We start from the raw sequence: 56,797 nt of genomic DNA on the forward strand, positions 1-56,797 counted from the left end.
GCCGACCTCGGTGTCGCCTCCGGCAACGGCAAGGGGCAGATCTTCGTCAAGGGCGAGGTCATCAAGACCGTCCCCGAGTCCAAGATCGTCGAGACGCTGATCGAAGAGGCGATGAAGCTCGCCGAGCGGATGGAGGAGGACGGCGCCGGGTCGGGCGCCCCCACGGCCACGGGGAAGCCGGAAGTGACTGTGAACCAGAGGTAGGCACGGACCGAGAGGGGGCCCGAGCGTGACGATACTTGAGACGATCCGGGGACCACGCGACCTGAAGGCGCTGTCCAAGGCGCAACTCACGCAACTGTCCGAAGAGATCAGGGAGTTCCTGGTGCACGCGGTCGCCAGGACCGGCGGCCACCTCGGCCCCAACCTGGGGGTGGTGGAACTCTCCGTCGCACTCCACCGGGTCTTCGAGTCGCCCGTCGACCGCATCCTGTGGGACACCGGACACCAGAGCTATGTGCACAAGCTGCTGACGGGCCGCCAGGACTTCTCCAAGCTGCGCGGCAAGGGCGGGCTCTCCGGCTATCCCTCGCGCGAGGAGTCCGAGCACGACATCATCGAGAACAGCCACGCCTCCACCGCGCTCGGCTGGGCCGACGGCCTCGCCAAGGCCCGCCAGGTGCAGGGCGAGAAGGGCCATGTCGTCGCCGTCGTCGGCGACGGCGCGCTCACCGGCGGCATGGCCTGGGAGGCGCTCAACAACATCGCCGCGGCCAAGGACCGGCCGCTGATCATCGTCGTCAACGACAACGAGCGCTCCTACTCGCCCACCATCGGCGGCCTCGCCAACCACCTCGCCGCCCTGCGCACCACCGACAGCTACGAGAAGGTCCTCGCCTGGGGGAAGGACGTCCTCCTGCGCACCCCGGTGGTCGGCAACACGGTCTACGAGGCACTGCACGGCGCCAAGAAGGGCTTCAAGGACGCCTTCGCGCCGCAGGGCATGTTCGAGGACCTCGGCCTGAAGTACCTCGGTCCGATCGACGGGCACGACATCGGCGCCGTCGAGTCCGCGCTGCGCCGCGCCAAGCGCTTCCACGGGCCGGTCCTCGTGCACTGCCTCACCGAGAAGGGCCGCGGCTACGAACCCGCCCTCGCGCACGAGGAGGACCACTTCCACACCGTCGGCGTGATGGACCCGCTGACCTGCGCGCCGCTCACCCCGTCCGGCGGGCCGTCCTGGACGTCGGTGTTCGGCGAGGAGATGGTCCGCCTGGGGGAGGAGCGGGCGGACGTCGTGGCCATCACCGCCGCGATGCTGCACCCCGTCGGGCTCGGCGCCTTCGCGGCCCGCTTCCCCGACCGGGTCTACGACGTCGGCATCGCCGAGCAGCACGCGGCCGTCTCCGCGGCGGGCCTGGCGACCGGCGGACTGCACCCGGTCGTCGCCGTCTACGCCACGTTCCTCAACCGGGCCTTCGACCAACTGCTGATGGACGTCGCGCTGCACCGCTGCGGGGTGACCTTCGTGCTGGACCGGGCCGGGGTGACCGGCGTCGACGGGGCCTCCCACAACGGCATGTGGGACATGTCGATCCTCCAGGTCGTGCCCGGGCTGCGGATCGCCGCGCCGCGCGACGCGGAGCAGCTGCGGGCGCAGTTGCGCGAGGCGGTCGCCGTCGACGACGCGCCGACGCTGGTCCGCTTCCCGAAGGAGAGCGTCGGCCCCGACATCCCGGCGGTCGACCGCCTCGGCGGCGTGGACGTGCTGCACCGGGCGGACGGGGCCGAGGTCCTGCTGATCGCCGTGGGCGTGATGGCGCCGGTCTGCCTCCAGGCGGCGGAGCTTCTCGAGGCGCGCGGCATCGGCTGCACGGTGGTGGACCCCCGCTGGGTCAAACCCGTCGACCCGGTGCTGCCGGGGCTCGCCGCCTCCCACCGGCTGGTCGCCGTCGTCGAGGACAACAGCCGCGCGGCCGGGGTGGGCGCCGCGGTGGAGCTGGCGCTCGGCGACGCCGAGGTGGACGTACCGCTGCGGCGGTTCGGCATCCCCGAGCAGTTCCTGGCCCACGCCAAGCGCGGCGAGGTCCTCGCCGACATCGGACTGACCCCGGTGGAGATCGCGGGCCGCGTCAGCGCGACCCTGACCGTGACGCGGGAGCTGTCCCACGACCTCTCCGGTCGACAGGACGCCCCGCTCCCGGCCGGGGAGGGCGCCGCCCCGCGGCAGGCCGTGGCCGACCGGCGGGGAGTGCCCACGGACGGGCCGGTCGCCCCGGTGGACCGCCGGCGGACGGCCACGCCCGCGCGGCGCGATCCGGCGCCCGCGGGGGATGCCGTTTCCGGGCGGCGGAACCCGGCGTCCGCCGAGGGGGACGCCGTTTCCGGGCGGCGGAACCCGGCGTCCGCCGAGGGGGACGCCGTTTCCGGGCGGCGGAACCCGGCCCCCGCCGGGGAGGGTGACGCCGCCTCCGTCCGGCAGGACCCGGGGCAGCCGTCCGCTGTGATGGACCGCCGTCGGACTGCCGCCTCCGGGCGGCCGGAAACGGCCTCCGCCGGGGAGGGCGCCGCACCGCAGGGGCGGGAAGCCGGGCCCGTCCGGCAGGACTCGGTGTCCGTCCGGCAGGACTCGGTGTCCGTCCGGCAGGACCCGGCGTCTGTCCGGCAGGACCCGGCGTCTGTCCGGCAGGACTCGGCGTCCGTCCGGCAGGACCCGGCGTCCGGGCGGCAGGCCCCGGTCTCCGTCCGGCATGACCCCGCCCCCCAGCAGGCCGTCGTCGACCGGCAGGGTGCCGGTCGTGAGCCGTCCGAGGAGAGAGCCGAATGACGACCGCGGAATCCGCGCCCCAGCCGTCCGCGCCGGTGCCGTCCCCGTCGGGCACGGCGTCGGGCGCGGAGTTCGACCTCGGCGCCCTGCTGGCCGAACGCGGCGCCGAGCGCTACGAGCTGCATGCGCGGCACCTCAACCACCAGCTGCCGCGCATGCTGCACACCATCGGGTTCGACAAGGTCTATGAGCGGGCCGAGGGCGCCTACTTCTGGGACGCGGACGGCAACGACTACCTGGACATGCTCGCCGGGTTCGGGGTGATGGGCCTGGGGCGCCACCACCCCGTCGTCCGCAAGGCGCTGCACGACGTCCTCGACGCCTCGCTCGCCGACCTCACCCGCTTCGACTGCCAGCCGCTGCCCGGGCTGCTGGCCGAGCGGCTGCTCGCGCACAGCCCGCACCTGGACCGGGTCTTCTTCGGCAACAGCGGCACCGAGGCGGTGGAGACCGCGCTGAAGTTCGCCCGGTATGCCACCGGCAGGCCGAGGGTGCTGTACTGCGCGCACGCCTTCCACGGGCTGACCGCCGGCTCGCTCTCCGTGAACGGCGAGTCCGGCTTCCGCGACGGCTTCGCCCCGCTGCTGCCCGACACCGCCGTACCGCTCGGCGACCTCGACGCGCTCGCCCGCGAGCTGAAGCGGGGCGACGTCGCCGCGCTGATCGTCGAACCGATCCAGGGCAAGGGCGTGCACCAGGCCCCGCCCGGCTATCTGCGTGCCGCGCAGGAACTGCTGCACCGGCACAAGGCGCTGCTCATCGCCGACGAGGTGCAGACCGGCCTCGGCCGCACCGGCGACTTCTACGCCTACCAGCACGAGGACGGTGTGGAGCCGGACCTGGTCTGTGTGGCCAAGGCGCTGTCCGGCGGCTATGTGCCGGTGGGCGCCACGCTCGGCAAGGACTGGATTTTCAAGAAGGTCTACTCCTCGATGGACCGCGTCCTGGTGCACTCCGCCAGCTTCGGCGCCAACGCCCAGGCCATGGCGGCCGGCCTCGCGGTGCTGTCGGTGCTGGAGCGGGAGCAGGTCGTCGCGGGCGCCCGGGCCACCGGCGACCTGCTGCGCACCCGGCTCGCCGCGCTCGTCGACAAGTACGAGCTGCTCGCCGACGTACGCGGGCGGGGCCTGATGATCGGGATCGAGTTCGGCAGGCCCAGCTCGCTGCGGCTGCGCACCCGGTGGAGCATGCTCCAGGCGGCCCGCAAGGGGCTGTTCGCGCAGATGGTGGTCGTGCCGTTGCTCCAGCGACACCGGATCCTGACCCAGGTGTCCGGCGACCACCTGGAGGTGATCAAGCTGATTCCGCCCCTGATCATCGGGGAGCGGGAGGTGGACCGCTTCGTCGCCGCGTTCGAGTCGGTGATGGACGACGCGCACGACGGCGGGCTGGTGTGGGAGTTCGGGAGGACACTGGTGAAGCAGGCGGTCGCCAACCGGTAGCCCGAGGGGCGGGTTTGCCTCATAGGCAAGAAAATTGCCTGTCGGGCAAACGTCGGGCTCAATGGGGGTATGCGCTCACCGGAAGCCGACGCGGGGCCCGGAGGAACCGAGGCCCTGCCACCCGCCGTCGCACCGCAGCTGCGTGCGCTGCGCCGCCGGGCCGCCCTCACCCTGGAGGCGGCGGCCCGCTCGGCGGGGCTGTCGCCCGCCCACCTCTCCCGGCTGGAGACCGGGCAGCGCCAGCCCTCGCTGCCGATGCTGCTCGCACTGGCCCGCATCTACGGTACGACCGTCTCCGAGCTGCTCGGCGAGACGGTCGCCGACCGGGACGCCGTACTGCGCGGCGCGGAGCAGGAGCCGACGCGCGCGGGCGGCTGGACCTACCGGAAGGCGGGCGCCCCGGGGCGCGGCATGCAGGCGCTGCGCGTCCATGTGCCGTACGGCTCCCAGGGCGACATCGTGCGGGTGCACCCCGGTGAGGAGTGGCTGTACGTGCTGCGCGGCCACCTCGACCTGAGGCTCGGCGACACCGCGCACCGGCTCGGTCCGGGCGACAGCGCCCACTTCGACTCCCTGACGCCGCACCGCCTCGCCGCCGGGGGCGATGACGGGGCCGACCTCCTGTTCGTCCACACTCTGCTACAGAGCCCCACGACCGCGCTGTGCCTCGGTCCGACCCCTGGAGACACCCATGAGTGACAGAGACATCGAGCAGAAGCTGCCCCGGGGGATCTGGTTCCGCCTGTTCATCTACGTGGTCGCGGGCCACCTCTTCGCCGCGTTCCTCTACCTGCTGTTCGAGGTGGGCGCCAAGTAGGGCGCCCGCGGCTCAGTCGAGGAGACGGTCCCGGAGCCGGTCGCGGGTCTCGGGCGTGACGCCCAGGCCCTGCCGGAGGTAGCTGTCGACGCCGCCCCAGGTCTCCTCGATCGTCTCGAAGGCCGCGGTCAGGTACTCCGCGCGGGCGTCGAAGAGCGGGCTGAGCAGGTCCATGATCTCGGGGGTGTAGGCCGAGCCGGAGTCACCGCTGCGGTGCACCTTGTAGCGGCGGTGCGTGGCGTTGGACTCCAGGTAGTCGCTGAGGATGGCGTCGCGCTCCACGCCCACCGCGAGCAGGGTCACGGCGATCGACAGGCCCGCGCGGTCCTTGCCCGCCGCGCAGTGCATCAGCGCCGGGACGCTGTCCTCGGCGAGGGAGCGCAGCACCTGGGAGTGCTCGGCGGTGCGCTCCCTGATGATCATGCGGTACGAGCTGATCATCCGGTTCGCCGCCTTGCCGTCGGCGAGCACACCGCGCAGCTGCTCCAGGTCGCCGTCGCGGACCATCTTCCAGAACTCGGCGCCGTCGGCGGGGTCGGACAGCGGCAGATTCACGTTGCGCACGCCCGGCAGCTCGACGTCGGGCCCCTCCAGCCGCTGGTCGGCGGCGTTGCGGAAGTCGAAGATCGTGTGCAGTCCCAGGGAGTCGAGGAACGCGGCGTCCTCCTCCGTCGCGTGGGCGAGGTGCCCGCTGCGGAACAGCACTCCGTGCCGCACCCGGCGGCCGTCGACGGTCGGCAGTCCGCCCACGTCGCGGAAGTTGCGCACACCGGCCAGTTCGGGCTCGGTCGACGGGATCTGCTGCGTCACGGGGGCTCCCTCCCATCGGGGCCGCGGGACGCCGATTCGCCCGCGGATACGCCCTCGACCATACGACATGGATTCCTGGGGCAATGAGTCGTCCACAGGGAGTCGCCGCGGTCGTCCCCAGGCGTTGCCCCGGCGGTCCGAAACGGTCGATGATGTTGGGGACTGAGCGGAGCTGTCGGGATCTGTGGGGTGGGTGGGTCCGATGCCGGTGGAGATCGCCGAGAACGGCCGTACGTGGCTGCTGTCCGGGCCCACGAGCGGTTACGCCGTCCATCTCACCGACGGCGACGAGCTGGTCCATCTGCACTGGGGACCCCGGATCGCCCTGGCCGACGCCGAGGCGCTCGCCGCCCGCCCGCTGCCGGACGACTGGCCCTTCGAGTCCCGCCTCGACGGCCGGGAGGAGTACCCGGTCGAGGGCGGCCCCCGCTTCGTGCGCCCCGCTCTGTCCGTGCGCACGGGTGAGCGGCGCGGCACCGAGTGGCGCTTCGAGCGGTACGCCGTCGACGGCGAGGAACTGCGGCTGCGCTTCCGGGACGCGGACCTGAGCATCACGCTGCACTACCGGATGCGGCACGACGTGGTCGAACGCCGGGCCACGCTGCACAACGCCGGTCCCGACGCCGAGCTGCTGCGCGCCGACTCCGCCACCTGGACGCTCCCGGAGCGCGACGGCTGGCGGCTGACCCAGCTGCACGGCCGCTGGGCCGCCGAGTCCCGGCTGACGGCCGCCCCCCTCACCTACGGCGAGAAGGTCATCGGCAGCCGCCGCGGGCACACCGGCCACCAGCACCTGCCCTGGGTCGCGCTGGACACCGACGCCACCGAGGAGCGGGGCGAGGTCTACGGCTGCGCCCTCGGCTGGTCCGGCTCCTGGCGGATCTGTGTCGCCCAGCTGCCGGACGCGCGCGTGCAGATCACCGGCGGCGCCGGGCACGACGACTCGGGGCTGTTGAGGCTGGCCGCGGGGGAGTCCTTCACCACCCCCGTCTTCGCCGGGCTGTGGAGCGACGGCGGCTTCGGTGGCGCGAGCCGCGCCTGGCACCGCTACCAGCGGGCGTACGTCGTCCCGGAGGCGGACCGCGACCGGCCGGTGCTCTTCAACTCCTGGGAGGCGACCGGGTTCGCGATCTCCGAGGACCGGCAGCGGGCGCTGGCGCGGCGGGCCGCGGCGATCGGCGTCGAGCTGTTCGTGGTCGACGACGGCTGGTTCGGCGCCCGCACCGGCGACCGGGCCGGGCTCGGCGACTGGACGCCCAACCCGGACCGCTTCCCCAGGGGCCTCGCGCCGCTCGCGGAGGACGTGCACGCGCTGGGCATGGGCTTCGGCATCTGGGTCGAGCCGGAGATGGTCAATCCGGACAGCGACCTCTACCGCGCCCACCCGGAGTGGGTGCAGCACCAAACGGGTCGTAAACGGACAGAGTTCCGCAATCAGCTCGTACTCAACCTCGCGCGCGAGGACGTCCAGGAGTATCTCTGGGAGCGGCTGGACGCCCTGCTCTCCAGTGCCCCGATCGACTATGTGAAGTGGGACTTCAACCGCTGCTTCACCGACGCCGGATGGCCCGGCGACCCCTACCCGCAGCGGCTGTGGACCGACCATGTGCGGGCGCTGTACGCCCTCCTCGACCGGCTGCGGGCGGCCCACCCCCAGGTCGCCTTCGAGTCCTGCTCGGGCGGCGGCGGCCGGATCGACCTGGGCGTCCTGAGCCGTACGGACCAGGTGTGGACCTCCGACAACACCGACCCCCTCGACCGGCTCGCCATCCAGCACGGCTTCAGTCAGATCCACCCCGCGCGGGTGATGGCCGCCTGGGTGACCGACAGTCCGAACGTCCAGCTCAACGGCCGGGTCAGCACCCTGCGCTTCCGGTTCGTGAGCGCCATGGCCGGGGTGGTGGGCGTCGGCGGCGACCTGACCCGGTGGAGCGAGGCGGAGCTGGCCGAGGCCCGCGACTGGGTGGCGCTCTACAAGGAGGTCCGGCCGCTGGTGCAGCGCGGCGACCTCTACCGGCTGCGGCCCCCGGACGGCGGCCTGAGCGCGGTGCAGTACGTGCTCGGGGAGGAGTCCGTGGTCCTCGCCTGCCTCCAGGCGCAACGGTACGGCGAGCCCGTCCCGGCGCTGCGGCTGCGCGGACTGGACCCGGAAGGTATGTATGAATGCCCCGAAACGGGAGAAATACATCGAGGTGCCGTACTACTGCACCACGGGGTGCGGTTGGGGCTGCGCGGTGACCTCGATGCGACGGTTCTCCGTCTGCGTCGCATCTGAGCGAACTGTCCGAATTGATGGCTTCCATTCCAACTCGCTCTGGAATAAAGAAGTCTGGAGAACGGTCACGTGAGCAGCGTCATATTCGTGACCGTGAGTCGCCCGTCATGTTCACGTAATACGGGTCCTTTTCAAGGGCTTTTACGGAAAGCGGCGCCGCTCCGGACAACTCAGGGTGACCGGTAATTCCCCCAAGGGATCAAGAAGAAGGCGTTCGGGCGGAACCTCTCGCTTGTCCCTTTGCGTCTTGCTCGCTTACGTTCCACACCGTTCCCGGACGGAACGCCGAATCCTGCCGCCGTCCGGACTCCGCGCAAACCCACCCGTGCCCGGCAGGAGCGGGGGACCCACAGGTACACCGCCTGTTCCGGTTCCCGGAACGGCTTGGGGTGAAGCCGCATCTCGGTGCGGCCGGGCATCTCCAGTCCGAACCCGACAGCTCACCTCGCAGGCGCCGGAGAGGAATTCGACATGCCCGCGAAGGGTAAGCACCGCCGTCCCAAGTCCCTGCGCATCGCGCGCTCCATCGCCGTCGCCGGTACCGGTGGCGCCGCGCTCGCGCTGCCCCTGATGGGCGCCGCCAACGCCAACGCCGCCACCCCGCAGTCGGTCACCGAAAAGGCCGTCCAGTCCGCCCCGGTGGTACAGAAGTCGGCCGCCGAGAAGAAGTCCACCGCCAAGAAGGCGACCGTCCGGACGTATTCGGTGCGGGCCGGTGACTACCTGTCGAAGATCGCCGACGAGCAGAACGTCAGCGGTGGCTGGAAGAAGCTCTACGCGGACAACCGCGAGGCCGTCGGCTCCGACCCCTCGCTGATCCACCCCGGTCTGAAGCTCACCCTCGGCCAGAAGGCCGCCACCGGGAACAAGGCGGCCAAGCCCGCCGCCCCGAAGGCCACCCAGCCGTCGAAGTCCTCCGAGACCACCCGGTCCTCCGGGTCCGCCGAGTCCTCCTCGAAGAGCGAGGCCTCCACCGGCACGTCGACGACCGGCCAGTCCGCCGCGACCGCCGCCCCCAGCGGCTACAGCGCGCCCGTGTCCGGCGCCTCCGTCGGCACCGGCTACAAGGTGTCGGGCAGCATGTGGTCCAGCGGCTACCACACCGGCGTCGACTTCGCCGCCACGACCGGCACCCCGCTCCAGGCCGTCGGCCCGGGCACCGTGGTCTCCGCCGGCTGGGCCGGCGCGTACGGCAACCAGGTCGTCATCAAGCTCAACGACGGCTACTACGCCCAGTACGCCCACCTGTCCTCGCTGTCCGTCTCCAGCGGCCAGACCGTGACCGGTGGTCAGCAGATCGGTCTGTCGGGCTCCACCGGCAACTCGACCGGCCCGCACCTGCACTTCGAGATCCGCACCACCCCCGACTACGGCTCCGACATCGACCCGGTGGCCTACCTCCGCTCGCACGGCGTCTCCATCGGCTGACGCCCGCCGCGCACCCGCCGAAGGCCGGACCCGGATTCCCGGGCCCGGCCTTCGGGTTATTCCGCAGTTGACCAAGGTTTGACAAGTGGCTTATCTCACCGCCCGTCAACCCTTGCCTACGGTCGCGTAGGTCACATTCGACGGGGAAAGATGGGCCGATGTGGCAGACGATTCGAAGAATGACAGCAGATCAGTGATCGGGTCGTACGTGGCGGTGGGGGACAGCTTCACCGAGGGCGTCGGCGACCCCGGCCCCGACGGGGCGTTCGTCGGCTGGGCCGACCGGTTCGCCGTGCTGCTCGCCGACCGGCGGCCCGAGGGCGACTTCCACTACACCAACCTCGCCGTCCGCGGGAAACTCCTCGACCAGATCGTGGCCGACCAGGTGCCCAGGGCCCTCGAACTCGCCCCGGACCTGGTGTCCTTCTGCGCGGGCGGCAACGACATCATCCGGCCGGGCACCGACCCGGACGAGGTGGCCGAACGCTTCGAGAGAGCCGTCGCCCGGCTCACCGCCGTCGCGGGCACGGTCATGGTGACCACCGGCTTCGACACCCGGGGCGTCCCCGTCCTCAAGCACCTGCGCGGCAAGATCGCCACCTACAACGGGCATGTGCGTGCCATCGCCGACCGGTACGGCTGCCCCGTCCTCGACCTGTGGTCGCTGCGCACCGTCCAGGACCGCCGGGCCTGGGACCACGACCGGCTGCACCTCTCGCCCGAGGGGCACACGCGCGTGGCACTGCGCGCGGGCCAGGTGCTGGGCCTGAGGGTCCCGGCCGACCCGGACCAGCCGTGGCCGCCGCTGCCGCCGCGCGGCACCCTGGAGGTCCGCCGGGACGACGTCCACTGGGCGCGCGAGTACCTGGTGCCGTGGATCGGCCGCCGTCTGCGGGGCGAGTCCTCCGGCGACCACGTCACGGCCAAGGGCGCGCTCTCCACGGACGACATCAGGTCCCGGATCGCGTCGGTGGCGTGAGGGGGGAAGCCCTCAGGTCTCCGCCTCCGCCTCCAGGCCCAGCTCCCGCGCGAGTGCCTCGTCCACCCAACCCTGGGCACGCGCGCGGGAGACGGCACCCGGGTACGACGTCAGCTGCACCGCGAGCCCGTCGAGCAGGGCGGTCAGGCGCAGGGCCGTGGCGGCGGGGTCGGGGCACCGGAACTCGCCCGCGGCCACGCCCTCGGCGATGACCTCGGCGAGAGCCGCCTTCCACCGCTGGTCCAGGTCACGGGTGACCTCCAGCAGGGCGGGCTCGCGCGGCGCCGCCGCCCAGCCCTCGATCCACAGCCGCCAGCCCTTGGCCTGACCGGTGGGCGCGTACCAGCGCACGGCCGCGCGCAGCCGTCGTAGCGCCGTGGTGCGGCGGCCGAGCAGCTTGCGCAGATGGGCGAGGTCGTCCTCGGCGGCGTGCGCGAAGGCGGCGGCGACCAGCTTCTCCTTGGAGGAGAAGTGGTAGAGGACCAGCGCGTTGCTCACCCCGAGGGCCGCCGCCACATCGGCGATCCGGACCGCCGCGACCCCTCGCGCCTCGATCTGCTCCACGGCGGCCCGCAGCAGCTCAGCCCGCCGCTCGGCCACACTCAACCGCACTCTCGCCACGCGGATCACCCTAGCCGTGGGCCCGTACCCCCCGTCAGCCGTACCAGCCGAAGCGCTCCGCGATCACAGGCAGCCGGTCGGCCGCGAGGGCGTGGGCGGCGGTGCGCGGAGTGGTGCCGTCGGCGGCGGCGCGCGCGAGCATCGTGTCGACCAGGGTGCGCATGGCCCGGCGGATGTGGGCGAAGGCCTCGGCGGCGTCGGGGCCGACGTCGCCGAACAGGGTCCACCACCACCAGGCGTTGGTGCCGGAGTTGACCACCACGTCCGGCAGCACCGTCACCCCGCGCGCGGTCAGCAGCCGCTCCGCCTCGGGCAGCACGGGCATGTTGGCGGCCTCGACGATCCAGCGGGCTCTGACGCGGTCCTGGTTGGCGGTGTCGATGACGTACGAGGCCGCCGCGGGCACCAGGACCTCCGCCTCGGCGGACAGCCAGGCGTCGCCCGGCAGTTCCCGGTCGCCGGGGCGCAGCGCGGCCCGGTCCACGGTGCCGTGGACGTCCCGCGCGGCGAGCAGCGCCTCCACGTCGAGCCCCGCCGGGTTGGCGATCGTGCCCTTGATGTCGGCGACGGCGACGACGGTCAGCCCCGCCCGCGCCAGGAACCGGGCGGTGGCGCCGCCCATGGTGCCCAGGCCCTGCACCGCGACCCGGGTCCCCTGGTACGGCACCCCGGACCGGTCCAGCGCCGCCAGCACGGATTCGGCCACGCCGCAGCCGCCCGCCAGCTCGTCCAGACCGATGCCGTCCACCTCCACGGCGAAGGCGTCGGCGAGCCGTCGCCGGGCGGCCGTCTCGTCGTCGAGCAGCGGGTACACGGCCTGCACCGAGGAGACCAGCCCCACCTCGGCCACGGCCCGGTCCACGAGGTCCTGGCCGAGACCGAGGTCCTCCCCGGTGGTCCAGCAGCTCTCCACGTACGGCCGCACCGCCCGCAGGTAACGCACCAGCAGCCCGTACGCCGCCGGGTCGCGGGGGTCGCAGTCGATGCCGCCCTTGGCGCCGCCGAGCGGTATGTAGCGGCCCTGGGGGTCGTAGTGCAGCGCTTCTTTCATGGTCATGCCACGGGCGAGCCCGGTGACCTCGTCGAGCGTGCAGCCGTCGCGCATCCGCAGTCCCCCGCTGGCCACGCCCCGCACCAGCCGGTCGACGACGAGGAAGCCCTGCCGTCCGGTGACGTGGTCGGTCCAGGTGAGGGAGAGCAGGGGGGCCGGGGTCGGCATGCGGGCTCCTGGGGGGTGGCTCGCGGGGGCCGTGGGCCGCCTCGGGCCCGGCCCCGCTGGATTACTGAACAGCGGGTCAGTATCGGGATGCTTTCGCGGTCATGTCAACGCGGCTCGCACGGGCCGACCATAATGGGAAGTCTCACCGACTCCACCTGGAGGTACCGTGGCCGGTTCCCGTTCCCTGCGCTCCGGGCTCCGCTCGCTGCGGCCCGTGGCCTTCGGCGCGGACCCCAGCGGTGAGCGCCTGGCGCGCATCCGCAGATCACCGCACTTCAAGGACGGCGTCTTCCAGAACCCCGGCCCGCCCACCCGGATGCGGCCGTCCGGCTCGGCGCTGGAATTCGCCAAGATCTTCTTCGACAAGGAGGAGCGGTCCCGCCGTTCCCCGACCGGCGACATCCCGGTGCACGGCACCACGCTCGCCGACATCGCCCGGCCGCCCGCCACCGGACTGCGGCTGACCTGGATGGGCCACTCCAGCGTCCTCGCGGAGATCGACGGGCAGCGGGTGCTGTTCGACCCGGTGTGGGGCGAGCGCTGCTCACCGTTCCCGTTCGCCGGGCCCCGGCGGCTGCACCCCGCACCGCTGCCGCTGGCGGCGCTCGGCCCGGTGGACGTCGTCGTCATCTCGCACGACCACTACGACCACCTGGACCTGCCCACCATCAAGGCCCTGGCGGACACCGACACCGTCTTCGCCGTGCCGCTCGGCGTCGGCGCGCACCTGGAGCGCTGGGGCGTCTCCGCGGACCGGCTGCGGGAGCTGGACTGGCACGAGGAGACCCGGGTCGGCTCCCTCACCCTGACCGCCACCCCGGCCCGCCACTTCTGCGGCCGCGGTCTGCGCAACACCCAGCACACCCTGTGGGCGTCCTGGGTCGTCGCGGGCGAGCGGCACCGCGTCTACCACAGCGGTGACACCGGCTACTTCGACGGCTTCAAGGAGATAGGCGCCGCGCACGGCCCGTTCGACGCCACGATGATCCAGCTGGGCGCGTACAGCGACTACTGGCCCAAGGGCCGGGCGGCGGACGAGGGCCCGGAACCGGGCTCCTGGCCCGACATCCACATGAACCCCGCCCAGGCCGTCCAGAGCCACCTGGACCTCCAGCGGGGACGGCCCGGCGGCGCCCTGCTGCCCATCCACTGGGGCACCTTCAACCTCTCCCTGCACCCCTGGGCGGAGCCGGGCGAGTGGACGCTGGCCGCCGCCGAGGCGGTCGGGCAGGCCCTCGCGCTGCCCGTCCCGGGCCAGCCGTTCGAGCCCGCCGGGGACCTTCCCGTACGGCCCTGGTGGCGGGACGTCTCCCGGCGGCTCACCCGCGCCTGGCCGGTGCCGGAGACGGAGCCGGAAACCGCCCGCGGACTCGACCTGGTCGGCGAGGACTGACCCGGCCGCAGCGGGCGCCGCTCACAGCTTGAGCGTGAACCAGGTCGTCTTCCCCTCGTCGGTCGGCTGGACGCCCCAGCCCGCCGCGAGGGCGCGCACCAGCAGCAGGCCCCGCCCCGACTCGGCGTCCTTCGCGGCCAGCCGGGGCCGCGGCAGGTGCGGGCTGCGGTCGCCGACCTCCACCGTCAGCTCGGTGAGGGTCCGGCAGACCCGCAGGGTGACGGGCCCCTCGCCGTGCCGTACGGCGTTGGTCAGCAGCTCCGAGAGCAGCAGCAGGGCGTCGTCCGCGCGCGCCGCGCACTCCCAGGAGCACAGCGTCTTCTGGAGGAAGGCCCGCCCCTCGGGCACCGCGGCCGGCACCGCGGGCAGATCGGTGACGGCGCAGTCGACCGGGGCCGCCGGGAGCTGGGCCAGCAGCAGCGTGACGTCGTCGTTGTGGCTCTCGGCGTCGGGCACCATCCCGGCGAGCACATGGTCGGCGACCGCCTCCAGCCGGGGGGTCGCGGTCCGGGTGAAGAACTCGTCGAGGACACCGGTGAGTTCACCGATCCGCTCCTCGATGTCGCTGCCCGGCGTCTCGATGAGCCCGTCCGTGTAGAGCACCAGCGTCGCCCCCGGCGGCACCTCGGCGCGGGACTGCTCGTAGAGGACGTCACCGACGCCGAGCGGCGCGTTCACCGGCGCGTCGAGCCGGTCGACCCGGCCGCCCGGACCCGCCACCAGGGTCGGCAGATGACCGGCGGAGCAGACCGTCACCGTGCCGGTGTCCGGGGCGATCACCAGATAGCAGCAGGTCACGAGCTGGTCGGGCACGTCCAGGTCGGCGACACAGGTGTCCAGCGCCTGCATCAGCTGCCGGGGCTGCATCCCGGTCTTCGCCAGCGCGTGCGCCGCCGACCGCAGCTGCCCCATGACGGCGGCGGCCTCCAGACCGCGGCCCATCACATCGCCGATGAGGACACCCACCCGGCCCGCGCCCAGCGGCACCAGGTCGAACCAGTCGCCGCCCACGCCCGCGCCCTGGGTGGCGGGCCGGTAGCGGCTGGCCGTCGCCAGCCCGGGGATCGACGGCGGGGTGCCCATGAGGCTGCGTTGCAGGGTGAGCGCGATGTGCCGCTGCTGCTCGTAGAGCGCGGTGAGTTCGGCCTCCGCGGCCTTGCGGTCGCTGACGTCCCGGACGGCGGCCGACAGCAGCAGGCCGTCCGAGGTCTCCAGCGGGCTGAGACTGATCTCCACCGGGAACTCGGTGCCGTCCTTGCGCACCCCGTGCAGTTCCAGACCGGCGCCCATCGGGCGGACCTGCCGGTTGGCGGCGTAGCCCTCCCGGTGCCGGGTGTGGTGGGCGCGGAAGCGCCGGGGCACGAGCAGCTCCACCGGGTGCCCGAGCAACTCCTCGCGGCGGAAGCCGAAGAGGGCCTCCGTCTGGGCGTTGACGAGTCTGATCGTGCCGGTGTCGTCGACGATGACCATGGCGTCCGGCGCCGCCTCCAGCAGGCCGCGGAAGCGCTCCTCGGCGACCGACGGGCCCCCGCCCCGCCGTGCCTCGGCGCACCGGCAGCCCTCCAGGGCCACGTCACTGTCCGGACTGGTCGGCTTCTGATCCAAGACGCTCACGTCCGAGCCCCCCTTGTGTACCGGTCGCGGCCATCACAGCGCAGCCGGGCCGTGACCACCCGTACATGTCGGCTTCTGTCCGGGCTCTGGCCGAAGCGTTACGCATACGGCCGGTCCTGACCGTCCGCCCGGGCACGGACGGACGGGGCCCGGCGGACAGTGCCCGACCGGGACCCCGCGAGGGGGCCACTCGGCCCAAGCCGTCCGCGCCCGCGCGGCCGAACCTGGAGACAGGGGCCCGGCGGTCGTGCCCCTCCGGCGGAACCGTCGGCCCGCGTGAGGAGGCGAAGCCATGACGACCACGATCACGCCCCGACTCACCAGGACGCTGCCCACCGAGTACCGGGGGCGGCTGATGAGCGCCGCCCGCGAGGTGGACATCCCGCCGGGGACCCGCCTCTTCGAGGAGGGCGCCCGCGCCGACCACTTCTGGATCGTGCGCTCCGGCACCGTCGCCCTCGACGTCCGGGTGCCCGGCCGCCGTCCGGTCGTCGTGGAGACCGTCGGCTTCGGTGAACTCGTCGGCTGGTCCTGGCTGTTCGCGCCCTACCTGTGGCAGCTCGGCGCCCAGGCCGTGGGCCCGGTGCGCGCCTACGAGTTCGACGCCGGGGCCGCCCGGCGCATGTGCGCCGTCGACCCCGCCATGGGAGAGGCGGTGGCCCTCTGGATCGGCCGGGTCCTCGCCCACCGGCTCGCCTCGACCCGCACCCGGCTGCTCGACCTCTACGCCCCCTACGGCAGCGGCGTACCGGGCTGACGCGGCCCGCCTTCCCCCCGTACGAGCCCTACGCCCTGGAGGAACCATGCACGGCCTGTCGCGTCCAGCGAGCGACCCCACCCCCGGTCCGCCCCGGACCGCGTGAGCGGAGAAGGGGGGCTCGGCCATGGAAGAGGAACGTCCCACCAGGGTCAGACGGCGGTGGCTGTGGCGGTGGCGGAGCAATCCGCTGCGGCGCCCCTGCGACCGCAGGGAGGCCTGGTTCGTGCTGGCCGTCTGGGCGTTCGCCCTGCTGGGCGGCGTGTGCACCGGCTGGGTGGCGCAGACCGCCACGGCGGACAGCCTCACCGCCAGCCGCTCGGCGGCGGTGCCCGTGTCGGCCGTCGTCACCGAGATACCGCTCGGCGACACCGAGGGGAAGACCACCGTCGAGTCCTACGGCGACCGGGCCTGGGCCGAGGTGCGCTGGACCAGCGACGGCACCCCCCACACCGGGACCGCGTGGATCGACGCCGAGACCACCGTGGGCGCCTCGGTCACCGTGTGGACCGACGGCAAGGGCAAGGTGATCCCCGAGCCCGCCGACCACGGCCAGATCCAGCGGCAGGCGGTCCTGCTCGGCGTCCTGTCCGGGCTCGCCGTCGCGGCGCTGGCCGTCGCGGGTGGCCGTCTGGTGCGGCAGGGCATGGAGAACCGGTGCGTGGCCCGCTGGGAGGCGGAGTGGGCGCTGGTCGAGCCGCAGTGGCGCAAGCGGATGCTCGGCTGATACGCGGGGGACGCCTTCAGGGACCGCCCGGCCACCACGGCCGTACGGTCCCTGAAGGCGTCCGGGACTGTCGGTGACGGTCAGCGCCGGGGCGGTGCGGCCGGGGCGTCGGTGAGGCGGAACTCCACGTCCACCACTCCCTCGACCGCGCGGATCAGCCGGGCCGCGACCGGGACCAGCGAGGTGTCCCTGACGTTGCCGGTGACGGTGACCCGGCCGTCCGACACCTCGATCGAGAGGGGCTCCGAAGGAGCGAGGAACAGGGACGAGACGATCTCGCGGCGCACCTCGCCGGCGATCTCCTCGTCCGGGCGCAGGAACACCTTCAGCAGGTCGGCCCGGCTGACCAGACCCTCCAGCAGGCCGGTGTCGCCGACCACGGGCAGCCGCTTGACCTTGCGCTGGGCCATGATGCGGGCGGCCTCGGCGAGCGGCGCGTCGGCGTGGACGGTGACCGCCGGGCTGCTCATCAGCTCCGCCGCGGTCAGCGCGCCCGCCTTGGCCAGGTCGGGCAGCCGCCGCAGCTGGGTGAACCGGTCGGGATCGCTGTCCCGGAACTCCTCCTTGTGCAGCAGATCGGCCTCGGAGACGACGCCGACGACCCGGCCCTCGCCCACCAGCACCGGCAGGGCGCTGACCTTCCACTGCTCCATGAGCCTGACGATGTCCTTGAACGATGCGTCGGGGCCGATGGCGACGACGGTGTGCGTCATCACATCGCTCACGACGTAGGGGCTGCCGTGCACGGTGTCCTCCTCGAAGCGACGGGACTCGAAGCCAGGGGCCTCCTGATTCCAGCGTCCGCCGCCGCGCCGCCCGGGGCCACGGGCCGACCGGCCCCGGGAGGGGGTCTATGGGCCTCGCGGGCCCCACCGGACCGGTACAGGGGCCGGTCGGCTGCGGAAGCCGGGACCTCCGGCTCGGTACGGGGACCTGTGGGCCTGTCCCCGTGATCGCCGCCGCGCAGAAGGATCGGGGGCGGAGCCGCTCGTACGGGCGCCCTCTCCCAGCCACCGGCCGCAAGGAGCACAGCCATGTCCCCGACCCCATCGGGCGGCACCGGGACCCCGCCCAGAGCGGCGCTCGGCCTGCCCGCCGCGTCCGCCCTCGTGATCGGCAGCGTCATCGGCACCGGCGTCTTCGCCCTGCCGTCCGCGCTCGCGCCCTACGGCCCCATCGCCCTGGTCGCCTTCGTCGCCGTCACCCTCGGCGCGCTGGCCCTCGCCCTGACCTTCGGCGCGCTGTCGAAGCGGGCGACGGCGAGCGGCGGGCCGTACGTCTACGCCCGGGAGGCGTTCGGCGAGTTCGCCGGGTTCCTCAACGCCTGGTCGTACTGGATCACCGCCTGGGCGGGCAACGCCGCGATCGCGGTGGCCTGGGTCGGCTATGTCGAGGTGTTCGTCAACACCGGGCACGGCAGGGCGTACTCGGTGCTGATCGCGCTGACCGGCCTGTGGATACCGGCCGCGATCAACCTCACCGGCGTCCGCAACACCGGCGCCTTCCAGGTGATCACCACGGTGCTGAAGTTCGTACCGCTGGTCTTCATGGCCACCATCGGGCTGCTCTTCATCGACCCGGACAACTTCGGCGCGTTCAACGCCAGCGGACAGTCCGCGCTCGGCGCGATCTCGGCGGCCGGGGCCATCGCCCTGTTCAGTTACCTCGGCCTGGAAGCGGCCTCCGTGGTCGCGGGCCGGGTCCGGGACCCGGAGCGCAACGTGCCGCGTGCCACCGTGTACGGCACCCTGGTGTGCGCCGTGATCTACATCCTCGGCACCCTCGCCGTCTTCGGCACCGTCTCGCACGCCCGGCTCGGCGAGTCCGGCGCGCCGTTCACCGACGCGGCCAACAACATCCTCGGCGGCAGCTGGGCGGGCGACGCGGTCGCCGTCGCCGCGATCGTCTCCGGCATCGGCGCCCTCAACGGCTGGACCATGCTGTGCGCGGAGATGCCCTACGCCGCCGCCCGCGACGGGCTCTTCCCCGGCGCCTTCGCCAAACTGCGCGGCGCGAACGACGTCCCGGTGTTCGGCATCGTCGCCTCCACCGTGCTCGCCTCGCTGATCACCTTGTTCAGCTACACCCGCTTCGAGGACGTCTTCACCAAGATCGTCCTGCTGAGCGTGCTGACCGCGGTCATCCCGTACCTGTTCTCCGCCGCCGCCCGCCTGTACTGGCTGCTGCGCGGCCGGGCCGGACTCAGCCGGCGCGCCCTCGCCAGGGACGTCACGATCACCGTGCTCGCCATGGCCTTCTCGTACTGGTCCATCCAGGGCAGCGGCTACCAGACCGTCTACTACGGGCTGTTCGTGCTGCTCCTCGGCCTGCCGGTGTACGTCTGGCTGAAGCGCGGCGACGGCGCGGACCCCGCCCCGGCAGACGGCACACCAAACGAGACGGCCCCCGACACCGAGCGGCCGCCCGCCGCCCCGCCGCGTGCCCCGGAGACCCCGCCCGTCGTACCCGCGCCCCGCCGCCCGGGCGGCTCCCGCAAGGGCGGCCTGCACAACAACCTCCGCCACCACGACTGACCCGCCCCCGGGATCGGCGACCCCGGCGCGCCAGGGACGCCGACCCGCACCCCACCACCGGAGGAACACCCGCCATGACCACCTTCCACGTCGACTCCGAGGCCGGGCGGCTGCGGCAGGTCGTCCTGCACCGGCCGGGGCTGGAACTCTCCCGGCTCACCCCGCGCAACGTCGACGCCCTGCTCTTCGACGACATCCTGTGGGCCAAGCGGGCCCGCGAGGAACACGACGCCTTCGCGCAGGTGCTGCGCGACCACGGGGCCCGCGTGCACTACTTCGCCGACCTGCTCGCCCAGACCCTGGACGTCCCCGAGGCCCGGGACTGGCTGCTGGACCGGGTCATCACCCCGGCCGTCGTCGGCCCCGCCCTCACCGACCCGGTGCGCGCCTTCACCGCCGAACTGGACGGCGAGACCCTCGCCGGATACCTCATCGGCGGGCTCCTCAAGAGCGACCTGCCGATCGCCGCCCCGCACAGCCTCGTCTTCAGCGCCCTCGGCGGCGAGGAGTTCGCCCTCGCCCCGCTGCCCAACCACCTCTTCCCCCGCGACAACTCCTGCTGGGTGTACGACCGGCTCTCCGTCAACCCGATGGCCAAGCCCGCCCGGCGCCGCGAGAGCCTGCACGCCGAGGCCATCTACCGGTTCCACCCGATGTTCGCGGACACCGCCCCCGCGCCCCTCCTCGACGGGCCCGTGGGCACCCTGGAGGGCGGCGACGTGCACGTCCTCGGCAACGGCGCCGTCATGGTCGGCATGGGGGAGCGCACCACGGCCCAGGCGGTGGAGAACCTCGCCGCCCGGCTCTTCGCCGACGGCACCGCCACCCGGCTGATCGCCGTGCAACTGCCCGCACAGCGGGCCTACATGCACCTGGACACCGTACTGACCATGGTCGACCGGGACGCCTTCGTCATCTACCCCGGCCTCGCCGACTCGCTGCGCTCCTGGACCCTGCGGCCCAGCGCACTCCACCCGGCGGGCTTCTCCGTGACCCCCGACCGCGACCTGCCCACCGCGCTCGCCGAGGCGCTCGACCTGGACAAGGTGCGGATGCTCTCCGCCGAACAGGACATCCGCAACGCCGAACGCGAACAGTGGGACGACGGCAGCAACTTCCTCGCCGTCGCCCCCGGCGTGATCGTCGGCTACGAGCGCAACGTCACCACCAACACCCATCTGCGCAAGCAGGGCATCGAGGTCGTCACCATCGCCGGTGCCGAACTCGGCCGCGGGCGCGGCGGACCGCGCTGCATGAGCTGCCCCGTGGAACGCGACCCCGTCCGCTGACCGGCCCACCCCGAGGAACCCCCATGACCGTCGACCTGCGAGGCCGCTCCTACCTGAGCGAACTCGATTTCACCGCCGAGGAGATCACCCACCTCCTCGACCTGGCCGCCGACCTCAAGGCGGCCCGCCGGGCCGGAACCGAACGGCCCCGCCTCACCGGCCGCCACCTCGCGCTGATCTTCGAGAAGACGTCCACCCGCACCCGCTGCGCCTTCGAGGTCGCCGCCGCCGACCAGGGCGCCGCCACCACCTGCCTCGGCCCCGGCGACACCCACCTCGGCACCAAGGAGACCGTCGCCGACACCGCCCGGGTCCTCGGCCGGATGTTCGACGCCATCGAGTACCGCGGCTCCGCCCAGTCCGTCGTCACCGACCTGGCCGCCCACTCCGGCGTCCCCGTCTACAACGGCCTCACCGACACCGCGCACCCCACCCAGAGCCTGTGCGACGTCCTCACCATGCGCGAGCACAGCCCCAAACCCCTCACCGACATCGCCTACGCCTACCTCGGCGACGCCCGCAACAACATGGGCAACTCCCTGCTGGCCATGGGCGCCCTGCTCGGCATGGACGTACGGATCGCCGCCCCCGCCCGGCTGCACCCCGACCCGGCGCACGTCACCGCCTGCCGGGAACTGGCCGAACGCAGCGGCGCCCGCATCACCCTCACCGAGGACGTGGAGTTCGCCGTACGCGGCGCCGACTTCCTGCACACCGACGTCTGGGTGTCCATGGGGGAGCCCGCCGAGACCTGGCACGAGCGCATCGACCTGCTGCGCCCCTACCGGGTCGACGCCAAGGTCCTCGCCGCCACCGGCAACCCCGCCGTCGGGTTCCTGCACTGTCTGCCGTCCCTGCACGACGACCGCACCCTGCTCGGCCGTCAACTGCGCGACGGCTACGGGCTGAACGGCCTGGAGGTCACCGACGAGGTGTTCTCGTCGGCCGCCTCGCTCGTCTTCGACCAGGCCGAGAACCGGCTGCACACCATCAAGGCCGTCCTCGTCGCACCCTGGAGGACTGAACCGTGCGCATCGTCATCGCCCTCGGCGGCAACGCCCTGCTGCACCGGGGCGAGCGCCCCGACGCCGACGTCCAGCAGGCCAACATCGACCGGGTCGCCACCGCCGTCGCCGCCCTCGCCCAGGAGCACGAGATCGTCGTCACCCACGGCAACGGCCCCCAGATCGGGCTGCTCGCCGTGGAGAGCGCCGCCGACCCCGCCCTCAGCGCCCCCTACCCACTGGACCTGCTGGGCGCCCAGACCCAGGGCATGATCGGTTCCCTGCTGACCCGCACACTCCATGACGCGCTGCCCGGACGCCGGGTGGCCGCGCTGGTCACCCACACCGTGGTACGGGCCGACGACCCCGCCTTCCGCCACCCGACCAAGTTCGTCGGACAGGTCCACCCGCGCTCCGAGGCACGCGCCCTCGCCCGCCGGTACGGCTGGCACATCGCCCAGGACACCACCGGCTGGCGCCGCGTCGTGCCGTCCCCGTCGCCCGAGCGGATCGTGGAGACCGACACCATCCAGGACCTGCTCAGCGTCGACACCCTCGTCGTCTGCGCGGGCGGCGGGGGCGTCCCCGTCACCACCGACCCGGACACCGGGGCGCTGCACGGGGTGGAGGCCGTCGTCGACAAGGACCTGACGGCCGCCCTGCTCGCCGAGGACCTCAAGGCCGACTTCCTGCTCATCCTCACCGACGTCCCCAACGTCTACGCCGACTACGGCACCCCCCAGCAGCGGCCCGTCCTCGACGCCACCCCCACCGACCTGCGCCGCGGCGGCTTCCCGGCCGGTTCCATGGGGCCCAAGACGGAGGCCGCCGCACGGTTCGTGGAACGCACCGGGGGACTGGCGGCGATCGGGGCGCTGGACGCCGCCCAGGAGATCGTCCACGGGCGGTCGGGAACGCTCGTACGGCCCGAGATGACGGTGCCGTGAGCCGGTCGGTCAGCCCGCCACGGCCACCGGGCCCGTCGCCGTCTCCGGCAGCCGGGTCCACACGTCGAAGACGTCGGCCAGGTGCACGGCCCGCAGGATGCGCGGGAACCGCGGGTCGGTGCTGACCAGCCGCAGCCGCCCGTGCCGGGCCAGCACCCGGTTGCGGGCCCGGCACAGCACGCCGATCCCGGCGCAGTCGATGAAGGTGGTGCCCCGCAGGTCCAGCACCAGGTCGGGGCGCGGACAGGAGGTCAGGGCGTCCAGCCGCGCCGCCACGAACGGCGCCGTACGGATGTCGATCTCGCCGCGCAGCTCCAGGACCGTGGTGCCACCGACGCGGCGCGCCGGGGAACACGGTGTCGGCCAGGTGTGCGTTGTCTCGGGCATGGTCGAAAGACAACCGAAGGCGCCGGGGGACCAGATAGGGCCGGTCGGCCCCGTCCGACGGGTCGACCGGGACCCGTGGGCGTGCGGCGCGTCTGCACGCGCCCCCGGGCGCCGCCCGGCCGCCCCACCGCCGCGGGTGCCGTGCGCTGGCCTTTTCCCCCGTGCCACCCCCTGTGCCGTCCGGCCACCCCCGCCAGGGCCGGTCTCCGGCCCGGACGGGACAGAAGGTCCCTCACACCGCCGACGGCGGCGGCTGACGATGGAAGGACCATCAACCGGCAGTGTGCCCCCAGGCGAAAGACGGAATGGCCATGTACCCCAACGACGGTTTTCGTGAACTGGGTCGGCAGGAGTGCCTGCGCCTGCTGGGCCGGGCCGACATCGGCAGGATCGTCCACACCCGCCAGGCGCTCCCCGCGGTCCTGCCCGTCAACTTCGCCCTGGACCACGACGGCGCCGTCCTCGTGCGCACCGCCGCGGAGTCGGAGCTGGTCCGCGCGGTCGACGGCGCGGTGGTCGCCTTCGAGGGCGACGAGGTCGACCGGGCCGCCGAGTCCGGCTGGAGCGTCGTCGTCACCGGGACCGCCACCGTGGTGACCGACCCCGCCGAACAGCGGCGCCTCGCCCCCCTCGGCCCGCGCTCCTGGGCGCCTTCCCCGCGCGAGGTCCTGCTGCGCATCGAACCCGAGCTGGTCACCGGCCGGGAACTGGTCGGCGGGCGCACCCTGTACGGCGTCGGCGTGCCGCTGTGGGCCGCCGCCGCGAACGCCGAACGACCCCTCGAAAATAGGGCTGTTCAGCCCAGCGGACGCGGACCTTCGGCATCCGGCGGCGACCGGCCCCGGACGAGAAAGTAAAGGTGTCAAGCACCAACCGGACCTTCCCCGAAGGGAACACCGTCATGGCCGTGCACAACACCCCGCACCAAGGTACGGGCTTCCACCTGCCGTCGCTGCGCCGCAACCGGACCGCCGCCGCACCCGAGTCCGACGCCGCCGCGCTCAGCGACACGCACACCGCGCGGGCCTACGTCTTCGGTTCCGTCCGGATCCTCATGGGCTTCGTCTTCCTGTGGGCGTTCCTCGACAAGACCTTCGGCTTCGGCTACGCGACCCCGTCCGGCAAGGGCTGGATCGACGGCGGCTCGCCGACCCTGGGCTTCCTCAGCTCGGTCAACGTCGGACCGATGGAGTCGACCTTCCACTCCTGGGCCGGCGACACCTGGGCCGACTGGCTGTTCATGCTGGGCCTGCTCGGCATCGGCATCGCCCTGATCAGCGGCGTCGCGCTGCGGCTGGCGGCCGTCGCGGGCACCGCGATGATGGCCTTCATGTGGATCGCCGAGTGGCCGCCCGCCAAGCACCTCTCGGACGGCTCGGCGAGCATGTCGACGAACCCCTTCGCCGACTACCACCTCGTCTACGCGGCCATCCTGATCGCTCTGGCCGTCGTCTCCGCGGGGAACACCCTCGGTCTCGGCCGCCTGTGGGCGAAGCTCCCGTTCGTCCGCACCAACGGCTGGCTCCGCTGACCGCCGGCGACGCGGTGGACCCACGGTCGGGTCCACCGCGTCGGGCCGTCCGCGCCCGGCCCCCGGGCCCGGGCCGACCGGCGGTCACCGGGGCCGAACGGCCCTCGGATCGCCCCCGGTCAGCCCCTGGGGCGCCGCCCCGCTCCGCCGGATGCTCGAAGTACCGGACCCACCCCGTGCTCCACCCCGGACCACACCGAGGAGATCCGTGATGACGACGGACGACGTGCTGCACCGCCCCCCGGTCCACGCCCTGCTCGCGGACGGCACCACCGTGTGCATCCGTCCCGTGGTACCCGGGGACCGCGCCCAGCTGGAGGGCCTCTTCCAGGAGATGTCCCCCGAGAACCTGCGCATGCGGTTCTTCGCGGCCAGCCGCCGGGCCGCCGACCAGGCCGCCGAGCGGGCCTGCGCCACCGGCCGCCCCGGCCACCGCGCCCTGCTGGCCGAGCGGGCGCAGCAGGTGCTCGGCCTCGCCGAGTACCAGACCGTCGAGGACGCCACCGACACGACCGGCCCCGCCACCGCCGACTTCTCCATCGCCGTGGCCGAGGGACTGCACCACCGCGGCGTCGGCACCCTCCTCGTCGAACACCTGGTCTCGGCGGCCAGGACCGACGGCATCACCACCTTCACCGCCGACGCCCTCAGCGAGAACCACCAGGTGATGCGGCTGTTCACCGACCTCGGCCTGCACATCGCCCGGCGTCTGGACGGCCCCGAGGTGCACTGCACCATCGCCCTCGACCCGGACGACACCTATCTGTCCGCCGTGGAGGAGCGCGGCCGGACCGCCGACGTCGCCAGCCTCGAACCCCTGCTGCGGCCCCGGACCGTCGCCGTGATCGGCGCCGGACGCAGGCCGGGCTCGGTCGGCCGGGCCCTGCTGCACCACCTGCACACCGGCGGCTTCGCGGGCCGGCTGCTCGCGGTGAACCCGCGCTGCACCTCCATCCTCGGCATCCCGTCGTACCCCTCCGTCGCCCTGCTGCCCAGGACTCCCGACCTCGCGGTGATCGCCGCCCCCGCCGCCGCGGTGCCCGGCATCGCCGAGGAGTGCGGCAAGGCGGGCGTACGCGCCCTGGTCGTCGTCTCCTCCGGTCTCGACACCACCGCCGCGCGGGCCCTGGTCACCGCCTGCCGCACCCACGGCATGCGCCTGGTCGGCCCCAACTGCCTCGGCATCGCCAACACCGAACCCGGCCTCGGCCTGGACGCCACCTTCGCCGCCACCCACCCCAGGCCCGGCACCGCCGGGGTCGCCGTGCAGTCCGGCGGCGTCGGCATCGCCCTGCTCGACGGGCTCTCCCGGCTCGGCATCGGCGTCTCCAGCTTCGTCTCCCTCGGCGACAAGTACGACGTCAGCGGCAACGACCTGCTCCAGTGGTGGGAGAGCGACGAGCGCACCGACCTGGCCCTGCTGCACCTGGAGTCCTTCGGCAACCCACGGGCGTTCTCCCGCACCGCCCGCCGGGTCAGCCGCCGGATACCGGTGCTGACGGTGGACGCCGGACGCACCGACGCCGGACGCCGCGCCGCCGCCTCGCACACCGCGGCCGCCGCCACCGGCACCATGACCCGGCAGGCGCTGTTCACCCAGGCGGGCATCACCGCCACCCACTCCATCGGCGAACTCCTCGAGACCGCCGCGCTGCTGCACTCCCAGCCGCTGCCCACCGGCGGCCGGGTCGCCGTCGTCACCAACGCGGGCGGCGCCGGGGTGCTGGCCGCCGACGCCTGCGCCGAAGCGGGCCTCGTACTGCCCCAGCCCACCCCCGATCTCGTCGACGAGCTGCGGGACCTGCTGCCCGAGGGCGCCGGGGTGGGCAACCCCGTCGACGCCACCGCCGCCGTCACCGAGACCGAACTCCGGGCCTGCGTCGACCGGCTGATGGAGCACCAGGGCATCGACGCGGTCCTGGTCGCCCTGGTGCCCACCGCCGTCGCCGCCGCCACCGGCGACGACCTGGTCCGCGCCGTCACCACCCGGCCGGCCCGGCGCGCCCACCCGGTCGCCGTGGTCCGCCTGGAGCAGGAGGTGCCCGTCACGCTGCTGCCCGCCGCCGACGGCACCGTCCCCTCGTACGCCGAACCCCGCGCCGTGGCCCGCGCGCTCGCGAGCGCCGCCCGCCGCGCCGCCTGGCTGGCCCGCCCGGCGGGCCGGGTCGCGGAGCTGGACGACGTGGACACGGCGCGCGCCCACCAGGTCACCGAGGAGTTCCTCGCCGCCCACCCGGACGGCGGCTGGCTCGACCCGCGCACCTGCGCCGAACTCCTCGCCTGCTACGGCATCCCCCAACTGCCCTGGGCCTGGGCCGAGACCGAGGACCAGGCCGTGCTCGCCGCCGAGCGGCTGCGCGGCGCCGACGGCCGGGTCGTGATGAAGGCCCACTGGCCCGGTCTGCTCCACAAGAGCGAACAGCGCGCCGTCCATCTCGACCTGCGCGGCGACGCCCAGGTCCGGGCCGCCTTCCGGGACCTGGAGACCCGGTTCGCCGGACTGCTCACCGGCGTCGTCGTCCAGCCGCTCGCCCCCCGCGGCACCGAACTGTTCGCCGGCGTCGTCCAGGACGAGGTCTTCGGACCCCTGGTGCTGTTCGGCCTCGGCGGCACCGCCACCGAGGTCCTCGCCGACCACGCCGCCCGGCTCGCCCCGCTCACCGGCCACGACGTCCACGACCTGATCGCCGGCCCGCGCTGCGCCCCGCTGCTGTTCGGCGCGCACGGCAACGGCCCCGTCGATCTCGAGGGGCTGGAGCAGCTGCTGCACCGGCTGTCCCGGATGGCGGCCGACCTGCCCCAGCTCGCCGAGGCGGACTTCAACCCCGTACTCGCCACCCCGGAACGCGTCACCGTCCTCGACGCCCGGCTTCGGCTGCTGCCGCGCCGGTCGCGGGACCCCTATCTGCGCCGACTGCGCTGACACCCGCCGTAGGGAAGGAAACGCCATGAAGCACAACAAGGTCGGCTCCGTGATGACCACCGACGTCGTCCGGGCCGAGTACGGCACCACCTTCAAGAAGGTCGCGCGGCTGCTCGCCGAGCACGACATCAGCGGGCTGCCCGTGGTCGACGAGGACGAGCACGTCATCGGTGTCGTCTCCGAGACCGACCTGATGATGCGGCAGGCGCAGACCCCCGACCCGTTCGAACCACCGGCCCGGGTGCGGTTCGCCGCCCTGCGGCCCGGGGCGCGGCGCCGGGCGGCGAAGTCGTCGGCCCGCACGGCGGGCCGTCTGATGACCGAGCCCGCGGTCACCGTGCACGCCGACGACACCATCGTGGCCGCCGCCCGCACCATGGCTCAGCGGCACGTGGAGCGGCTGCCGGTGCTCGACGAGGAGGACCGTCTGGTCGGCATCGTCACCCGGCGCGACCTGCTGCGGGTCTTCCTGCGCCCGGACGCCGAGATCCGGCAGGAGGTGCTCCGCGAGGTGCTGGAGCGCGCGCTGTGGCTGCCGCCCGCCAGCGTCGACGTGTCGGTGACGGAGGGCGTGGTGACGCTCTCGGGCGACATGGAACGCAAGAGCGAGACCGAGATCGCGGTGTCCATGACCCGCCAGATCGACGGGGTCGTCGCCGTGGTCGACAAGCTGACCCACCGGCTCGACGACTCGCGGCTGCCCGCCGCCGACGGGCAGTCCCTGCACGGCGTGGCCGACGACTGGCTGCGCAGGCTGTGAGAGGAGGCGGAAGCCATGGACGGAAAGGTGCTGATCGCCTACGGCACGACCAACGGCTCCACGGCCCGGATCGCCGAGACGGTGGCCGAGGTGCTGAACCGGGAGGGCGTCCCGGCCGAGGCGCTTCCCGCCCGGTCCGTGCCCGACGCGGCGGCCTACGAGGCGGTGGTGGTCGGCGGCGCCCTGTACGCCGGGCGCTGGCACAAGGACGCCCGCCGCTTCGTCCGGCGGCACCGCGGTGAACTGGCCGGACGGCCCGTGTGGTTCTTCAGCAGCGGTCCGCTCGACGCCTCGGCCTCGGAACGGGAGATCCCGCCCGTGCCCGGCGTCCAGCGCGCCATGACGGGCCTGGACGCCATGGGCCACACCACCTTCGGCGGCCGTCTGGAGGAGGGCGCCCACGGCACGGTCGCCCGGATGATCCTGCGCTCCGGCAAGGGCGGCGACTACCGGGACTTCACCGCCGTCGTGTCCTGGGCGACGGAGATCGCCAAGGAACTGACGGCGCGTGAGAGGGCCACCTAGGTAGGGGGGAGGTGCCTCCGGTGTCCGGCTCCGGCCGGGCACCGGAGGCACCGGTGCGTTCGCCCGCGGTGGACGGTCAGCCGACCCCGGCCCGCCGCAGCGGCCGGACGACGGCGAGCCCCGCGTCCCGCACGGCCGGGGCGGGCACCGCCACCACCGGTACGGTCGCCCGGCGCAGACACTCACGGCCGACGGGGCCCGCGGCGGGACCGTCCTGGTGGTGCGCCGAGTGGCCGAGGGCCAGCAGCGCCGCGCCCCGCGCCCGGTGCAGCAGCACCCGCGCGGCCGGACCCTCGACCAACTCGGCCCGGACGCCGCCGGCCCGGGGCCCCAGGACCCTCCGGACGGTCTCGGCGAGCAGCCGGGCCGCGGCGATCCGCTCCTCGTCGGGCGTGGGACGGGCCGACCGAGGCGCGTACGGCGCGATCCGGGGGCCGCTGCGCTCCCAGGCGTGCACGGCGACCACCTCGGCGCCCAGTGCGGGTGCCTGCGCGGCGGCCCAGCGCAGGGCGGCCGCGGCGGCCTCGGAACCATCGACGCCGACCACGAGGGCCGGACGGGTGGCGGGTACGGACATGACGGCCTCCCGGGAAGTTCCTCACCCTCCAGCGTGCTCCGCCCCGGCCCCCGCGCGCCTGGGCCCACCGGCACCCCGGGAGCGGCCGACGGGCCCTGGCCGGGGGCCGGTTCGCCACCTCCGTATGAGGTCCGTCGGCCCGGTCCGGGGACCTGCGGCCCCTGCTGTCCGGCCGGGGCGGACACGAGCATGGGGGCAGGAAGCTGGAGAAAGGGCGGCCCCCATGTCCGTCGTCATCACACCACTCGGCCACGCCTCCGCCTATCTGGTGCGCGCCGCCGTCACGGCACCGTCGGTCTACAACACCCAGCCCTGGTTCTTCGTCGCGGACGGGGACCGGGGCATCGAGCTGTACGCGGACCCCGACCGCAGGCTGCCCCGCACCGATCCGGGCGGCCGCGAACTGGTCGTCAGTTGCGGCGCGGCCCTGTTCAACATCCGCCTGGCCATGCGGCACCTGGGCTTCGCGCCGGTCGTGCGGCCCTTCCCGCGCCCGGCGCAGCCCGAACTCCTCGCCCGGGTGGAATGGGGACCGTACGCCCGCCCCAGCGCCGACGAACAGCGCATGTACGCCGCCCTGCGCCGTCGGCACACCGTCCGCGGCCCCTTCCGCAACGACCCGCTGCCCGCCGGGCTCGCCGAGGCGCTGCGGGTGCAGGCCGCCGAGGAGGGCGCCGTGCTGCACGTGGTGGACGACGCCGCGAGCCGCAAGCACCTGGCCGCCCTGGTCAAGGAGGCGGAGGGCGTGCACCGCAAGGACGCCGCGCACACCGCCGAACAGGCCGCGTGGACCTGGCGGTCGGCCGATCCGCGCCCTGACGGGGTGCCCGCCGACGTGAGCGTCGCGCACCCCGACTGCACCGGCTTCGCCGGGCGCGACTACGCCGGTCTGACGAGCATGTTCCCGGTCCCGCCGGGGCGTTGGCCCGCACCCGCCGGGCTGGTGGCGGTGCTGAGCACGGACCGGGACGACCGGTCGGCGTGGCTGCGGGCCGGGCAGGCGCTCCAGCGCATGCTGCTGCTGGCGGCCGCGCACGACGTCATGGCGGCCTTCCACACCCAGCCGCTGGAGGTGGGGCGGTTGCGTACCCGGCTGCGCCGGGAGTTCCTCCCGGGCGACTTCCCCCAGATGATCCTTCGGCTCGGCTTCGCCCCGGCCCCGCGGACCGTGCCGCGGCGCCCCGCCGCGGAGGTACTCCGCTGACCTCCGACCCCACCCCCGAGTCTTACGCAGTGTGATTATCTGACCGTGTCCGGAGGTGCGGCATCCCGCCCGGGATCCCGCCCGGAACGGTCCGTCTCCTTCTTCGGATTGACTGCGCGCGAAGGGATGAGGGTACGTCGAGGGGTTGACCTCCCTGTCTCCCGCCGACCTCTCACGACCGTTTGTGAGCAGGGATGTTCGCCTTCTTCCGGGAGTGTGACCGTCGCTCCGGGGTCTTGTCGGACTCGCGTACGAACCCTCATACCAGAGCGGGACGTGTGGCGAGGGACTTTGTCAACTGCCCACCGCACATGAGACACAGGCGACTACTGTGAGTGTCCGTCGGGCGACGAGGGGCCGGAACCCCGGCCCTCCCGACGAGGCCCCCGACCGACGGACCAGTACGAGGACACCGATGTCTCACCTCCGCGCACCGGCCGCACGCGCAGACCGCCGTGAGGGCGGCGGGCGGCACGGACGCCCGGTCGCCCGCACCGCCCCCGCACTGCCCGAGGCCCACATACGGTCCCAGCTCCTGCGGCTGGCCGTACTGCCGCCGGTGGCCGTCTCCCTCAGCGCCTGCGCGGCCGTCCTGTTCACCGTCCGCTCCACCGGTGCCCGCCCCGGCCCCACCCTGTGGGCCGTGCTCACCGGGGCCCTCTTCGTCACCGGCGTGGGCATCGTGATCGCCGCGATCGCCGCCCGCCGCGCCGCCCGCTCGGTCCAGGACCGCGTCGCCGCCCTGCGCCGCGGCACCGCCCGCCGCGAGGCCGATCTGCGCTCCCTCGTCGAGGCGCTGCGCCGCGGCGAGCCCCCGCCCCCGCGCAAACCGCGCGGCGGCCCGCCCGAGGACGCCGACGACTTCGAACTGCTCGCCGCCGACCTCTCCCACGCCCACGACGCCGCCGTCACCGCCGTCGTCAGCGCGGCCCAGCTCTCCAGCCGGGCGGGCAGCGAACAGAAGCTGGAGGTCTTCGTCAACCTCGCCCGGCGGCTCCAGTCCCTGGTGCACCGCGAGATCTCCATCCTCGACGAGCTGGAGCACCAGATCGAGGACCCCGACCTGCTCAAGGGCCTCTTCCACGTCGACCACCTCGCCACCCGCATCCGCCGCCACGCCGAGAACCTCGCCGTCCTCGGCGGCGCCGTCTCCCGCCGCCAGTGGAGCAACCCGGTCACCATGACCGAGGTGCTGCGCTCGTCCATCGCCGAGGTCGAGCAGTACTCACGCGTCAAACTCGTCCCGCCCATCGACGGCGACCTGCGCGGCCACGCCGTCGCCGACGTCATCCACCTGCTCGCCGAACTCGTCGAGAACGCCACCGTGTTCTCCGCCCCGCACACCCAGGTGCTGCTCCGCGCCAACCTCGTCACCTCCGGCCTCGCCATCGAGGTCGAGGACCGCGGCCTCGGCATGCCCGTCGCCGAGCAGACCAGGATGAACGCCCTGCTCGCCGACCCCGACCAGGTCAACGTCGCCCGCCTCCTCGCGGACGGCCGGATCGGCCTGTTCGTCGTCTCCCAGCTCGCCCGGCGGCACGGCATCACCGTCCGCCTCCAGAGCAACATCTACGGCGGTGTCCAAGCCGTCATCGTCGTCCCCCAGGGCCTGCTCGGCACCGTCCCCCAGCCGCCCGGCGCGACCACCCGGCCGCACCCCGCGGGGACGCCCGCCCCCGGCGCCGTAACCCCACCCCCGCCCCAGCAGCCCTACCCGCAGCCCCCGTCCCAGCCCACCGGCACCGCACCCGGACCCACCGCACCCGGACCGCTCCCCGTCCGCGGCCCCCACGTCCCGCGGCCCACCCCCGCCGACGCCGTCCCCGGCATCCGCCCCGAGGACCGCACCCACGTCGCCGACCACACGGACGCGCCGCCCGCCCCGCGCTCCGACGCCGTGCGCGGCACCGTGGACCGGCCCCAACTGCCCAGGCGCCGCGCCCAGGAACACCTGGTGCCCCAGCTGCGCGGCGGCCCCCCGCCCCGGCAGGACGACGAGCAGCACGTCGGCCACGACCCCAACCTGATGGCGGCCTTCCAGCGCGGCATCAGCCTCGCCGAGGCCCAGCAGGACCCGGAGACGCCGCCCCCCGGCGCCACCCACCAGGGCGCCGGACCGCTCACGCCCCTGGAACCCGTCCCCGACCACACCCCGGCCCGGCCCGGCCAGAGCCCACCTGCCGGATGACCGGCGCGACCCCCGCGCCCCCGTCCCGGCCCCCGACCCCCACCGCTGACGCCCCCCTTTCGTACCCAAGGAGTCGATCCCCCATGGCGAGCGATACGCCCACCGGCCATGTATCCGATCTCGACTGGCTGATGAGCGGCCTCGTGCAGCGGGTACCGCACACCAGCAGTGCGGTGCTGCTGTCCAGCGACGGGCTCGTGAAGTCGGTCCACGGCCTCGACCCGGACAGCGCCGACCACATGGCCGCCCTCGCCTCCGGCCTGTACTCCCTCGGCCGCAGCGCCGGGGCCCGCTTCGGCGACGGCGGCGACGTACGGCAGGTCGTCGTGGAACTCGACGCCACCCTGCTGTTCGTCACCACCGCCGGATCCGGCACCTGCCTCGCCGTACTGGCGGGCCGTGAGGCCGACGCGGCGGTGCTCGGCTACGAGATGGCGATGCTCGTCAAGAGCGTCCGCCCCTACCTCGTCACCGCCCCCCGGCAGCACGCCGTCGAACCCACGGCGCTGAGGCCTTGAGCGTGGCGGCGGCCGGTGACGGGCCGTGGCTGGACGACGCGGCCGGACGGCTGGTGCGCCCCTACACGGTCAGCAACGGACGTACCCGCCCGAGCACCGCGCTCGACCTCATGTCGCAGGTGATGGTCACCGGGGCCACCCCCCTCGGCTATCTCGGCCCCGAGCACACCCAGGTCCTCGACCTGTGCCGCGCGCCCGTCCCGGTCGCCGAGGTCGCCGCCCACCTGAAGCTGCCGGTGGCCGTCACCAAGGTGCTGCTGGCGGACCTCCTCGACTGCGGCGCGCTCACCACCAAACCCCCCGCGTTCCACCACAGCCCCACGGACCGGGCCCTTCTGGAGGCAGTGCTCGATGGACTACGACGACAGCTCTGACCACTACGGCCGCTCCGGCCCCGACCCCGACCACGATCCCGACGGCACGGGCGGCGACCCGTTCCCCACCGCCCTCAAGATCCTGGTGGCGGGCGGCTTCGGGGTCGGCAAGACCACGTTCGTCGGCGCCGTCAGCGAGATCGCGCCGCTCAGCACGGAGGAACTGCTCACCACCGTCAGCGCCGCCACCGACGACCTCAGCGGCGTCGAGAACAAGGTCGAGACGACCGTCGCCATGGACTTCGGCCGGATCACCCTCGACCGGCAGCATGTGCTCTACCTGTTCGGCACCCCCGGACAGCAGCGGTTCTGGTTCATGTGGGACGAGCTGTGCGAGGGCGCGCTCGGCGCCGTCATCCTCGCCGACACCCGGCGCCTCGCGGACTGCTTCGCCGCCGTCGACTTCTTCGAGGAACGCGGACTCGGCTTCATCGTCGCCGTCAACGAGTTCGACGGCGGCCACCGCTACGACCCGGAGGAGGTCCGCGCCGCCCTGGACCTCTCCGCGCAGATCCCCGTCGTCTGCTGCGACGCCCGGATCTCCGCCTCCGGCGTCCAGACCCTGCTGACCCTGGTCCGCCACCTCATCGCCCATGCCCCGGCGCCCGCGCCGAGCCATGGCGCCCATATGTGACACCCGCCATGTGACAACCGCACACCACCGCACGGAGCCGCACATGACACACGTCCACAGCGACGGAGCCCGGCCATGAGCTACGAGCCGCCGCATCCGACCGGGAGGCTGCTGCTCACCCCCGACGACAAGGAGGCACCCGCCCGGGCACGGCGGCTGCGCCACCTCGGTCTCGGCCAGCGGCCCGACCCCGCGCTCGACGCCTTCGCCGCCCGGCTCGCCGGACGCGTCGAGGCGCCGTACGCCATGGTCAACTTCCTCGACGAGCGCGGGCAGTTCTTCGCGGGGCTGCACACCCCGCTGACCGGACCGCTGGTCCGGGACGACGGCACCCGGCCGCTGATCGGCCGCTTCCTCCCGCGCGACCACGGCTTCTGCCCCCATGTGGTGGTCCGGCACAAGGCCCTCGTCCTGGAGGACGTCCGCGACTACCCGCGGTTCGCGGGCAACCCGGTCGTCGACGAGTTCGGCATCCGCTCCTACCTCGGCGCGCCGCTCCTCGACACCACCGGCATGGTGCTCGGCACGGTCTGCGCCGCCGACATCCGGCCGCGGCCCTGGGGCCGGACCGGCCTGGACACCATCAAGTCGACGGCCGCCGACCTCGCCGTACGGCTGGAGCTGGGCGACGACGGCCCCTAGGGGGCGGGGCGTGAAGGAAACCTTCGGCCGTGCTTAAGAAAGTCTCGATGGACCCGGGGGCCGCCGGTACGGCAGATTGCCAGTCGTATCCACTCCTTCCCCCGTCACGGGTGCCTTCGGCATGCCCGGCCGCGGGGTCTCACCCTCAGGAGCCGTAGCGTTGAAGGCGCTGGTCAAGGAGAAGGCGGAGCCCGGCCTGTGGCTCACGGACGTCCCGGAGCCCGTCATCGGGCCCACGGACGTACTGATCAAGGTGGCGCGGACCGGTATCTGCGGCACCGACCTGCACATCCGGGCCTGGGACGGCTGGGCCCAGCAGACCATCCGCACCCCGCTCGTGCTCGGCCACGAGTTCGTCGGCGAGGTCGTCGAAACGGGCCGGGACGTCACCGACATCGCCGTCGGCGACCGGGTCAGCGGCGAGGGCCACCTGGTCTGCGGCAAGTGCCGCAACTGCCTCGCCGGGCGCCGCCACCTGTGCCGGGCCACGGTCGGCCTCGGCGTCGGCCGCGACGGCGCGTTCGCCGAGTACGTGGCGCTGCCCGCCGCCAACGTCTGGGTGCACCGCGTCCCGGTCGACCTCGACGTCGCCGCGATCTTCGACCCGTTCGGCAACGCCGTGCACACCGCGCTCTCCTTCCCCCTCGTCGGCGAGGACGTGCTGATCACCGGCGCCGGTCCGATCGGCCTGATGGCGGCGGCGGTGGCCAGGCACGCCGGTGCCCGCAACGTGGTGATCACCGACGTCAGCGAGGAACGCCTCGAACTGGCCCGCAAGATCGGCGTCAGCCTGGCGCTGGACGTCTCGCGCTCCTCGATCGCCGACGGGCAGCGCGAACTCGGCCTCCGCGAGGGCTTCGACATCGGCCTGGAGATGTCCGGCAACCCCGTCGCCATGCGCGACATGATCGCCAACATGACGCACGGCGGCCGGATCGCCATGCTCGGCCTGCCCGCCGAGGAGTTCCCGGTCGACTGGGCCCGGATCGTCACCTCGATGATCACGATCAAGGGCATCTACGGCCGTGAGATGTTCGAGACCTGGTACGCCATGTCGGTGCTGCTGGAAGGCGGCCTCGACCTCGCCCCCGTGATCACCGGCCGCTACGGGTACCGCGACTTCGAGGCGGCGTTCGCCGACGCGGCGAGCGGCCGCGGCGGCAAGGTCATCCTCGACTGGACCGCGTAACCCCCCTCCGGCGCAAGCACCTTAGGAGCTTCCCTCATGTTCGACTCCGTGCGCGACGACCTGCGCGCCACCCTCGACGAGATCCGCGCCGCCGGGCTGCACAAGCCCGAGCGCGTCATCGGCACCCCGCAGTCCGCGACGGTGAACGTGACCGCGGGCGGCCGGCCCGGCGAGGTACTCAACTTCTGCGCCAACAACTACCTGGGTCTCGCCGACCACCCCGAGGTGATCGCCGCCGCCCACGAGGCCCTGGACCGCTGGGGCTACGGCATGGCCTCCGTCCGCTTCATCTGCGGCACCCAGGAGGTGCACAAGGAGCTGGAGGCGCGGCTGTCGGCCTTCCTCGGCCAGGAGGACACGATCCTGTACTCCTCCTGCTTCGACGCCAACGGCGGTGTCTTCGAGACCCTGCTCGGCCCCGAGGACGCGGTGATCTCCGACGCCCTCAACCACGCCTCCATCATCGACGGCATCCGCCTGTCCAAGGCCCGCCGCTTCCGCTACGCCAACCGCGATCTGGCCGACCTGGAACAGCAGCTGAAGGAGGCCCAGTCGGCCCGGCGGCGACTGATCGTCACCGACGGCGTCTTCTCCATGGACGGCTACGTCGCGCCGCTGCGCGAGATCTGCGACCTCGCCGACCGCTACGACGCCATGGTCATGGTCGACGACTCGCACGCCGTCGGCTTCGTCGGCCCCGGCGGACGCGGCACCCCGGAGCTGCACGGCGTCATGGACCGCGTCGACATCATCACCGGCACCCTCGGCAAGGCACTCGGCGGAGCCTCCGGCGGCTATGTCGCCGCCCGCGCCGAGATCGTCGCCCTGCTGCGCCAGCGGTCCCGCCCCTACCTGTTCTCCAACACCCTGGCCCCGGTGATCGCGGCGGCCTCGCTGAAGGTGCTCGACCTGCTGGAGTCGGCGGACGACCTGCGCGTCCGGCTGCGCGAGAACACCGCGCTGTTCCGCCGCCGGATGACCGAGGAGGGCTTCGACGTCCTCCCCGGCGACCACGCGATCGCCCCGGTGATGATCGGCGACGCCGCCGAGGCGGGCCGGATGGCGGAGCTGCTGCTGGAACGCGGCGTCTACGTGATCGGCTTCTCCTACCCGGTCGTGCCGCAGGGCCAGGCCCGCATCCGTGTCCAGCTGTCCGCGGCGCACTCCACCGAGGACGTGAACCGGGCCGTGGACGCCTTCGTCGCCGCTCGTGCGGAGCTGGCCGCCTGACCTGAGAGAATCGGTCGCATGATCGAGGCGCGGCGGCTCCACATCCTCCGTGCGGTGGCCGACCACCGCACGGTGACCGCGGCTGCCGCCGCGCTGTACCTCACCCCGTCCGCGGTCTCCCAGCAGCTGACCGCCCTGGAGCAGGAGACCGGCCACCGCCTCGTCGAGCGCGGCGCCAAGGGCGTACGGCTCACCGCCGCCGGAGAGATCCTGCTCAGCCACACCAACGCGGTCCTCGCCCAGCTGGAGCGGGCCGAGGCGGAACTCGCCGCGTACGCCTCCGGCGAGGCCGGGACGGTCACCGTCGCCGCCTTCGCCACCGGGATCGTCCAGGTCGTCGCGCCCGCGGTGGCCCGGCTCGCCGGGTCCGCGCCCGGCATCCGGCTGCGCGTCCAGGACGCCGAGGGCGACGCCAGCCTGCCCATGGTCCTGGACCGGCAGGTGGACATCGCCGTCGCCGTCGAGTACCGGGGGGCGCCGCCCGCCGACGACCCCCGGCTCACCCACGTCCCGCTGTACGCCGAGCCCTTCGACGCGGTCGTACCGGAGACCCACCGGCTCGCCGACGCCGCGGAGGTGCCGCTGGCGGAGCTGGCGAAGGACCCGTGGATCGGGCCGTACCCCGGCAATCCGTGCCATGACGTGGTCGTGCTGGCGTGTGAGAGCGCGGGGTTCCAGCCGCGGCTGGAGCACTCGTCGGACGACTTCCGGGCGGTGGTGGCGCTGGCCTCCGCCGACGTGGGGGTGGCGCTGGTGCCTCGGTCGGCGTTGCGGGGGATGGACCTGAGCGGGGTGGTCGTGCGGCCCGTGGACGGGGTGGCGCCGACGCGGCGGGTGTTCGCGGCGGTGCGGCGCGGGGCGGAGGCGCATCCGCTGATCTCGCCGGTTATCGGTGCGTTGGTTGTGGCCGCGGGGGTCTGAGGGGCCGGAGTACGGCCGGTGACCTGGTGCGGGCTCGGTGTGGTTGCTCGCGCAGTTCCCCGCGCCCCTGAGGGACGTTGCTCCACTGGATGCTCTTGAGGTGCCGGAGGGTGTCAGGTGGCTCAGCCTGGTTACGCGACCCCCACTGTCAGTGACCCACGGAAGGCCACCCCCATGGACGGCCCCCAGTACGACACCGCCCGCCCCGACCCGTATCGGTCCGTCATCACCGTCGAGGTCAACGGGACCGCGCGCACCCTCACCGTCGACCACCGGCGGATGCTGGTGGACCTGCTGCGGGAGGACCTCGCGCTGACCGGGACGAAGAAGGGGTGCGACCAGGGGCAGTGCGGGGCCTGCACGGTGATCGTGGACGGGCGGCGGCTGAACAGCTGTCTGCTGCCGGCGGTCACCGTCGACGGGTCCGCGGTCACCACCGTGGAGGGGCTCGGTGACGCGGACGGCCTCCACCCGCTCCAGCGGGCCTTCCTCGACCGGGACGCCTTCCAGTGCGGCTACTGCACCCCCGGCCAGCTCTGTTCCGCCGTCGGTGCCATCGCCGAGGCCGCCGTGGGACAGCCCTCCCGGGTCACCGGCGCCGATGTGCCCGCCGGGCGGCCGGTGCCGCTCACCCGGGACGAGATCAGGGAACGGCTGAGCGGCAACCTGTGCCGCTGCGGCGCCTATCCACGCATCGTCGACGCGGTGGAGGACGTACTGTCGTGAAGCCCTTCGCCTATGTCCGGGCCACCTCCGTCGAGCAGGCGGCCGACGCCTTCGCCGCCGCGCCGGGCGCCCGGTACCTCGCCGGCGGCACCAACCTGGTCGATCTGATGAAGCTGGGTGTGGAGCGGCCAGGCACCCTCATCGACGTGAGCGGACTGCCCCTGGACACCGTGACGGAGCTGCCGGACGGCTCGCTGCGCGCGGGTGCCACCGTCCGCAACAGCGACCTCGCCGCCCATCCGGCCGTGCGCGAGCGGTACCCGGTGCTGTCGCAGGCGCTGCTGTCGGGCGCCTCCGGCCAGCTGCGCAACGCCGCCACCACCGGCGGCAACCTGCTCCAGCGCACCCGCTGCCCCTACTTCCAGGACGTCGGCAAGCCCTGCAACAAGCGGGAACCGGGCAGCGGCTGCGGGGCGAGGGACGGCGTCCACCGCGACCACGCCGTGCTCGGGCACTCCGCGCAGTGCATCGCCACCCACCCCTCGGACATGGCGGTGGCGCTGGCCGCCCTGGACGCCCGGGTGGAGCTGTACGGCCCCGAGGGCGCCCGGAGCGTCCCGGTCACCGGCTTCCACCGGCTGCCCGGGGAGCACCCGGACCGCGACACCGACATCCGGCCCGGCGAACTGATCACCGCCGTGGTGCTGCCCGCCGCGGCGGCCGGGCTGCCCTCCGCCTACCGCAAGGCCCGCGACCGGGCCTCGTACGCCTTCGCCCTCGCCTCCGCCGCCGCCGTGCTGCGGATCACGGACGGGGTGATCAGCCATGTCGCGCTCGCCCTCGGCGCGGTCGCGCACCGGCCGTGGCGCGCCCGTGGCGCCGAGCAGGCGCTGCTGGGCGTGGCCCCCACACAGGACGCGTTCGAGGAGGCCGTCGGCCGGGAACTGGCCGCCGCCGAGCCGCTGCGGGACAACGCACACAAGGTGGCGCTGGCCCACGACGTCGCCGTGGACGTGCTGCGCGGGCTGGCGGCGCCCGCCCCGGACGCCGCCGTCTGAACGCGTACCGACCCAGGAGGAACCCCCATGGCAGCCACCAGCGCGCTCGCCGCCCGCTCCAGCACCGCCGTCGGCGCGCCCGCCGAGCGCCGCGAGGGCCCCGAGAAGGTGACCGGCCGGGCCCGGTACGCGGCCGAGCACCACCTGCCCGGCCGGGCCCACGCCTGGCCCGTCACCGCCGCCGTCGCCCGCGGCCGGGTCCGGTCCGTGGACGCCGCCCGGGCCCTGGAACTGCCGGGCGTCATCGCCGTACTCACCCATGACAACGCGCCACGGCTGGCCGAGCCGGACGACCCCATGCTGTGGGTGCTCCAGGACGACCGGGTGCCGCACCACGGCGCGTTCGTCGCCCTGGTCGTCGCCGAGGACCTGGAGACGGCGCGGGCCGGTGCCGCCGAGGTGAAGGTGGTGTACGCGGCGGAGGCGCACGATGTGGTGCTGCGCGCCGACCATCCCGGGGTCTACGAGCCGGAGCAGGCCAACGCGGGCTATCCCGCCCGCCGTGAACAGGGCGAGCCCGAGGACGCGTTCGCCGAGTCGACCGTGCGGGTGGACGCCTTCTACCGGGTGCCGCCGCTGCACAACCACCCCATGGAGCCGCACTCCAGCACCGCCCGCTTCGACGGCGACCGGCTGGTCGTGCACACCTCCAGTCAGGGCACCACGGCCGTGCGGGCCATGCTCGCCACCGCGTTCGGGATGCCCGAGGAGCGGATCACGGTCGGCGCCGAGCACGTCGGCGGCGGCTTCGGCTCCAAGGGCACCCCGCGCCCCGACGTGGTGCTCGCCGCGCTGGCCGCCCGGCACACCGGGCGTCCGGTCACCGTCGCCCTGCACCGCCGCATGCTGCCGTTCGTCACCGGGCACCGGGCACCCACCCTGCACCGGGTCCGCCTCGGCGCGGGCGCCGACGGCCGGCTGACCAGCGTGCTGCACGAGGTGACCACGCACACCTCCCGGACCAAGGAGTTCGTGGAGCAGGCCGCCGTCCCGGCCCGGGTGATGTACGCCGCCCCGCACCGGCTCACCGTGCACCGCGCCGTCGCCCTCGACGTGCCGGTCCCGTCCTGGATGCGCGCGCCCGGCGAGGCGCCGGGCATGTACGCGCTGGAGTCCGCCATGGACGAACTCGCCGACGAGCTGGGCATGGACCCGATCGAACTGCGGATCGCCAACGAGCCGGACACCGAACCCGACAGCGGCAGGCCGTTCAGCAGCCGCCACCTGGTGGAGTGCCTGCGCGAGGGCGCCCACCGCTTCCGCTGGTCCCGCGAGGCCACCCGCGAGGGGCCCCGGCTGGTGGGGCAGGGGGTGGCGGCGGCCACCTACCCGGTCGGGGTGCGGCCCTCCACGGCCCTCGCGCTCGCCCTGCCCGACGGCACCTTCACCGTCCGGACCAACGCCACCGACATCGGCACCGGCGCCCGTACCGTCCTCGCGCAGATCGCCGCCGACGCCCTCGGTGTGCCGCTGGAGCGGGTCAGGACCGAGATCGGCAGCACCGAGCTGCCGCCCGCCCCGCTGGCCGGGGGGTCCTCGGGCAGCTCGTCGTGGGGCTGGTCGGTGCACGGCGCCTGCACCCGGCTGGCCGCCGCGCTGGCCGTGCACACCGGGCCGCTGCCGCCGGAAGGCCTGAGCGCCGAGGCCGACACCACCGGCCGCGCCGACGCCGAGAGCCCGTACGCGCGGCACGCCTTCGGGGCGCACTTCGCCGAGGTCGCCGTGGACACGGTGACCGGCGAGACCAGGGTCCGCCGTCTGCTCGGCATGTACGCGGCCGGGCGGATCCTCAACGCCCGTACGGCACGCTCGCAGTTCGTCGGCGGCATGACGATGGGCCTGGGCATGGCGCTGACCGAGGGCAGCACGCTGGACCCCGCGTTCGGCGACTTCGCGGAGTGCGACCTGGCCATGTACCACGTGCCCGCGCACGCCGACGTGCCCGACATCGAGGCCCACTGGATCGACGAGGAGGACCCGCACGTCAACCCGATGGGCAGCAAGGGCATCGGCGAGATCGGCATCGTCGGCACCGCGGCGGCCATCGGCAACGCCGTACGCCGCGCGACGGGCGTCCGGTTCCGTGAGCTGCCCCTGACCCCGGACAAGGTACGGGCGGGCCTGCGGGGCGCCGGGCGCTGAGGCCCGGGTGAGGCGGAGTCGTCTCAGATATGGGATAGCATCCCGGATGTGAGTCACTCCGTCGCCGCTCCCGCCGCCCCGCCCGACCCCGTCGACGCCCGCCTCGGTGCCCGCCTCGCCGAGCTGCGCGCCGAACGCGGCTGGTCCCTCGGTGAGCTGGCGGAGCGCAGCGGTGTCAGCCGCTCGACCCTCTCCCGCGCCGAGCGGGCCGAGACCAGTCCCACCGCCTCGCTCCTGAACCGCCTGTGCGCCGTCTACGGCCGGACCATGTCCCAGCTGCTCAGCGAGGTGGAGACGGAACCCGCCCTGCTGCTGCGGGCCGCAGACCAGCCCCGGTGGCAGGACCGCGCCTCCGGCTTCGTACGCCGCTCCGTCTCCCCGCCGCACCCCGGGCTGCGCGGCGAACTCGTCGAGGGACGGCTCACCGCGGGCGCCGACATCGCCTACGACCGGCCCCCGGTGCCCGGCCTCGAACAGCACATCTGGGTGCTCGACGGGGAACTGGAGGTGACCGCGCGGGACGTCACGCACCGCCTGGAGACCGGGGACTGCCTGCGGCTGCGGGTGTGGGGGCCGACCCGGTTCCGCTGCACGGGACCCGCGGACACGCGCTATGCGCTGGTGGTGGTCCTGCCGTGAGGACGACCCGTCTCGACGAGCGTGAACTGCTCGCCGTGCTGGATGAGCTGGCGGAACTGCTGACCGACACCGTGGACGGCGGCGCCTCCGTCGGCTTCGTCCCACCGTTCGACCGCGCGCGGGCCGCCGCCTGGTGGCGGGAGCGCGCCGCCGAGATCGCCGCCGGGCGGCTCGCCGTGTGGGTGGTACGGCGGGAGCCGGCCGGGCCGGTGCTGGGCACCGTCAGCCTCGTCTTCCCGGACAAGCCCAACAGCCGCCACCGCGCCGAACTGGTCAAGCTGATGGTGCACCGCACGGCACGCGGACAGGGCCTCGCCCGCGGGCTGCTGACCGTCGCCGAGTGCGCCGCGGCGACGGCCGGGATCACCCTGCTGCACCTGGACACCGAGACCGGCAGCCCCGCCGAAGGTCTCTACGGCTCCGCGGGCTGGACCCGGCTCGGCACCATCCCCGACTACGCGGCGAACCCGGCCGGTGAACTGCGGCCGACGACGATCTACTACAAACGCCTGGACGCCCCGGCCACCGCCTGACTGTCAGTGGTGGCCGCTAACGTGCCCGTCATGCCGCACGCCGAAGACGTACGCCGTATCGCCCTGTCACTGCCGGACACCACGGAGAAGATCGCCTGGAGCATGCCCACCTTCCGGGTCGCCGGGAAGATGTTCGCGACGCTGCCGGAGGACGAGACCTCCATCGCGGTGCGCTGCCCCAAGGAGGAGCGCGACGAACTGGTCCTCGCCGAGCCGGAGAAGTTCTGGATCGCCGACCACGAGGCGCAGTTCGCCTGGGTGCGGGCCCGGCTCGACGCGCTGGAGGACGAGGACGAACTGCGCGACATCCTCGCCGACTCCTGGCGCCAGGCGGCGCCGTCCAAGCTCCAGGACGCCCACCCGGACCTGGGACGGCCCACGGCCTCCTGAGACGGCCGACGCCTACGCGTGGGCGGACACCCGCCGGCCCGCCAGGAACCCGGCGATCCGCTCACGCAGCGCGGCGGCGTCCAGGCCGTGGGCGGCGACATGCTCCTCGACGGTCCCGTACCGCCGCAGCTCCCGCCGCCCCACACCCAGCCCGAGCACCCGGTGCGGCACATCAGCGAGCGCGTCGTTCACGGCGGCCTGGAGGTACCCGCGAGATACGGCTCCACCAGCACGACGTCCGCCCCCGCCGCCCCGGCGGCCCGGCGCACCGCCGCCGCGTCGAAGGGCCGTACGGTCGTCGCGTACAGCACGGTGACATCGAGTCCCCCGGTCGCCGCGAGCACGGCGTCCAGCATCGGCCCGACGGCGACCACGACGCCCGCGCGGCCCTCGCGGACGGTACGGAACCGCGCCCCGTCGACGGGCACGGCCGCCGCGTTCGACTGCACCGACAGCCGCACGTACACCTTGTCGTCCCCGGCCGCGACCGCGTGCCGCAGCAGGGTCTCGGCCTCGTCGGGATGCCCCGGCACATGCACGGTCCAGCCGTCCAGCGTGTCGAGCAGCGCCACATCGCCCGGGGCCATGTGCGTGTAGCCGCCCGCGGGCCAGTCGAACGAGGCCGCCGCGCTCACCAGCACCGCGCCCACGCCCTGGTGCCCGAGGTCCAGCTTGACCTGCTCGAACGGCCGCTCCACCAGAAAACTGGCGAAGGTGTGCACGACCGGCCGCAACCCGGTCAGCGCCAGCCCCGCCCCCGCCCCGATGAGCAACTGCTCCCTGATCCCGACATTGATCACCCGGTCCGGGTGGCGCCGCCGCGCCTTCTCGAACCCGGCGGTGCCGATCTCGGCGAGCACGACGGCGACCCGGGGGTCCTCGTCGAACAGTCGCGAGACGACGGGCCCGAAACGCTCACGCATGGTGTCCATGGGTCCTGCTGCTCCTTGTCGTTGAGGTGTCGGAGAGACTCCGGGAAATGTGGACCGGTCATCCGGCCTTGGGCTCCACCCGGGCCACGACCACATGCGGACGCCCCGGGTGCGGCGCGCTGAACGCGGCGTACAACGCCTCGTGGTCCCGCCCGTCGACGGTCACCGCCGACCAGCCCGCAGCCTCGAAGCGGGCCGCGATGCCGCCGGGCCGGGCGTGGCTGGCGGAGGAGTTGTCGACGACGACGGCGTGCAGCCGGTCAAGACCCGCGGGCCCCGCGAAGGCGATCGCCTCGTGGTTGCTGCCCTCGTCCAGCTCCGCGTCCCCGATCAGCACCCACACCGCCGGGTCGTCCAGTCCCTGGGCGCGCAGCCCCAGCGCCGTCCCCACCGCGATCGGCAGCCCGTGCCCCAGCGACCCGCTCCCGATCTCGGCGCCCGGCACCAGCACCCGGTCCGGATGGTGCCCGAGCGGCGAGTCGAACGCCCCGAACCCCGGCAGCCACTCCACGGGCAGGAACCCCTTCGCGGCCAGCACCGCGTAGTAGGCCATCGGCCCGTGCCCCTTGGACAGCAGGAACCGGTCCCGCCCGGGATCGGCCGCCGTCCCCGGCCCGACCCGCAGCACCCGGTCGTAGAGCACCCACAGCACGTCCAGCGTGGAGGTCGCGGCCGGCCCGTGCTTCTCGTCGCCGGTCATCAGACCCATGAGTCCCGGCAGGTCGTCGTACCCGAGTCCTTCTTCCTCGATGATCGTCATACGGCGATGCTGCAACCTCAACCAAAGTCGAGGTCAAGCCCAGGGTCCCCGGGAAAGCCCCGCGCGACCACCGACCTGAGTGCGGTATTGTTTCCCTGCGCGTTTCACCCGGGGGAAACCCCAGGTCAGACGGCACCGGGACGTGGCGCAGCTTGGTAGCGCACTTGACTGGGGGTCAAGGGGTCGCAGGTTCAAATCCTGTCGTCCCGACTTGTGGAAGCAGGTCGGAGGTCATTTCCAGTTCGCTGGAAATGACCTCTTCGTCGTGTCCGGGAGTGGGTCCCCCGTTCGTCTGGCCCTCCTGGTCCGCCCGGTGAGCCGACCGGGTGATGTGGTGCGGTTTGTCGTTGATCTTACTTAATGCGCTCTTTAGCGTTCGCTCCGGGAGGTAGGGCGCGAGGTCCCCCTCTCCGCCACCGTCCGGAAGCGAGGTGTGAGCGCGTGCACGCGAGGTCGGGCTGCTGGTCCGTGTCGGGGCGGAGGGGACGTCTCGGAAGGGCACGGTGGTTGCGGGCGTTCGCCGTGCTGCCCTTGCTGGCGTCGGTGCTCGCCGCTTGTGGCGGTGACGAGGGCTCCGGCAGGCCCACGCTCAACTGGTACAACTTCCCCGACGACTCCGGTGCGCTCCAGTCGGCGGCCGACCGGTGCAGCCGGGCGTCGGGTGGCCGCTACAGGATCAGCTACAACAAGCTCCCCCGTGCCGCGGACGGCCAGCGCCAGCAGCTCGTCCGCAGACTCGCCGCCGAGGACGATTCGCTCGACATCCTCGGCCTGGACGTCACCTGGGCGGCGGAGTTCGCCGAGGCACGCTGGATCCGGGAATGGACGGGGACGGCGAAGCGGCGGGCCGAGGAGGGCACCCTGCGCGTACCGCTCCAGACCTCGACCTGGAAGGGCAAGCTGTACGCCGTCCCGTACAACACCAACACCCAGCTCCTGTGGTACCGCAAGGACCTGGTGCCCACTCCGCCCAGGACCTGGGCCGAGATGCTGGACATGGCCGAGGCCCTGGCCCGGGAGGGCAAACCGCACTTCGTGGAGATCCAGGGCGCCCAGTACGAGGGCCTGACCGTCTGGTTCAACACGCTGATCAGCAGTGCGGGCGGCAGCATCCTCAACGCGAGCGCGACCGAGCCTTCGCTCGGCCCTCCCGCCGTGCGGGCCGCCGGGATCATGCGGGATCTGGCGAAATCCCGGGCGGCGGACCCCTCCCTGCCCAACCAGATGGAGGACCAGAACCGCCTCGCGATGGAGGCGGGGGCGGCGGCCTTCGAGCTCAACTACCCGTTCGTCTATCCGTCGATGAAGGCGAACAACCCGGCACTGTTCGAGAACTTCCGCTGGGCGCCCTACCCCCGGGTCGACCCGGACCGCCCGGCCCGGCCCACGATCGGCGGCATCGACCTGGCGGTGAGCGCCTACTCGCGCCACCCCGACCTGGCCTTCGAGGCGGCGCTGTGCCTGCGCAACCGGGAGAACCAGCTCACCGCCGCACTCGAGGGCGGTCTGCCGCCCACCCTGCGCGCCCTGTACGACGAGCCCGCGTTCATCGAGGAGTACCCCTTCTCCAAGGACGTGCTGGCCGCCCTGGAGTCGGCGAGCGTGCGCCCCATCACTCCGGTCTACCAGAACGTGTCGATCGCGGTCTCCCACACGCTGTCTCCACCGTCCGGGATCAGACCGGAGAGCTCCGTCCAGACCATCGGGGAGCAGATCGACGAGGCCCTGCGATCCGAGGGTGTGATCCCGTGAACCAACTCCCACCGCCCCACTCCGCCGGGGCACCACCGCCCCCCGGGACGCGGACGCCGCGGGCGGAGCCGGACCGGGCGGCGCTCTCGGCCGGTGCCAGACAGGAGCGGCGGCTCGGCTGGCTCCTGTGCGCGCCCGCGGTCCTCGTCATGACCGCGGTGACCGCCTACCCCATCGGGTACGCCGTCTATCTGTCCCTCCAGCGGTACGACCTGCGGTTTCCCGGACGAGCGGAGTTCGTGGGCCTGAGCAACTACGGGGCGGTGCTGTCCTCCCCGTTCTGGTGGGACGCCTTCTGGGTCACGCTCTTCATCACCGCTGTGTCCGTGACCATCGAACTGGTCCTCGGAATGGGGCTCGCCCTGGTGATGCACCGCACGATCTTCTGGCGGGGCACCGTCCGTACGTCGGTCCTCATCCCGTACGGGATCGTCACCGTGGTCGCCGCCTTCTCCTGGCAGTACGCCTGGACCCCGGACCTCGGGTACCTCGCCGAGCTGTTGCCCAGCGGAGAGGCTCCGCTGACCGAGAAGTGGCCCGCCCTCTGGCTGATCATCCTCGCCGAGGTGTGGAAGACGACGCCGTTCATGGCCCTGCTGCTGCTCGCGGGCCTCGCGCTGGTCCCCGAGGAGACCCTGAAAGCTGCCATGGTGGACGGGGCCACCGCCTGGCAGCGCTTCACCAAGGTCATGCTGCCGCTGATGAAACCGGCCATCCTGGTCGCACTGCTCTTCCGCACCCTGGACGCGTTCCGGATCTTCGACAACATCTACGTCCTGACCGCGGGCGCCCAGGGGACCGGCTCCCTGTCGATCCTCGGGTACGACAACCTCTTCACCGCCCTGAACCTGGGCATCGGGTCGGCGATCTCGGTGCTGATCTTCCTCTGTGTCGCCATCATCGCCTTCACCTTCGTCAAACTGTTCGGCACGGCGGCACCCGGCGCGGAGGTGAAGCGCTGATGGCCGCGGTGGGAAGGAAGCACGCCGCCCGATGGGGAGTCCTGAACGCGGTGGTGGTGCTGTACGCCCTGTTCCCGGTGTGGTGGATCGCCGCGCTGTCGTTCAAGGACCCCAGCACCCTGACGGACGGCAACTACATCCCGACGGACTGGACCTGGGAGAACTACCGGGGGATCTTCGAGACCGCCGAGTTCACCCGCGCGCTGATCAACTCGATCGGTATCGCCCTGATCGCCACGGTGATCGCGGTGGCGCTGGGCACCATGGCCGCCTACGCGGTGGCCCGGCTGCGCTTTCCCGGCAAGCGGGTGCTCATCGGCGTGTCACTGCTGATCGCCATGTTCCCCCCGATCTCCCTGGTGTCACCGCTGTTCAACATCGAGCGGATCATCGGGATCTTCGACACCTGGCTCGGGCTGATCATCCCGTACATGACCTTCTCCCTGCCGCTGGCGATCTACACCCTGTCGGCGTTCTTCCGGGAGATCCCCTGGGACCTGGAGAAGGCCGCCAAGGTCGACGGGGCGACGCCCGCCCAGGCCTTCCGGCTGGTCATCGCGCCGCTGGCCGCGCCGGGCGTGTTCACCACGGCCATCCTCGTGTTCATCTTCTGCTGGAACGACTTCCTGTTCGCGATCTCCCTGACGTCCACCGAGTCCGCGCGCACCGTGCCCGCCGCGATCGCGTTCTTCACCGGCAGCTCGCAGTTCCAGCAGCCCACAGGATCGATCGCCGCCGCCGCTGTGGTCATCACCATCCCGATCATCGTGTTCGTCCTGTTCTTCCAGCGGCGGATCGTCGCCGGACTGACCTCCGGGGCAGTCAAGGGGTGAACGGGCCGAGGCAAGGAGACACCACCCATGGCCGAGATCATCCTTGAGGGAGTCACCAAGCGCTTTCCCGACGGGTCCCTCGCCGTGAAGGACGTGGACATCGACATCGCCGACGGCGAGTTCGTGATCCTGGTCGGTCCGTCCGGATGCGGCAAGTCCACCACCCTGAACATGATCGCCGGGCTCGAGGACATCACCGAGGGCACCCTGCGCATCGGGGGCCGGGTCGTCAACGACCTGGCTCCCAAGGACCGCGACGTCGCCATGGTGTTCCAGAGCTATGCCCTGTACCCGCACATGAACGTCCGGGAGAACATGGGCTTCCCGCTGCGCCTGGCCAAGGTGGACAAGGACACCATCGACACCAAGGTGACGGAAGCCGCCCGGATCCTCGACCTCACCGAGCACCTTGACCGCAAGCCCGCCAACCTCTCGGGCGGTCAGCGCCAGCGGGTGGCCATGGGGCGGGCGATCGTCCGCGACCCCAAGGCGTTCCTGATGGACGAGCCGCTGTCCAACCTGGACGCCAAGCTCCGTGTGCAGATGCGCACCCAGATCTCCCGGCTACAGCGGAGCCTCGGCACGACCACCGTGTACGTCACCCACGACCAGACCGAGGCGATGACGCTCGGCGACCGGGTCGTGGTCATGAGGCAGGGCGTGGTCCAGCAGCTCGGCACACCCGCCGAGCTGTACGACGCGCCGCGCAACATCTTCGTCGCGGGCTTCATCGGCTCCCCGGCGATGAACTTCCTGAACGCCACTCTGGAGGAGGGCGCCCTGCGCTCGTCCCTGGGCGACCTGACCCTCGACGACCGCACGAGGCGGGCACTGGAACGCCAGGACGCGCCCCGCGAGGTCATCGTCGGGCTGCGACCGGAGGCGTTCGAGGACGTGGCGCTGTCACACGACCGGGACAGGACGGGCCCGGTCCTCACCGCCACCGTGGAGGTGCTGGAGTCGCTGGGCTCCGACGCGTACGTCTACTTCACCGCGGAGGGCGGGCCCGCGACCACCACCGAACTCGAGGAACTCGCCAAGGACTCGGGTTTGCGCGACACCGGCGCCGACACCCGCAACATCGTGGCCCGGCTGGACGCCGCCACGCGAGCCCGCGAGGGAGAACCCGTGGAGCTGCGGGTCGACATGGCCAAGGCCCACGTCTTCGATCCGGCGACCGGAGCCAACCTCACGCATCCAGTGCGTACGGAGTGACGGGCGGGCGTGACTCACGCGGACTCGGCGCCACCTCCGCTGCCTGCCGCCCGGGGGCCCGCGTCGGCGCCGCCCGCGGCGAGCACCGCCCGGACCGCGTCACGCAGTCCGGTGGGCCGCGGGAGTCCGGAACCGGTGTGCGAGCCCCAACCCGGCCCGCACAGCAGGACCCGGCTGCGGGTGCGGGCGCCCGGGATGCCCCAGCGGATCGCCGCGAGGTGCCGGGCCAGCGGGAGGTCGGCGGTGCTGCGGGACTGCGACCACAGCGCCACGACGGCGGGGCCGACCCGTCGCACGGTGGCCTCCACCGCCTCGACCGGCACCGCGCCGCCCAGCATCAGCACCGCCCGGCCCCGCTCCGCCAGCGCTGCGGTGAGCGCCTCCAGCGGCAGGGTGTGCTGCTCGCCCGGCAGGCACGCCAGCAGGGCCGGGCGCGTGTCCACGGGCTCGCCCCGCACCGCGAGCGCGGAGCGGGCGTAGCTCTCGCGCAGCGCCACGGAGATGTGCCAGGACAGCAGGTGCTCGACCTCCACGTACCGGTCCTTGGAGGACTCCCATCTGCGTCCGACCAGCCGCAGGGCCGGGGTGAGCACCTCCTCCCAGGCGCCGATCAGGCCGTACGCCGCGATGGCCGTCGTGATCTGTTCGTGCACGGCCCGCACGTCCAACCGGACCGCCGCCCGGGCGAGCCCCCGGCACCGGCGGCGCGTCTCCTCGTCGGGGGCGTGGGAGGGGAGCGCGGGCGGGAGGGGCGCGTCGGGGGTGCCCGTGGCGTGGGCCTTGGCGGTGCGGGCCGCTTCGGCCGGGGGAACGCCCCGCGCGGTCAGGCGGCACATCTCGTGCACCATCGCGACGTCCTCGGCCGTCCAGCGCCGGTGGCGCCCCTCGACCCTGGACGCCGGTCCCAGCCCGTAACGGCGGTCCCAGGACCGCAGGGTCGTGGGGGAGATGCCGAGCTTCCGGGCCAGCGAGCCGGTGGTCACACCGACACCGCTCCCGGTCTCCTCGTGCACGTCGTCGACACCCATCACCCGTCTCCAGTGGCGGTCATGGTCAGGCGGGGGGCTCCATGGCCCGGCGCAGCGCGTGCAGGCCCCTGCGGATGTGGCTCTTGACGGTGCCCAGCGGCAGACCGGTCTCCTCGGCGATCTGCACCTGCGTCATGTCGCCGTAGACGGCCAGGCCCAGCAGCCGCCGCTGCACGGGTGTCAGGCGTCGCAGCTTCTCCAGGACCAGGACGCGGTTGAGGGCGGCCTCGCTCTCGTCGACGCCCCAGTGCCGTACGGCCTCCTCCTGCTGCCGCGCCGACACGCTCTCGATGTCGGCCCGGCGCGCCCGTGCCGCGTGCGCGTCGGCGATGGCATGGCGGGTGATGCCCACCAGCCACCCGGCCAGCGGGCCGCGCTCGGGCCGGTAGCGGGTGCGGCCGCGCCAGGCGGCGAGGAACACCTGCTGGGTCACATCCTCGGCGGCCTGCGTGTCGTTGAGTGAACGTCGGGCAAGCGTGTACACCAGGGCCGAGCACTGCCGGTACGCCAGTGTCAGCGCCTGCTCGTCCCCGGCCCGGAAGCGCCGGGCCAGTTCCGCGTCGTCGGCGGTCTCCCCGTGCGGCGGGAGCGGGGCGGGCGCGTCCGCAGGGTCCGGGGGGCGCGGACGCGTGCGCTCAGCGTCGGCGCGCCGGGTTGTGTCGGGCTGGGCGGTAGCAGCCATCGTCCGCTCCCAGGTAGAGGAACACCGTTGGGTCGAACGTCCTCCGAAACGATGCACGAGTGCAATTCGCATCGTTAGCGCAACGATTTGGCCGAGCCTCGTCGAGGGCGGCGGAACCACCGGAAGAAAGCTGCATCCCGCGCCGAGCCCCCCGCCGAAGACCTTGTGCACTCACTCACAAGGAGTGGGCGGCCTGAAGGGACATCCAGCCATGAACTCCCGGACCCCTGTTGCCGCAGCGACCTCCCTCGGTGTGTGCGGCGTGCTGGCACTGGGCGGCGCGGCCACCGCGAACGCCGCCGAGGACGACCAGGCCATGGTCTCCGTCTTCCACGCCGTACCCGGTCTCACCGTCGACGTCTACGCCAACGGCGACGAGCTGATCCCCGACTTCGAGCCGGGCACGCTCACCGAACCCCAGCCCCTGCCCGCCGGTTCCTACGACCTCGAGGTCTTCGAGGCCGGGGCCGACCCGCAGGGCGAACCCGTCCTCCAGAAGACCGTCGAGGTTCCGGCCGGAGCCAACGCGACCGTCGTGGCCCACCTCAACGCCGACGGCGAGCCGGAGCTGAACGCCTTCGTCAACGACACCTCGACGGTGGCCGCGGGCGACTCGCGCCTCACGGTCCGCCATGTCGCGGCGGCGCCCGCCGTCGACGTCAGGGCGGGCGGCCAGCCCGTGTTCAAGGGGCTGGAGAACCCGAAGGAGGACACCGCCGAGGTGGCCGCCGGGACGGTGTCGGCGGACGTCGTCCTCGCGGGCACCGACGACAACGCCATCGGCCCCGCCGACCTCGATCTGAAGGAGGGCACCACCAACATCGTCTACGCCTGGGGCAGCGCCCAGGACGACAACCTCGCGCTGAAGACGCAGTCCCTGAGCGGCATGGACTCGGCGCCCTCGGGCGTGAACGCCGGTTTTGCCGGGGGCGCCAACGACGCCGACGCGTGGCTGGCCTACGCCGCCGGTGTCGGACTGCTCGCGCTCGCGGGCGTGCTCAGCGCCCGTCGCCTGGCGGCACGCGACCGTGGCTGAGGGGAGGCCGGTGCCACGACTCCGGGGACGGCTCCAGACAGCGGCGACAGCCCTGCTGGCCGTCTCCGGAGCGGCGGTGCTGGCGCTCGCCCCGTCCGGTGAACGCCCGCCACCGGCCGCCGACTTCGACGTACGGCCCGCGTCGTCGGCGCCCGCGGACCCGGCCACCCCGGCGGACACCACCGACCGGTCCCCTACGGCCCTCCCGCGCCGCGTCGACATCGACCGCGTCGGACTGCGGGCGGACGTCGAGCCCGTCGGTGTGGCCCGCGACGGCAGCGCGGAGATCCCGGGGAACCCGGACCGGGTGGGCTGGTACCGCCACGGCCCGTCCCCGGGAGCGCCCGCCGGTTCCGCCGTGCTCATGGGGCACGTCGACTCCCGCACCGGGGAACTCGGCGCCTTCGCCCGCCTCGTCGACGTCCGGCCGGGCGACGACGTGACCGTACGGCGTGCCTCCGGTCCTCCGGTGACGTACCGCGTCGTCGCCCGTGCCTCAGTCGACAAGGACCGGCTGCCCGCGGAGGTCTTCGCCAGGACCGGCGAGCCGGTGCTCACCATGATCACCTGTGCGCCGCCGTTCGACCCCGACCGGGGCGGCTACCAGCGCAACCTGATCGTGACGGCGACCCCGGTCGCCGCTCCGCGATGAGGTCCACGACCGAGGCCCGCCCTCGGGACCGCGGGGTGCCGGCCCGTGGCTGAACACCTGGACGACCATGAACTGACCGGCCTCGCGCTCGGGGCCGAAGCCCCCGTCCCCCCGCGCCGGCGGGACCACCTCGACCGGTGTGCGCGGTGCCGCGGCGAACTGCGACGGCTGTGCCAGGTGGTGCGCGCCGCCCGGGAGGTGTCGACCGAGGACGTCCTCACCGCGCCACCCGAGGGGGTGTGGCGCTCGATCGCGGCCGAGCTGGAACTGGCGGGGGACACGCCCGGAGAGCGCCCGGCACCGGGCACCGGGCGTCGCCGGTCCGGGCGCCGCGCACTGCTGCTGGCCGCCGCGAGCCTGGTCGCCGGGGCCGTGCTGGGCGCCGCCGCCACCTCGTGGTGGCCGGAGGACGGGGTGCCGCCGGGCGCCGGGGCGGGGGCGGTGCGCCGCCTCGCCCCGCTGACGACCGGCGACGCCGTCGGCACCGTACGCCTGGTCCGCGGCCCCGCCGTCACGGTGACCGTCACCGACCTGCCCCGGACGGACGGCTACTACGAGGTCTGGCTCATGGACCGGAGCCACACCCGGCTCATCGCGCTGGGCGTGCTCGGAGCGGACGGCAGCGCGACCCTGCACCTGCCCTCCGGGGTCGACCTCGCCGCCTACCCGCTGCTCGACGTGTCGGCCCAGGAGGACGACGGCGACCCCGCCCACTCGGGGGAGAGCGTCGTACGCGGCACCCTGCCGGGCTGAGGTCCGGCGGCGCTCAGGGCGCAAGCCCCGCGTGGGCCAGCGCCTGCTTCAGGAGCACCCCGTGGCCGCCCGGCATCTCGCTCTGCACCGCCGGGGAGAGCGCCTCCTGGGGGCTGAACCAGACCAGGTCCAAGGCGTCCTGGCGGGGGCGGCAGTCGCCGGTGACCGGGACGATGTAGGCCAGGGAGACCGCGTGCTGGCGGGGGTCGTGGTACGCGGTGATGCCCTGGGTGGGGAAGTACTCGGCGATGGTGAAGGGCTGGAGGGACGGGGGGACGCGGGGGAGGGCGACCGGGCCGAGGTCCTTCTCCAGGTGGCGCAGGAGGGCGTCCCGAACGCGTTCGTGGTGCAGGACGCGGCCGGAGACGAGCGTGCGGCTGACCGTGCCGTCGGGTCCGATGCGCAGCAGCAGCCCGATGCTGGTGACCTCACCGCAGTCGTCGACGCGCACCGGCACGGCTTCGACGTAGAGGATCGGCATGCGCGCGCGTGCCATCTCCAGTTCGTCCGGGGACAGCCAGCCGGGCGTGGTCTCGGTCATGTCAGACATTGGGTGATCATACTTTCGAGAGGTGTCGCGGGGGAGTCAGGGTTTCACGGTCACCGCGCGGGGGCGTGGAGCCACGGCCCGGCGGGTGGGCGCGCCAGCCGGGTGGTTAGGGTGAGCAGCCATGCCCTACTCCGAATCGCCGCTGCTCGCGCCCGCAGAAGCCCCCGCCGAAGCCCCGCCCGCCGACATACGGCTGATCGTCACCGACATGGACGGCACCCTCCTCGACGACGACAAGCGCGCCCCGCGCGAGCTGTGGACGGTACTGGAGCGGCTGCGTGAGCGCGGGGTGGTGTTCAGCCCGGCGAGCGGTCGGCAGTACGCCAGCCTCGCGCGCGAGTTCGAGCGGGCCGCCGAGGGCATGGTGTTCATCGCGGAGAACGGCACCTATGTCGTGCGCGACGGCATCGAGCTGAGTTCCGACCTGCTCGACGGCGAGGTCGTGCACCAGGTCGTGGACACCGTACGGCGGCTCTCGGCCGGGGGCGTGGACGTCGGCGCCGTCGTCTGCGGCAAGCGGGCCGCCTACGTCGAGCGGACCGACGAGCCGTTCCTTGCCGAGGTCCGCAAGTACTACGTGGAGCACCGCCTCGTCGACGACATCACCGCCGTCGACGACGACATCATCAAGGTCGCCCTCTACGACTTCGGGCCCGCCGAGCGGACCACCGCGCCGGCGCTCGCCGCCTTCACCGCCACCCACCAGGTCGTCGTCTCCGGTGAGCACTGGGTCGACGTCATGAACCCGACCGCCAACAAGGGGGCCGCCGTACGGCGGCTCCAGCGCGATCTCGGGATCACCCCGGCGCAGACCATGGTGTTCGGCGACTACCTGAACGACCTGGAGATGCTGGACACCGCGGAGTGGTCCTTCGCCATGGCCAACGCCCATCCGGAGGTCGTCCGCCGCGCCCGCCACCTCGCCCCCTCCAACAACGACAACGGCGTTCTGCGCACCATCGCCCGCGTACTGGGTCTGACCGCCCCTTCGGATCACCGCTGACGCCTCGGCGGTGCAGGATGGGTAGCGGGGGCGGGACCGCCCCCGTGCCCGGCCGGAAGGAAGCAGCCAGATGAGCGTGTCCGCCGTCGCCCGGCTCACCCGGGACCTCACCGCCGGACTCGACGGGGCCGGGCTGGAGGGCTTCTACCGGGACCTGCACCGCCACCCGGAGCTGTCGTTCGCCGAGCACCGTACGGCGGCCAGGCTCGCGATGCGGCTGCGCGCGGCAGGGTTCCAGGTGACCGAACGCGTCGGCCGTACCGGTGTGGTCGCGGTGCTCGGCAACGGGGACGGGCCGGTGGTGTGGCTGCGCGCCGACATGGACGCGCTGCCGGTGCGGGAGGCGACCGGTCTCGCCTACGCCTCCACCGTCGACGGGGTGATGCACGCCTGTGGTCACGATCTGCACCTGACCTGGCTGGTGGGGGCCGCCGAGGCGCTCGCCGCCGCCCGGGAGACCTGGTCGGGAACGCTGGTGGTGATCGGGCAGCCCGCCGAGGAGCACGGCGGGGGAGCCGCCGCCATGGTCGCCGACGGCGTCCAGGAGCGGTTCCCGCGTCCCGACGCGCTGTTCGCGCAGCACGCGGTGCCGGGGCCCGCCGGGCTGCTGCCGCACACGCCCGGTCTGATCCTGTCCGCCTCGGACGACGTGGAGATCGTCGTGCACGGCCTCGGCGGGCACGGGTCGCGGCCCGAGTCGACCGTCGATCCGCTGGTGACGGCCGCGTACATCGTCACCCGGTTGCAGACCGTCGTCGCGCGGGAGGTCGCGGCCAAGGACTCGGCGGTGCTGACGGTGGGGCGGTTCCATGCCGGGACGCAGGCCAACATCATCCCGGCGGAGGCGAGGCTCACGTTGAACCTGCGCACCCAGGACCCGGTGGTCCGGGGCCGGGTGCTCACCTCGGTGCGGCGGATCGTGACGGGGGAGTGCCAGGCCGCGGGCTGCCCGGCGCCGCCGGAGATCACCGTCGCGGCCGAGTTC

General features: G+C 73.3%; 51 protein-coding genes, 1 tRNA gene, 5 pseudogenes and 1 riboswitch (1 of these 58 cut by a window edge). Of the genes and pseudogenes, 45 read left to right on the top strand and 12 right to left on the bottom strand.

All coding sequences use genetic code 11. The features are described from left to right. The 5 genes and pseudogenes from KBY47_RS12165 to KBY47_RS12185 all read left to right on the top strand — a co-directional run. Positions 1 to 204: pseudogene (locus tag KBY47_RS12165) on the top strand (4-hydroxy-3-methylbut-2-en-1-yl diphosphate synthase); the annotation flags it as partial. A 25-nt stretch (positions 205 to 229) separates the two neighbouring features. Then, positions 230 to 2,101, top strand: a pseudogene (gene dxs / locus KBY47_RS12170) (1-deoxy-D-xylulose-5-phosphate synthase); the annotation flags it as partial. Positions 2,102 to 2,763: 662 nt separating this feature from the next. Next, the gene (locus tag KBY47_RS12175; RefSeq protein ID WP_247694592.1) at positions 2,764 to 4,209 is read left to right on the top strand and encodes an aspartate aminotransferase family protein; all 1,446 of its coding nucleotides are present in this window, start codon (positions 2,764 to 2,766) and stop codon (positions 4,207 to 4,209) included. 69 nt (positions 4,210 to 4,278) lie between these two features. Continuing rightward, complete coding sequence (locus KBY47_RS12180) at positions 4,279 to 4,908, top strand: helix-turn-helix domain-containing protein (RefSeq protein WP_210921068.1); 630 nt, start codon at positions 4,279 to 4,281, stop codon at positions 4,906 to 4,908. After that, on the top strand, positions 4,901 to 5,026 hold the full coding sequence (locus KBY47_RS12185; RefSeq protein ID WP_210921069.1) for a DUF6126 family protein: 126 nt from the start codon (positions 4,901 to 4,903) through the stop codon (positions 5,024 to 5,026). Before KBY47_RS12180 ends, KBY47_RS12185 begins: the two co-directional genes overlap by 8 nt. A gap of 12 nt (positions 5,027 to 5,038) precedes the next feature. On the opposite strand, the gene KBY47_RS12190 is transcribed toward KBY47_RS12185, so the two are convergent. Then, the gene (locus KBY47_RS12190; protein WP_210921070.1) at positions 5,039 to 5,836 is read right to left on the bottom strand and encodes a tyrosine-protein phosphatase; all 798 of its coding nucleotides are present in this window, start codon (positions 5,834 to 5,836) and stop codon (positions 5,039 to 5,041) included. A 202-nt stretch (positions 5,837 to 6,038) separates the two neighbouring features. Here KBY47_RS12190 and KBY47_RS12195 point away from each other — a divergent pair, with 202 nt between their 5' ends. The 3 genes from KBY47_RS12195 (at position 6,039) to KBY47_RS12205 (ending at position 10,518) form a co-directional block, all read left to right on the top strand. Next, positions 6,039 to 8,111, top strand: coding sequence for an alpha-galactosidase (locus KBY47_RS12195; protein WP_210921071.1), 2,073 nt, complete (start codon positions 6,039 to 6,041; stop codon positions 8,109 to 8,111). 310 nt (positions 8,112 to 8,421) lie between these two features. After that, a riboswitch (cyclic di-AMP (ydaO/yuaA leader) is annotated at positions 8,422 to 8,578 on the top strand. Positions 8,579 to 8,582: 4 nt separating this feature from the next. Then, positions 8,583 to 9,539: a LysM peptidoglycan-binding domain-containing M23 family metallopeptidase gene (locus KBY47_RS12200; protein WP_210921072.1), complete on the top strand. Its 957-nt coding sequence runs from the start codon at positions 8,583 to 8,585 to the stop codon at positions 9,537 to 9,539. A gap of 193 nt (positions 9,540 to 9,732) precedes the next feature. After that, the gene (locus tag KBY47_RS12205; protein ID WP_210921267.1) at positions 9,733 to 10,518 is read left to right on the top strand and encodes an SGNH/GDSL hydrolase family protein; all 786 of its coding nucleotides are present in this window, start codon (positions 9,733 to 9,735) and stop codon (positions 10,516 to 10,518) included. A gap of 12 nt (positions 10,519 to 10,530) precedes the next feature. On the opposite strand, the gene KBY47_RS12210 is transcribed toward KBY47_RS12205, so the two are convergent. Both KBY47_RS12210 and KBY47_RS12215 read right to left on the bottom strand, forming a co-directional pair. Then, positions 10,531 to 11,139: a TetR/AcrR family transcriptional regulator gene (locus tag KBY47_RS12210; protein ID WP_210921073.1), complete on the bottom strand. Its 609-nt coding sequence runs from the start codon at positions 11,137 to 11,139 to the stop codon at positions 10,531 to 10,533. A gap of 34 nt (positions 11,140 to 11,173) precedes the next feature. Beyond that, positions 11,174 to 12,358, bottom strand: coding sequence for a glutamate dehydrogenase (locus KBY47_RS12215; protein WP_210921074.1), 1,185 nt, complete (start codon positions 12,356 to 12,358; stop codon positions 11,174 to 11,176). A gap of 166 nt (positions 12,359 to 12,524) precedes the next feature. Between KBY47_RS12215 and KBY47_RS12220 the strand changes: the two genes are divergently transcribed. Further along, entirely contained in the window at positions 12,525 to 13,751 is a 1,227-nt protein-coding gene (locus KBY47_RS12220) for an MBL fold metallo-hydrolase (protein WP_210921075.1), read from the top strand. A gap of 21 nt (positions 13,752 to 13,772) precedes the next feature. On the opposite strand, the gene KBY47_RS12225 is transcribed toward KBY47_RS12220, so the two are convergent. Beyond that, positions 13,773 to 15,365: a SpoIIE family protein phosphatase gene (locus KBY47_RS12225; RefSeq protein ID WP_374103073.1), complete on the bottom strand. Its 1,593-nt coding sequence runs from the start codon at positions 15,363 to 15,365 to the stop codon at positions 13,773 to 13,775. 292 nt (positions 15,366 to 15,657) lie between these two features. Between KBY47_RS12225 and KBY47_RS12230 the strand changes: the two genes are divergently transcribed. Continuing rightward, on the top strand, positions 15,658 to 16,122 hold the full coding sequence (locus tag KBY47_RS12230; protein ID WP_210921076.1) for a Crp/Fnr family transcriptional regulator: 465 nt from the start codon (positions 15,658 to 15,660) through the stop codon (positions 16,120 to 16,122). Between the two features lie 127 nt (positions 16,123 to 16,249). After that, entirely contained in the window at positions 16,250 to 16,849 is a 600-nt protein-coding gene (locus KBY47_RS12235) for a hypothetical protein (RefSeq protein ID WP_210921077.1), read from the top strand. 80 nt (positions 16,850 to 16,929) lie between these two features. Here the strand turns inward: KBY47_RS12235 and KBY47_RS12240 are convergent, their stop codons facing one another. Then, on the bottom strand, positions 16,930 to 17,595 hold the full coding sequence (locus KBY47_RS12240; RefSeq protein ID WP_308405134.1) for a CBS domain-containing protein: 666 nt from the start codon (positions 17,593 to 17,595) through the stop codon (positions 16,930 to 16,932). 363 nt (positions 17,596 to 17,958) lie between these two features. Here KBY47_RS12240 and KBY47_RS12245 point away from each other — a divergent pair, with 363 nt between their 5' ends. From KBY47_RS12245 to KBY47_RS12260, 4 genes and pseudogenes are all read left to right on the top strand, one after another. Continuing rightward, complete coding sequence (locus KBY47_RS12245) at positions 17,959 to 19,383, top strand: amino acid permease (protein WP_308405144.1); 1,425 nt, start codon at positions 17,959 to 17,961, stop codon at positions 19,381 to 19,383. A gap of 74 nt (positions 19,384 to 19,457) precedes the next feature. Continuing rightward, entirely contained in the window at positions 19,458 to 20,672 is a 1,215-nt protein-coding gene (locus KBY47_RS12250; protein WP_210921079.1) for an arginine deiminase, read from the top strand. A 23-nt stretch (positions 20,673 to 20,695) separates the two neighbouring features. Continuing rightward, positions 20,696 to 21,682: pseudogene (argF, locus tag KBY47_RS12255) on the top strand (ornithine carbamoyltransferase); the annotation flags it as partial. Between the two features lie 17 nt (positions 21,683 to 21,699). Beyond that, positions 21,700 to 22,623 carry a carbamate kinase gene (locus tag KBY47_RS12260; RefSeq protein ID WP_210921080.1) on the top strand — a complete coding sequence of 308 codons (924 nt, stop codon included), beginning with the start codon at positions 21,700 to 21,702 and terminating at the stop codon, positions 22,621 to 22,623. A 9-nt stretch (positions 22,624 to 22,632) separates the two neighbouring features. Here the strand turns inward: KBY47_RS12260 and KBY47_RS12265 are convergent, their stop codons facing one another. Continuing rightward, complete coding sequence (locus tag KBY47_RS12265) at positions 22,633 to 23,010, bottom strand: STAS domain-containing protein (protein WP_210921081.1); 378 nt, start codon at positions 23,008 to 23,010, stop codon at positions 22,633 to 22,635. Positions 23,011 to 23,321: 311 nt separating this feature from the next. Between KBY47_RS12265 and KBY47_RS12270 the strand changes: the two are divergent. From KBY47_RS12270 to KBY47_RS12290, 5 genes and pseudogenes are all read left to right on the top strand, one after another. Next, positions 23,322 to 23,753 (top strand): annotated as a pseudogene (locus KBY47_RS12270) (pyridoxamine 5'-phosphate oxidase family protein); the annotation flags it as partial. A 158-nt stretch (positions 23,754 to 23,911) separates the two neighbouring features. Then, a complete protein-coding gene (locus tag KBY47_RS12275; protein ID WP_210921083.1) occupies positions 23,912 to 24,541 on the top strand; it encodes a DoxX family protein in 630 nt (209 codons plus the stop codon). A gap of 211 nt (positions 24,542 to 24,752) precedes the next feature. After that, complete coding sequence (locus KBY47_RS12280) at positions 24,753 to 27,464, top strand: bifunctional GNAT family N-acetyltransferase/acetate--CoA ligase family protein (RefSeq protein ID WP_210921084.1); 2,712 nt, start codon at positions 24,753 to 24,755, stop codon at positions 27,462 to 27,464. A 25-nt stretch (positions 27,465 to 27,489) separates the two neighbouring features. Further along, positions 27,490 to 28,224 carry a CBS domain-containing protein gene (locus KBY47_RS12285; protein WP_210921085.1) on the top strand — a complete coding sequence of 245 codons (735 nt, stop codon included), beginning with the start codon at positions 27,490 to 27,492 and terminating at the stop codon, positions 28,222 to 28,224. Between the two features lie 15 nt (positions 28,225 to 28,239). Continuing rightward, positions 28,240 to 28,749 (top strand): flavodoxin domain-containing protein, encoded by a 510-nt coding sequence (locus KBY47_RS12290; protein ID WP_210921086.1) that lies wholly within the window; start codon positions 28,240 to 28,242, stop codon positions 28,747 to 28,749. A 76-nt stretch (positions 28,750 to 28,825) separates the two neighbouring features. Here KBY47_RS12290 and KBY47_RS12295 read toward each other — a convergent pair whose 3' ends face one another. Beyond that, positions 28,826 to 29,326 carry a universal stress protein gene (locus KBY47_RS12295; RefSeq protein ID WP_210921087.1) on the bottom strand — a complete coding sequence of 167 codons (501 nt, stop codon included), beginning with the start codon at positions 29,324 to 29,326 and terminating at the stop codon, positions 28,826 to 28,828. A gap of 223 nt (positions 29,327 to 29,549) precedes the next feature. Between KBY47_RS12295 and KBY47_RS12300 the strand changes: the two genes are divergently transcribed. The 15 genes from KBY47_RS12300 (at position 29,550) to KBY47_RS12370 (ending at position 43,654) form a co-directional block, all read left to right on the top strand. Beyond that, positions 29,550 to 30,530: a nitroreductase family protein gene (locus KBY47_RS12300; RefSeq protein WP_210921088.1), complete on the top strand. Its 981-nt coding sequence runs from the start codon at positions 29,550 to 29,552 to the stop codon at positions 30,528 to 30,530. A gap of 415 nt (positions 30,531 to 30,945) precedes the next feature. Next, entirely contained in the window at positions 30,946 to 32,718 is a 1,773-nt protein-coding gene (locus tag KBY47_RS12305) for an ATP-binding protein (RefSeq protein WP_210921089.1), read from the top strand. Positions 32,719 to 32,801: 83 nt separating this feature from the next. Beyond that, complete coding sequence (locus KBY47_RS12310) at positions 32,802 to 33,236, top strand: roadblock/LC7 domain-containing protein (protein ID WP_210921090.1); 435 nt, start codon at positions 32,802 to 32,804, stop codon at positions 33,234 to 33,236. A gap of 2 nt (positions 33,237 to 33,238) precedes the next feature. Beyond that, entirely contained in the window at positions 33,239 to 33,610 is a 372-nt protein-coding gene (locus KBY47_RS12315; protein WP_210921270.1) for a DUF742 domain-containing protein, read from the top strand. After that, positions 33,588 to 34,244: an ATP/GTP-binding protein gene (locus KBY47_RS12320; protein ID WP_210921091.1), complete on the top strand. Its 657-nt coding sequence runs from the start codon at positions 33,588 to 33,590 to the stop codon at positions 34,242 to 34,244. Before KBY47_RS12315 ends, KBY47_RS12320 begins: the two co-directional genes overlap by 23 nt. 75 nt (positions 34,245 to 34,319) lie before the next feature. Then, on the top strand, positions 34,320 to 34,886 hold the full coding sequence (locus KBY47_RS12325) for a GAF domain-containing protein (protein WP_210921092.1): 567 nt from the start codon (positions 34,320 to 34,322) through the stop codon (positions 34,884 to 34,886). Positions 34,887 to 35,046: 160 nt separating this feature from the next. Next, complete coding sequence (gene tdh, locus KBY47_RS12330; protein ID WP_210921093.1) at positions 35,047 to 36,075, top strand: L-threonine 3-dehydrogenase; 1,029 nt, start codon at positions 35,047 to 35,049, stop codon at positions 36,073 to 36,075. A gap of 36 nt (positions 36,076 to 36,111) precedes the next feature. Beyond that, a complete protein-coding gene (locus KBY47_RS12335) occupies positions 36,112 to 37,305 on the top strand; it encodes a glycine C-acetyltransferase (RefSeq protein ID WP_210921094.1) in 1,194 nt (397 codons plus the stop codon). An 18-nt stretch (positions 37,306 to 37,323) separates the two neighbouring features. Then, a complete protein-coding gene (locus KBY47_RS12340; RefSeq protein WP_210921095.1) occupies positions 37,324 to 38,226 on the top strand; it encodes a LysR family transcriptional regulator in 903 nt (300 codons plus the stop codon). Positions 38,227 to 38,400: 174 nt separating this feature from the next. After that, on the top strand, positions 38,401 to 38,952 hold the full coding sequence (locus KBY47_RS12345; RefSeq protein WP_210921096.1) for a (2Fe-2S)-binding protein: 552 nt from the start codon (positions 38,401 to 38,403) through the stop codon (positions 38,950 to 38,952). Beyond that, complete coding sequence (locus KBY47_RS12350; RefSeq protein ID WP_210921097.1) at positions 38,949 to 39,950, top strand: xanthine dehydrogenase family protein subunit M; 1,002 nt, start codon at positions 38,949 to 38,951, stop codon at positions 39,948 to 39,950. Before KBY47_RS12345 ends, KBY47_RS12350 begins: the two co-directional genes overlap by 4 nt. A 27-nt stretch (positions 39,951 to 39,977) precedes the next feature. Further along, on the top strand, positions 39,978 to 42,092 hold the full coding sequence (locus tag KBY47_RS12355) for a xanthine dehydrogenase family protein molybdopterin-binding subunit (RefSeq protein ID WP_210921098.1): 2,115 nt from the start codon (positions 39,978 to 39,980) through the stop codon (positions 42,090 to 42,092). A 48-nt stretch (positions 42,093 to 42,140) separates the two neighbouring features. After that, entirely contained in the window at positions 42,141 to 42,731 is a 591-nt protein-coding gene (locus tag KBY47_RS12360) for a helix-turn-helix domain-containing protein (RefSeq protein WP_210921099.1), read from the top strand. Then, positions 42,728 to 43,264, top strand: coding sequence for an N-acetyltransferase (locus tag KBY47_RS12365; protein ID WP_210921100.1), 537 nt, complete (start codon positions 42,728 to 42,730; stop codon positions 43,262 to 43,264). The genes KBY47_RS12360 and KBY47_RS12365 overlap by 4 nt, the downstream gene beginning before the upstream one ends. A 30-nt stretch (positions 43,265 to 43,294) precedes the next feature. Next, complete coding sequence (locus tag KBY47_RS12370; protein WP_210921101.1) at positions 43,295 to 43,654, top strand: MmcQ/YjbR family DNA-binding protein; 360 nt, start codon at positions 43,295 to 43,297, stop codon at positions 43,652 to 43,654. A gap of 12 nt (positions 43,655 to 43,666) precedes the next feature. On the opposite strand, the pseudogene KBY47_RS12375 reads toward KBY47_RS12370, so the two are convergent. Together KBY47_RS12375 and KBY47_RS12380 are read right to left on the bottom strand one after the other, a co-directional pair. After that, positions 43,667 to 44,586, bottom strand: a pseudogene (locus tag KBY47_RS12375) (transketolase family protein). A gap of 58 nt (positions 44,587 to 44,644) precedes the next feature. Continuing rightward, entirely contained in the window at positions 44,645 to 45,346 is a 702-nt protein-coding gene (locus tag KBY47_RS12380) for a transketolase (RefSeq protein ID WP_210921102.1), read from the bottom strand. Between the two features lie 136 nt (positions 45,347 to 45,482). Here KBY47_RS12380 and KBY47_RS12385 point away from each other — a divergent pair. The 5 genes from KBY47_RS12385 (at position 45,483) to KBY47_RS12405 (ending at position 50,108) form a co-directional block, all read left to right on the top strand. Then, positions 45,483 to 45,556: transfer RNA gene (locus tag KBY47_RS12385), tRNA-Pro, on the top strand. Between the two features lie 297 nt (positions 45,557 to 45,853). Continuing rightward, positions 45,854 to 47,098 carry an ABC transporter substrate-binding protein gene (locus KBY47_RS12390; protein WP_210921103.1) on the top strand — a complete coding sequence of 415 codons (1,245 nt, stop codon included), beginning with the start codon at positions 45,854 to 45,856 and terminating at the stop codon, positions 47,096 to 47,098. After that, a complete protein-coding gene (locus KBY47_RS12395) occupies positions 47,095 to 48,060 on the top strand; it encodes a carbohydrate ABC transporter permease (protein WP_210921104.1) in 966 nt (321 codons plus the stop codon). The genes KBY47_RS12390 and KBY47_RS12395 overlap by 4 nt, the downstream gene beginning before the upstream one ends. Continuing rightward, positions 48,060 to 48,893: a carbohydrate ABC transporter permease gene (locus KBY47_RS12400; RefSeq protein ID WP_247694595.1), complete on the top strand. Its 834-nt coding sequence runs from the start codon at positions 48,060 to 48,062 to the stop codon at positions 48,891 to 48,893. Before KBY47_RS12395 ends, KBY47_RS12400 begins: the two co-directional genes overlap by 1 nt. Before the next feature lie 27 nt (positions 48,894 to 48,920). After that, a complete protein-coding gene (locus KBY47_RS12405) occupies positions 48,921 to 50,108 on the top strand; it encodes an ABC transporter ATP-binding protein (protein ID WP_210921105.1) in 1,188 nt (395 codons plus the stop codon). 14 nt (positions 50,109 to 50,122) lie between these two features. Here the strand turns inward: KBY47_RS12405 and KBY47_RS12410 are convergent, their stop codons facing one another. Continuing rightward, positions 50,123 to 51,136, bottom strand: a complete 1,014-nt coding sequence (locus KBY47_RS12410) for a MerR family transcriptional regulator (protein ID WP_210921106.1) — start codon at positions 51,134 to 51,136, stop codon at positions 50,123 to 50,125. A 25-nt stretch (positions 51,137 to 51,161) separates the two neighbouring features. Next, positions 51,162 to 51,818, bottom strand: a complete 657-nt coding sequence (locus KBY47_RS12415) for an RNA polymerase sigma factor (protein WP_210921107.1) — start codon at positions 51,816 to 51,818, stop codon at positions 51,162 to 51,164. Positions 51,819 to 52,029: 211 nt separating this feature from the next. On the opposite strand from KBY47_RS12415, the gene KBY47_RS12420 reads away from it, so the two are divergent. From KBY47_RS12420 to KBY47_RS12430, 3 genes are read left to right on the top strand one after another with little or no spacing between them, the layout of a single operon-like run. After that, complete coding sequence (locus tag KBY47_RS12420; RefSeq protein ID WP_210921108.1) at positions 52,030 to 52,854, top strand: DUF4397 domain-containing protein; 825 nt, start codon at positions 52,030 to 52,032, stop codon at positions 52,852 to 52,854. A 10-nt stretch (positions 52,855 to 52,864) separates the two neighbouring features. Next, entirely contained in the window at positions 52,865 to 53,506 is a 642-nt protein-coding gene (locus KBY47_RS12425) for a class F sortase (RefSeq protein WP_210921109.1), read from the top strand. A 45-nt stretch (positions 53,507 to 53,551) separates the two neighbouring features. Next, on the top strand, positions 53,552 to 54,259 hold the full coding sequence (locus tag KBY47_RS12430) for an anti-sigma factor (protein WP_210921110.1): 708 nt from the start codon (positions 53,552 to 53,554) through the stop codon (positions 54,257 to 54,259). 13 nt (positions 54,260 to 54,272) lie between these two features. On the opposite strand, the gene KBY47_RS12435 is transcribed toward KBY47_RS12430, so the two are convergent. Then, positions 54,273 to 54,800 (bottom strand): NUDIX hydrolase family protein, encoded by a 528-nt coding sequence (locus KBY47_RS12435; RefSeq protein ID WP_210921272.1) that lies wholly within the window; start codon positions 54,798 to 54,800, stop codon positions 54,273 to 54,275. A gap of 130 nt (positions 54,801 to 54,930) precedes the next feature. On the opposite strand from KBY47_RS12435, the gene KBY47_RS12440 reads away from it, so the two are divergent. Both KBY47_RS12440 and KBY47_RS12445 read left to right on the top strand, forming a co-directional pair. Continuing rightward, a complete protein-coding gene (locus KBY47_RS12440) occupies positions 54,931 to 55,812 on the top strand; it encodes a Cof-type HAD-IIB family hydrolase (protein WP_210921111.1) in 882 nt (293 codons plus the stop codon). Positions 55,813 to 55,882: 70 nt separating this feature from the next. Beyond that, positions 55,883 to 56,797, top strand: the 5' portion of a protein-coding gene (locus KBY47_RS12445) for an amidohydrolase (protein ID WP_210921112.1). It continues 327 nt past the right edge of the window; the window shows 915 of its 1,242 coding nt (coding positions 1-915); its start codon is at positions 55,883 to 55,885; its stop codon lies off the right edge, out of view.

The organism is Streptomyces sp. B93, assembly GCF_018070565.1.
GTDB lineage: Bacteria > Actinomycetota > Actinomycetes > Streptomycetales > Streptomycetaceae > Streptomyces.

Bases quoted from the DNA above. Each gene is read 5' to 3' on its own strand.
- KBY47_RS12300 (WP_210921088.1), top strand. From the start codon at position 29,550: ATGTCCGTCGTCATCACACCACTCGGCCACGCCTCCGCCTATCTGGTG.
- KBY47_RS12275 (WP_210921083.1), top strand. From the start codon at position 23,912: ATGGCCGTGCACAACACCCCGCACCAAGGTACGGGCTTCCACCTGCCG.
- KBY47_RS12435 (WP_210921272.1), bottom strand. From the start codon at position 54,800: ATGACCGAGACCACGCCCGGCTGGCTGTCCCCGGACGAACTGGAGATG.
- KBY47_RS12195 (WP_210921071.1), top strand. From the start codon at position 6,039: ATGCCGGTGGAGATCGCCGAGAACGGCCGTACGTGGCTGCTGTCCGGG.
- KBY47_RS12310 (WP_210921090.1), top strand. From the start codon at position 32,802: ATGGCGAGCGATACGCCCACCGGCCATGTATCCGATCTCGACTGGCTG.
- KBY47_RS12320 (WP_210921091.1), top strand. From the start codon at position 33,588: ATGGACTACGACGACAGCTCTGACCACTACGGCCGCTCCGGCCCCGAC.
- KBY47_RS12280 (WP_210921084.1), top strand. From the start codon at position 24,753: ATGACGACGGACGACGTGCTGCACCGCCCCCCGGTCCACGCCCTGCTC.
- KBY47_RS12355 (WP_210921098.1), top strand. From the start codon at position 39,978: ATGGCAGCCACCAGCGCGCTCGCCGCCCGCTCCAGCACCGCCGTCGGC.
- KBY47_RS12285 (WP_210921085.1), top strand. From the start codon at position 27,490: ATGAAGCACAACAAGGTCGGCTCCGTGATGACCACCGACGTCGTCCGG.
- KBY47_RS12295 (WP_210921087.1), bottom strand. From the start codon at position 29,326: ATGTCCGTACCCGCCACCCGTCCGGCCCTCGTGGTCGGCGTCGATGGT.
- KBY47_RS12370 (WP_210921101.1), top strand. From the start codon at position 43,295: ATGCCGCACGCCGAAGACGTACGCCGTATCGCCCTGTCACTGCCGGAC.
- KBY47_RS12340 (WP_210921095.1), top strand. From the start codon at position 37,324: ATGATCGAGGCGCGGCGGCTCCACATCCTCCGTGCGGTGGCCGACCAC.
- KBY47_RS12345 (WP_210921096.1), top strand. From the start codon at position 38,401: ATGGACGGCCCCCAGTACGACACCGCCCGCCCCGACCCGTATCGGTCC.
- KBY47_RS12405 (WP_210921105.1), top strand. From the start codon at position 48,921: ATGGCCGAGATCATCCTTGAGGGAGTCACCAAGCGCTTTCCCGACGGG.
- KBY47_RS12180 (WP_210921068.1), top strand. From the start codon at position 4,279: ATGCGCTCACCGGAAGCCGACGCGGGGCCCGGAGGAACCGAGGCCCTG.
- KBY47_RS12305 (WP_210921089.1), top strand. From the start codon at position 30,946: ATGTCTCACCTCCGCGCACCGGCCGCACGCGCAGACCGCCGTGAGGGC.
- KBY47_RS12290 (WP_210921086.1), top strand. From the start codon at position 28,240: ATGGACGGAAAGGTGCTGATCGCCTACGGCACGACCAACGGCTCCACG.
- KBY47_RS12415 (WP_210921107.1), bottom strand. From the start codon at position 51,818: ATGGCTGCTACCGCCCAGCCCGACACAACCCGGCGCGCCGACGCTGAG.
- KBY47_RS12335 (WP_210921094.1), top strand. From the start codon at position 36,112: ATGTTCGACTCCGTGCGCGACGACCTGCGCGCCACCCTCGACGAGATC.
- KBY47_RS12400 (WP_247694595.1), top strand. From the start codon at position 48,060: ATGGCCGCGGTGGGAAGGAAGCACGCCGCCCGATGGGGAGTCCTGAAC.
- KBY47_RS12420 (WP_210921108.1), top strand. From the start codon at position 52,030: ATGAACTCCCGGACCCCTGTTGCCGCAGCGACCTCCCTCGGTGTGTGC.
- KBY47_RS12185 (WP_210921069.1), top strand. From the start codon at position 4,901: ATGAGTGACAGAGACATCGAGCAGAAGCTGCCCCGGGGGATCTGGTTC.
- KBY47_RS12235 (WP_210921077.1), top strand. From the start codon at position 16,250: ATGGAAGAGGAACGTCCCACCAGGGTCAGACGGCGGTGGCTGTGGCGG.
- KBY47_RS12215 (WP_210921074.1), bottom strand. From the start codon at position 12,358: ATGCCGACCCCGGCCCCCCTGCTCTCCCTCACCTGGACCGACCACGTC.
- KBY47_RS12325 (WP_210921092.1), top strand. From the start codon at position 34,320: ATGAGCTACGAGCCGCCGCATCCGACCGGGAGGCTGCTGCTCACCCCC.
- KBY47_RS12440 (WP_210921111.1), top strand. From the start codon at position 54,931: ATGCCCTACTCCGAATCGCCGCTGCTCGCGCCCGCAGAAGCCCCCGCC.
- KBY47_RS12250 (WP_210921079.1), top strand. From the start codon at position 19,458: ATGACCACCTTCCACGTCGACTCCGAGGCCGGGCGGCTGCGGCAGGTC.
- KBY47_RS12200 (WP_210921072.1), top strand. From the start codon at position 8,583: ATGCCCGCGAAGGGTAAGCACCGCCGTCCCAAGTCCCTGCGCATCGCG.
- KBY47_RS12410 (WP_210921106.1), bottom strand. From the start codon at position 51,136: ATGGGTGTCGACGACGTGCACGAGGAGACCGGGAGCGGTGTCGGTGTG.
- KBY47_RS12230 (WP_210921076.1), top strand. From the start codon at position 15,658: ATGACGACCACGATCACGCCCCGACTCACCAGGACGCTGCCCACCGAG.
- KBY47_RS12380 (WP_210921102.1), bottom strand. From the start codon at position 45,346: ATGACGATCATCGAGGAAGAAGGACTCGGGTACGACGACCTGCCGGGA.
- KBY47_RS12175 (WP_247694592.1), top strand. From the start codon at position 2,764: ATGACGACCGCGGAATCCGCGCCCCAGCCGTCCGCGCCGGTGCCGTCC.
- KBY47_RS12265 (WP_210921081.1), bottom strand. From the start codon at position 23,010: ATGCCCGAGACAACGCACACCTGGCCGACACCGTGTTCCCCGGCGCGC.